Origin of the sequence: Campylobacter sp. MIT 99-7217 (assembly GCF_006864365.1) — a bacterium.
Taxonomy (GTDB): domain Bacteria; phylum Campylobacterota; class Campylobacteria; order Campylobacterales; family Campylobacteraceae; genus Campylobacter_D.
The window spans coordinates 1-57671 of the sequence record NZ_QHLJ01000006.1; the positions used below are offsets into that span (position 1 = coordinate 1).

Annotated in this window: 52 protein-coding genes and 1 other RNA gene (1 of these 53 running past the window's edge); 30 read left to right on the plus strand and 23 right to left on the minus strand. The window is 34.4% G+C overall.

Annotation, left to right across the window (positions count from 1 at the left end; all coding sequences use genetic code 11):
• Nucleotides 1–384: 384 nt before the first annotated feature.
• From flgE to DMB92_RS06080, 7 genes are all read right to left on the minus strand, one after another.
• Entirely contained in the window at nucleotides 385–2997 is a 2613-nt protein-coding gene (gene flgE / locus DMB92_RS06050) for a flagellar hook protein FlgE (RefSeq protein ID WP_142682166.1), read from the minus strand.
• A gap of 385 nt (nucleotides 2998–3382) precedes the next feature.
• Complete coding sequence (locus tag DMB92_RS06055; protein ID WP_142682167.1) at nucleotides 3383–4600, minus strand: CsgG/HfaB family protein; 1218 nt, start codon at nucleotides 4598–4600, stop codon at nucleotides 3383–3385.
• 18 nt (nucleotides 4601–4618) lie between these two features.
• On the minus strand, nucleotides 4619–5242 hold the full coding sequence (lpoB, locus tag DMB92_RS06060) for a penicillin-binding protein activator LpoB (RefSeq protein ID WP_142682168.1): 624 nt from the start codon (nucleotides 5240–5242) through the stop codon (nucleotides 4619–4621).
• A gap of 20 nt (nucleotides 5243–5262) precedes the next feature.
• Nucleotides 5263–5643, minus strand: coding sequence for a DUF1425 domain-containing protein (locus tag DMB92_RS06065; RefSeq protein WP_142682169.1), 381 nt, complete (start codon nucleotides 5641–5643; stop codon nucleotides 5263–5265).
• 10 nt (nucleotides 5644–5653) lie between these two features.
• Nucleotides 5654–7015 (minus strand): hypothetical protein, encoded by a 1362-nt coding sequence (locus tag DMB92_RS06070; protein ID WP_142682170.1) that lies wholly within the window; start codon nucleotides 7013–7015, stop codon nucleotides 5654–5656.
• Nucleotides 7016–7103: 88 nt separating this feature from the next.
• Nucleotides 7104–8531 carry an anaerobic C4-dicarboxylate transporter gene (locus tag DMB92_RS06075; protein WP_142682171.1) on the minus strand — a complete coding sequence of 476 codons (1428 nt, stop codon included), beginning with the start codon at nucleotides 8529–8531 and terminating at the stop codon, nucleotides 7104–7106.
• Between the two features lie 11 nt (nucleotides 8532–8542).
• On the minus strand, nucleotides 8543–9955 hold the full coding sequence (locus tag DMB92_RS06080) for an aspartate ammonia-lyase (protein WP_142682172.1): 1413 nt from the start codon (nucleotides 9953–9955) through the stop codon (nucleotides 8543–8545).
• Nucleotides 9956–10174: 219 nt separating this feature from the next.
• On the opposite strand from DMB92_RS06080, the gene DMB92_RS06085 reads away from it, so the two are divergent.
• The 3 genes from DMB92_RS06085 to DMB92_RS06095 all read left to right on the plus strand — a co-directional run bounded on the left by DMB92_RS06085 (nucleotide 10175) and on the right by DMB92_RS06095 (nucleotide 12843).
• The gene (locus tag DMB92_RS06085; RefSeq protein ID WP_142682173.1) at nucleotides 10175–10747 is read left to right on the plus strand and encodes a ribonuclease HII; all 573 of its coding nucleotides are present in this window, start codon (nucleotides 10175–10177) and stop codon (nucleotides 10745–10747) included.
• A 202-nt stretch (nucleotides 10748–10949) separates the two neighbouring features.
• The gene (locus DMB92_RS06090) at nucleotides 10950–12458 is read left to right on the plus strand and encodes an aldehyde dehydrogenase family protein (protein WP_185900172.1); all 1509 of its coding nucleotides are present in this window, start codon (nucleotides 10950–10952) and stop codon (nucleotides 12456–12458) included.
• Nucleotides 12459–12510: 52 nt separating this feature from the next.
• On the plus strand, nucleotides 12511–12843 hold the full coding sequence (locus tag DMB92_RS06095; protein WP_142682175.1) for a DUF779 domain-containing protein: 333 nt from the start codon (nucleotides 12511–12513) through the stop codon (nucleotides 12841–12843).
• 12 nt (nucleotides 12844–12855) lie between these two features.
• Here the strand turns inward: DMB92_RS06095 and DMB92_RS06100 are convergent, their stop codons facing one another.
• Nucleotides 12856–14427 carry a phospholipase D family protein gene (locus DMB92_RS06100; protein WP_142682176.1) on the minus strand — a complete coding sequence of 524 codons (1572 nt, stop codon included), beginning with the start codon at nucleotides 14425–14427 and terminating at the stop codon, nucleotides 12856–12858.
• A gap of 189 nt (nucleotides 14428–14616) precedes the next feature.
• On the opposite strand from DMB92_RS06100, the gene gpmI reads away from it, so the two are divergent.
• The 3 genes from gpmI (at nucleotide 14617) to DMB92_RS06115 (ending at nucleotide 17566) form a co-directional block, all read left to right on the plus strand.
• The gene (gene gpmI, locus DMB92_RS06105) at nucleotides 14617–16095 is read left to right on the plus strand and encodes a 2,3-bisphosphoglycerate-independent phosphoglycerate mutase (protein ID WP_142682177.1); all 1479 of its coding nucleotides are present in this window, start codon (nucleotides 14617–14619) and stop codon (nucleotides 16093–16095) included.
• A gap of 57 nt (nucleotides 16096–16152) precedes the next feature.
• Nucleotides 16153–16896, plus strand: a complete 744-nt coding sequence (gene fabG, locus DMB92_RS06110) for a 3-oxoacyl-ACP reductase FabG (protein ID WP_142682178.1) — start codon at nucleotides 16153–16155, stop codon at nucleotides 16894–16896.
• Nucleotides 16897–17155: 259 nt separating this feature from the next.
• Complete coding sequence (locus DMB92_RS06115; RefSeq protein WP_142682179.1) at nucleotides 17156–17566, plus strand: pyridoxamine 5'-phosphate oxidase family protein; 411 nt, start codon at nucleotides 17156–17158, stop codon at nucleotides 17564–17566.
• A gap of 75 nt (nucleotides 17567–17641) precedes the next feature.
• Here DMB92_RS06115 and tenA read toward each other — a convergent pair whose 3' ends face one another.
• The gene (gene tenA, locus DMB92_RS06120; RefSeq protein WP_142682180.1) at nucleotides 17642–18307 is read right to left on the minus strand and encodes a thiaminase II; all 666 of its coding nucleotides are present in this window, start codon (nucleotides 18305–18307) and stop codon (nucleotides 17642–17644) included.
• A gap of 124 nt (nucleotides 18308–18431) precedes the next feature.
• On the opposite strand from tenA, the gene DMB92_RS06125 reads away from it, so the two are divergent.
• From DMB92_RS06125 to DMB92_RS06135, 3 genes are read left to right on the plus strand one after another with little or no spacing between them, the layout of a single operon-like run.
• Entirely contained in the window at nucleotides 18432–19592 is a 1161-nt protein-coding gene (locus tag DMB92_RS06125) for a pyridoxal phosphate-dependent aminotransferase (RefSeq protein WP_142682181.1), read from the plus strand.
• Nucleotides 19593–19600: 8 nt separating this feature from the next.
• Nucleotides 19601–21187, plus strand: a complete 1587-nt coding sequence (locus DMB92_RS06130) for an ABC-F family ATP-binding cassette domain-containing protein (protein ID WP_142682182.1) — start codon at nucleotides 19601–19603, stop codon at nucleotides 21185–21187.
• Nucleotides 21174–21506: a hypothetical protein gene (locus DMB92_RS06135; RefSeq protein ID WP_142682183.1), complete on the plus strand. Its 333-nt coding sequence runs from the start codon at nucleotides 21174–21176 to the stop codon at nucleotides 21504–21506. Before DMB92_RS06130 ends, DMB92_RS06135 begins: the two co-directional genes overlap by 14 nt.
• A 38-nt stretch (nucleotides 21507–21544) precedes the next feature.
• Here DMB92_RS06135 and DMB92_RS06140 read toward each other — a convergent pair whose 3' ends face one another.
• Genes DMB92_RS06140 through DMB92_RS09390 form a run of 3 tightly spaced genes read right to left on the minus strand, consistent with a single transcriptional unit; the run spans nucleotide 21545 to nucleotide 24215 of the window.
• Nucleotides 21545–22657 carry a hypothetical protein gene (locus DMB92_RS06140; RefSeq protein WP_142682184.1) on the minus strand — a complete coding sequence of 371 codons (1113 nt, stop codon included), beginning with the start codon at nucleotides 22655–22657 and terminating at the stop codon, nucleotides 21545–21547.
• A gap of 9 nt (nucleotides 22658–22666) precedes the next feature.
• Nucleotides 22667–23923 (minus strand): MBOAT family O-acyltransferase, encoded by a 1257-nt coding sequence (locus DMB92_RS06145; RefSeq protein ID WP_260604769.1) that lies wholly within the window; start codon nucleotides 23921–23923, stop codon nucleotides 22667–22669.
• Between the two features lie 37 nt (nucleotides 23924–23960).
• Nucleotides 23961–24215, minus strand: a complete 255-nt coding sequence (locus DMB92_RS09390) for a hypothetical protein (protein ID WP_260604770.1) — start codon at nucleotides 24213–24215, stop codon at nucleotides 23961–23963.
• 172 nt (nucleotides 24216–24387) lie between these two features.
• On the opposite strand from DMB92_RS09390, the gene DMB92_RS06150 reads away from it, so the two are divergent.
• Nucleotides 24388–24717, plus strand: a complete 330-nt coding sequence (locus tag DMB92_RS06150) for a hypothetical protein (RefSeq protein ID WP_142682185.1) — start codon at nucleotides 24388–24390, stop codon at nucleotides 24715–24717.
• A gap of 23 nt (nucleotides 24718–24740) precedes the next feature.
• Here the strand turns inward: DMB92_RS06150 and DMB92_RS06155 are convergent, their stop codons facing one another.
• The 6 genes from DMB92_RS06155 to bamA form a co-directional block, all read right to left on the minus strand.
• A complete protein-coding gene (locus tag DMB92_RS06155) occupies nucleotides 24741–25658 on the minus strand; it encodes a tRNA dihydrouridine synthase (protein WP_142682186.1) in 918 nt (305 codons plus the stop codon).
• Nucleotides 25655–26641 (minus strand): hypothetical protein, encoded by a 987-nt coding sequence (locus DMB92_RS06160; RefSeq protein WP_142682187.1) that lies wholly within the window; start codon nucleotides 26639–26641, stop codon nucleotides 25655–25657. The genes DMB92_RS06155 and DMB92_RS06160 overlap by 4 nt, the downstream gene beginning before the upstream one ends.
• Nucleotides 26642–26998 (minus strand): RNA polymerase-binding protein DksA, encoded by a 357-nt coding sequence (gene dksA, locus DMB92_RS06165; protein ID WP_142682188.1) that lies wholly within the window; start codon nucleotides 26996–26998, stop codon nucleotides 26642–26644.
• Nucleotides 26999–27006: 8 nt separating this feature from the next.
• On the minus strand, nucleotides 27007–27459 hold the full coding sequence (locus DMB92_RS06170; RefSeq protein WP_142682189.1) for a 23S rRNA (pseudouridine(1915)-N(3))-methyltransferase RlmH: 453 nt from the start codon (nucleotides 27457–27459) through the stop codon (nucleotides 27007–27009).
• Nucleotides 27460–27461: 2 nt separating this feature from the next.
• Nucleotides 27462–28304: an acetyl-CoA carboxylase, carboxyltransferase subunit beta gene (gene accD, locus DMB92_RS06175; protein WP_142682190.1), complete on the minus strand. Its 843-nt coding sequence runs from the start codon at nucleotides 28302–28304 to the stop codon at nucleotides 27462–27464.
• 69 nt (nucleotides 28305–28373) lie between these two features.
• Nucleotides 28374–30599 carry an outer membrane protein assembly factor BamA gene (gene bamA / locus DMB92_RS06180; protein ID WP_142682191.1) on the minus strand — a complete coding sequence of 742 codons (2226 nt, stop codon included), beginning with the start codon at nucleotides 30597–30599 and terminating at the stop codon, nucleotides 28374–28376.
• 80 nt (nucleotides 30600–30679) lie between these two features.
• On the opposite strand from bamA, the gene DMB92_RS06185 reads away from it, so the two are divergent.
• The 10 genes from DMB92_RS06185 to DMB92_RS06230 all read left to right on the plus strand — a co-directional run bounded on the left by DMB92_RS06185 (nucleotide 30680) and on the right by DMB92_RS06230 (nucleotide 39177).
• Entirely contained in the window at nucleotides 30680–31507 is an 828-nt protein-coding gene (locus tag DMB92_RS06185) for a prephenate dehydrogenase (RefSeq protein WP_142682192.1), read from the plus strand.
• A 124-nt stretch (nucleotides 31508–31631) separates the two neighbouring features.
• Nucleotides 31632–33014 (plus strand): M23 family metallopeptidase, encoded by a 1383-nt coding sequence (locus DMB92_RS06190; protein WP_142682193.1) that lies wholly within the window; start codon nucleotides 31632–31634, stop codon nucleotides 33012–33014.
• Nucleotides 33011–33889 (plus strand): UDP-3-O-acyl-N-acetylglucosamine deacetylase, encoded by an 879-nt coding sequence (gene lpxC / locus DMB92_RS06195; protein WP_142682194.1) that lies wholly within the window; start codon nucleotides 33011–33013, stop codon nucleotides 33887–33889. The genes DMB92_RS06190 and lpxC overlap by 4 nt, the downstream gene beginning before the upstream one ends.
• Nucleotides 33890–33930: 41 nt before the next feature.
• Nucleotides 33931–34332, plus strand: coding sequence for a tRNA threonylcarbamoyladenosine biosynthesis protein TsaB (locus DMB92_RS06200; RefSeq protein WP_142682195.1), 402 nt, complete (start codon nucleotides 33931–33933; stop codon nucleotides 34330–34332).
• 8 nt (nucleotides 34333–34340) lie between these two features.
• Complete coding sequence (thrB, locus tag DMB92_RS06205) at nucleotides 34341–35219, plus strand: homoserine kinase (RefSeq protein WP_142682196.1); 879 nt, start codon at nucleotides 34341–34343, stop codon at nucleotides 35217–35219.
• A gap of 24 nt (nucleotides 35220–35243) precedes the next feature.
• Entirely contained in the window at nucleotides 35244–35486 is a 243-nt protein-coding gene (locus DMB92_RS06210; RefSeq protein ID WP_185900173.1) for a DUF448 domain-containing protein, read from the plus strand.
• Entirely contained in the window at nucleotides 35473–38067 is a 2595-nt protein-coding gene (infB, locus tag DMB92_RS06215; RefSeq protein WP_142682197.1) for a translation initiation factor IF-2, read from the plus strand. The genes DMB92_RS06210 and infB overlap by 14 nt, the downstream gene beginning before the upstream one ends.
• Nucleotides 38064–38417, plus strand: a complete 354-nt coding sequence (rbfA, locus tag DMB92_RS06220) for a 30S ribosome-binding factor RbfA (protein WP_142682198.1) — start codon at nucleotides 38064–38066, stop codon at nucleotides 38415–38417. The genes infB and rbfA overlap by 4 nt, the downstream gene beginning before the upstream one ends.
• Complete coding sequence (gene rimP, locus DMB92_RS06225; RefSeq protein ID WP_142682199.1) at nucleotides 38414–38860, plus strand: ribosome maturation factor RimP; 447 nt, start codon at nucleotides 38414–38416, stop codon at nucleotides 38858–38860. The genes rbfA and rimP overlap by 4 nt, the downstream gene beginning before the upstream one ends.
• Nucleotides 38861–38988: 128 nt before the next feature.
• Nucleotides 38989–39177 (plus strand): hypothetical protein, encoded by a 189-nt coding sequence (locus tag DMB92_RS06230; RefSeq protein WP_142682200.1) that lies wholly within the window; start codon nucleotides 38989–38991, stop codon nucleotides 39175–39177.
• Between the two features lie 20 nt (nucleotides 39178–39197).
• On the opposite strand, the gene DMB92_RS06235 is transcribed toward DMB92_RS06230, so the two are convergent.
• Nucleotides 39198–40241, minus strand: a complete 1044-nt coding sequence (locus DMB92_RS06235) for an AI-2E family transporter (RefSeq protein ID WP_142682201.1) — start codon at nucleotides 40239–40241, stop codon at nucleotides 39198–39200.
• Nucleotides 40242–40250: 9 nt separating this feature from the next.
• The gene (ruvB, locus tag DMB92_RS06240) at nucleotides 40251–41258 is read right to left on the minus strand and encodes a Holliday junction branch migration DNA helicase RuvB (protein ID WP_142682202.1); all 1008 of its coding nucleotides are present in this window, start codon (nucleotides 41256–41258) and stop codon (nucleotides 40251–40253) included.
• 90 nt (nucleotides 41259–41348) lie between these two features.
• Here ruvB and DMB92_RS06245 point away from each other — a divergent pair, with 90 nt between their 5' ends.
• The 8 genes from DMB92_RS06245 (at nucleotide 41349) to DMB92_RS06280 (ending at nucleotide 51277) form a co-directional block, all read left to right on the plus strand.
• Nucleotides 41349–41759: a histidine phosphotransferase gene (locus DMB92_RS06245; protein ID WP_142682203.1), complete on the plus strand. Its 411-nt coding sequence runs from the start codon at nucleotides 41349–41351 to the stop codon at nucleotides 41757–41759.
• A gap of 1 nt (nucleotide 41760) precedes the next feature.
• Nucleotides 41761–42119, plus strand: a transfer-messenger RNA (tmRNA) gene (gene ssrA, locus DMB92_RS06250).
• 228 nt (nucleotides 42120–42347) lie between these two features.
• On the plus strand, nucleotides 42348–45806 hold the full coding sequence (locus DMB92_RS06255) for a proline dehydrogenase family protein (protein ID WP_142682204.1): 3459 nt from the start codon (nucleotides 42348–42350) through the stop codon (nucleotides 45804–45806).
• A gap of 10 nt (nucleotides 45807–45816) precedes the next feature.
• Nucleotides 45817–47292, plus strand: a complete 1476-nt coding sequence (gene putP, locus DMB92_RS06260; protein ID WP_142682205.1) for a sodium/proline symporter PutP — start codon at nucleotides 45817–45819, stop codon at nucleotides 47290–47292.
• Between the two features lie 142 nt (nucleotides 47293–47434).
• Nucleotides 47435–48430 (plus strand): DNA cytosine methyltransferase, encoded by a 996-nt coding sequence (locus DMB92_RS06265; protein ID WP_142682206.1) that lies wholly within the window; start codon nucleotides 47435–47437, stop codon nucleotides 48428–48430.
• Nucleotides 48423–49436 (plus strand): DNA adenine methylase, encoded by a 1014-nt coding sequence (locus DMB92_RS06270; RefSeq protein WP_185900174.1) that lies wholly within the window; start codon nucleotides 48423–48425, stop codon nucleotides 49434–49436. The genes DMB92_RS06265 and DMB92_RS06270 overlap by 8 nt, the downstream gene beginning before the upstream one ends.
• A gap of 14 nt (nucleotides 49437–49450) precedes the next feature.
• Nucleotides 49451–50518, plus strand: a complete 1068-nt coding sequence (locus tag DMB92_RS06275) for an HNH endonuclease signature motif containing protein (RefSeq protein WP_142682208.1) — start codon at nucleotides 49451–49453, stop codon at nucleotides 50516–50518.
• A gap of 129 nt (nucleotides 50519–50647) precedes the next feature.
• Nucleotides 50648–51277 (plus strand): hypothetical protein, encoded by a 630-nt coding sequence (locus tag DMB92_RS06280; protein WP_142682209.1) that lies wholly within the window; start codon nucleotides 50648–50650, stop codon nucleotides 51275–51277.
• A 269-nt stretch (nucleotides 51278–51546) separates the two neighbouring features.
• Here the strand turns inward: DMB92_RS06280 and DMB92_RS06285 are convergent, their stop codons facing one another.
• From DMB92_RS06285 to ruvC, 3 genes are all read right to left on the minus strand, one after another.
• Nucleotides 51547–53247, minus strand: coding sequence for a LeoA/HP0731 family dynamin-like GTPase (locus DMB92_RS06285; RefSeq protein ID WP_142682210.1), 1701 nt, complete (start codon nucleotides 53245–53247; stop codon nucleotides 51547–51549).
• Entirely contained in the window at nucleotides 53244–55292 is a 2049-nt protein-coding gene (locus tag DMB92_RS06290) for a hypothetical protein (RefSeq protein WP_142682211.1), read from the minus strand. Before DMB92_RS06290 ends, DMB92_RS06285 begins: the two co-directional genes overlap by 4 nt.
• A 149-nt stretch (nucleotides 55293–55441) precedes the next feature.
• Nucleotides 55442–55933 (minus strand): crossover junction endodeoxyribonuclease RuvC, encoded by a 492-nt coding sequence (gene ruvC, locus DMB92_RS06295; protein ID WP_142682212.1) that lies wholly within the window; start codon nucleotides 55931–55933, stop codon nucleotides 55442–55444.
• A gap of 132 nt (nucleotides 55934–56065) precedes the next feature.
• Between ruvC and dnaA the strand changes: the two genes are divergently transcribed.
• Both dnaA and dnaN read left to right on the plus strand, forming a co-directional pair.
• Nucleotides 56066–57385, plus strand: a complete 1320-nt coding sequence (dnaA, locus tag DMB92_RS06300) for a chromosomal replication initiator protein DnaA (RefSeq protein WP_142682213.1) — start codon at nucleotides 56066–56068, stop codon at nucleotides 57383–57385.
• A gap of 144 nt (nucleotides 57386–57529) precedes the next feature.
• Nucleotides 57530–57671: the start of a DNA polymerase III subunit beta gene (dnaN, locus tag DMB92_RS06305; RefSeq protein ID WP_142682214.1), read on the plus strand. 926 nt of this gene lie beyond the right edge of the window; the window shows 142 of its 1068 coding nt (coding positions 1–142); the start codon lies at nucleotides 57530–57532; its stop codon lies off the right edge, out of view.

Consider the following 57671-nt stretch of genomic DNA (forward strand, 5'->3'; position numbering starts at 1 on the left):
AGGACTACTAGAATTATCATAAAAGCGATAATTTCGTTCATCTTAACCTCCTTTCAACTTTTTCAAGTCTTCAGTTGGTTTTCCTTAAAAGTGAGTTATTTTAGTGTATTTGTGCTTTGAGTTTTGTTAAAACAATAACAAGTTCATCATTGCACCCGCTTTTATGCGGGTTGCAATAGATTGAAGGTTCAAGCCTAAAAAGCTTTAATCACAAAGCTATCTTGATAGACTTGTGAAAAGAGCTTTGACTTTCGATACACCTAGAATGCAAAAAGCATAACTAGAGGAGACAAAGACATTCTAGGTGTAGCCAAAATCAACAATACTTTCAAAACATTTACCAAACTCATCTTAAAGAAAGATCTTTAAGATGAGAGTAAAAGCTTATTGTTTAAGCTGTAAAAGTGTATTTAAGAGCTGATCACTTGTAGTGATAGTCTTAGAGTTTGCTTGATAGCCTCTTTGTATGATGATGAGATTAGTCAAAGAGGTGCTTAAATCAGCATTTGACATTTCAAGCGAGGCTGATTTTATATTGCCTCTACCTCCAGTGCCTCCAAGCCCTACGGTTAAATCCCCTGAGTTTCCTGTGATACGCAAGAGATTTCCACCAATTTCCTCAAGCCCTGAGTCATTGGTTACACTTCCTACGGCTACTGTGGCTAGTACCTGAGTTTGTCCGTTATCAAAAGTGCCGATGATATTGCCGTATTGGTCTATCCTCACAGCTTCAGCTCCTTTTTGTAAAGTCCCCGGCTTATATCCGTCTGTTTTTTGCTCATCCATAGCTGAGGTTACATCATTGCTTACAAGTCCGCTAAATTCCCCACTCGCTCCTAAATTTAGCGTGATTTGTTGATTTGGCGATGAGCCGTTATTTCCGCTAAAATTAATCGTCCTTGGAGTGTAAGAGACCAAAGAACCATCATTTCCAAAACGCACAGTTCCCACGACTATATTACTAGGTCCTACGCCTGAGGAGTTTATCGTGGCTGGCTCATCCACTCTTAAAATCATTTGCCATTCATTACCCCCATCCACTGTGGTGGTTTGTTTAGTCCATTGCACTTTGATGAGGTGGCTTGTTCCTAGACTATCAAAAATCTCAAGGCTTGTTCCAAAAGAGCTTAAAAGCATTTCAGCAGCGATTTTGTTTTGAGTGCCGACATTTAAAGGTCCATCCCATCCTTGGAAAAAACTAGCCAAAGCATCATTAGCACTTACTAGTCCCACACGATTGACATAACTTGTCGCTTCAAAGTTCATATTTTTAGCAGCCGATAAATTAGCCCCCGGATTTATAGTACCAGGATTAGCCGCATTAGGATCAGGCAAAGCCGTAGGCTCATTGGCATTAGATACGACATATTGTCCATTTGTATTCATAGTGATTTTTACTGCTCCATTTACATCGTTTGTGCCGTTCCAATTCGCACTTCCATCATAATCCACCCCATATCTGGCATCTCTTTGGATAAGCTCTCTTAAATCCTCAGTTGTCCTAAATACCCTAGCTGAAGTATCATTCTTAATTGAGCCTTGAACTGTAGCCATATAGTAATTGTATGAGGCTAAGCCTTGATCGGTATTGGGCCACTGATTTCTTTGAGTAATATTTTGTGCTGTGGTACCAGCATTAGGTCCTGTGTAGGCTGGTCCTCCGTCTGGATTAAACATAGGATCAAGATCTACAGCTGAGCTTGTGTAGGTGTATTTATGAGCTGTAACGACTTGGATATTATTGGTTAAGTTTATATTAGGATTGGTTTCAGCCCAATTTGAAGTTACATTTCCTTGTATTGGAGTAAGTGTGGCGGTGTAGGTCTGGGTATTGGCATTCCATGTGAGGTTGGCAGTTTCGCCAGCTGAATTTCCTGTATTTATGGTGAGGTTTATATTTTTCATATTATCTGTAGTGCCTGAAGCATTGGTGTTAGTAAAAGTAATGCCTGAGCCATCAGATTTTGCTACAGCAATCACGCCTGTGCCGTCTCTTGTGTCTGTTGGCTGGGTGTAGGTATTGATGAAATTTACAGCTTCTTGAAGGCTTCTTATATTGTTGTTTTGGATGCTGATACCATTTAAAGTGATATTAAGATTTACGGCATTGTTTTCATCGCCCCAGAAAATGACATTGTTTTGGTTTGCGTTGTTGTTAGGATTAAAAACAGCTGTACCGCCCTTGTTGGTCGTAAAGGTTGCATCAGCATAGCTTATCCACATACCCTGTCCTTCTCTAAGGTTTATAGAAATACCATCAGTACCACTTTTCTTAAACACAGAAGCCATATCAACACCCTTTTCTGTAATGTCTAGGGCATTTTTTGAAGTAGTATAAAACTGAGTATTACCTGTGTCATTTTCATCATTTGCTGTTGTTGTGGTTACATTATAGCCATGAACACTATCAAGCCCATAAGCTCTACGGCTAGTATTTTCTGTAATCCTTGCACCACTATTTAAACTTGCTGAGAGTAGAATTTGAGAACTTGGATTTGCAGGAAGCTTCATTTTTGGATCCCACTTGATATTTTGCACAGGCAAGGTTGTATCAACTTGTCCTGTTTCAGAGTCCCTGTTCCAGCCTTGAACAATCATACCATTTGCGTTAACAAAATTTCCTTCAGCATCAGGAGTAAATGAACCATCTCTTGTCAAATACTTGTTGCGTCCGCCATCACCTGAAACCATAAAAAAGCCATTGCCACTAAGTGCCATGTCATAGTTCCAACCTGTTTTTGAAATACTTCCTTGTGAGTGGATACGAGTCGTTGCATCAGCACCAACACCAAGTCCTACTTGCATAGCGTTTTGTCCGCCTAAATTTCCTGTAGGGCTTGTTGCAACGCCCATAACTTGAGAAAACATTGTTCCGTAATTTACGCGAGAGTATTTAAAGCCATAGGTATTAACATTGGCGATATTGTTACCCTCAACATCCATTCCTATTTGATGTGTTTTTAGTCCAGAAACTCCAGACCACAATGATCTCATCATGATAAATCCTTTGTAAAATATTGTTTGCAAGATATAAGCAAGAAGCGTTCCAACTTTTGTAAATCATGAAATTTTGATCAAGTCTTCCGCCCTGCGACCAATGAAGACTAAATTTTTGCACTTTTAAGGATAAACTAAGCAGGGCTTACTTATAATTTTGTGTAGAAATTTAGTAATTAGTTCTTATCTTTAGTTTTTGCAAACTAGGATAAGGACTACTAGAATTATCATAAAAGCGATAATTTCGTTCATCTTAACCTCCTTTCAACTTTTTCAAGTCTTCAGTTGGTTTTCCTTAAAAGTGAGTTATTTTAGTGTATTTGTGCTTTGAGTTTTGTTAAGGCTTTAAATATAAAAAGGGATTAAATCCCTTTTTTTGAGCAGCTTAAAAGCCTAAATTTACTCCGCCTTTTGTGCCAAGCTTGTAGTTTGCTTCCTTGCCTTTGTTTAAAGAAAGTGTGCATTCATCGCCAAGGCTTGTTTGTCCGCTTAAAATTTTAGCACTTGAAATTTTAGCACTTGACTTAGTGATTTGCACCTGTGAGCTTTGGGTGCTACTTTTGCTCACGCACTCATAAATCGCTCCTACTTCAAGCTTTTCTTCAAAAATTACCTCGCCATTTTCAACCGAAGCGACCCACAAAGGATAAAGTTGATTGAGTATATCAGTGCTTAAGGCTGTAGCGATTTGGCTTAAAATGGCTTCATTAGTTTTTACGCTATCATCTTTAACGCTTACTTGAAGATTTATGGTATTTGCAAGCTTGATCTCTCTAGTCGCAAAGAAAATCAAACGATAATCCACCGCCACATCAGCCTTTAGCGTTTTTGAACCTGTAGTAAGCTTTGAACTTTTAGAATCTGCCTTGCCTATGTCTTTGAGATTGAAAACAAGCATATAATCAGCCCCTAAAACATTTCCAAGCTTATAAATATCATCACTTGAAGCATCTTCACTCTCTATAAGAGCTTTTTCAGCCTTATAATACGCTTCATTAGTTCTATCTAAAATATTCATTTTTTTGCTTTGAGTGAAGTTATTGATGAGCTTTTGCTTAAGTTGATCTCCTAAATTTTGAAATTTTGAAGCATTGAAAATCACTAAATTTGGCTTTTCATTGCGTGCAAATAAAATCTTATAAACACTCACACTTGCCCCATAGCTTCCATTTGGCTCAATAAAGACATTATTAACTTCATAAGAATCAATCCTGCCCTTTGTAGCCTTGCTTAAGAGTCTTGAAATGTTTTGAGAATTGTGTTCGAAATTTGGAATAGCACTAATGTCTTTTAAGCTAGCCGTGCTAAAACCTTTCATTTTTGAAATAGCTTCAATCAACGCTTCTTTAATGGCTAGTTCTCTTGTAGCTCCACTACCTTCTCCTGTGGAAATTTTCATAAAAGTTCCCTCTGGAGTGCTTACCGAAAAGCTTGAATTTGCGTCTTTGCCAAAACCTGTGCTATTTAAAGGAGTGATGCCCAAATCAATGATATTAATGTTTGAAGAGCCTGCGTCATTTGGTGTAAAAGCTCTTTCTTCAATCACCTCAGCAAATACAAAACTTGATATAAAGCCTAAAAAAATAATAGCGATTTTTTTCATAAAAAAGCCTTTTTAAATTTACCAAGAAACAGATTTTTTATCGCCTGCTTTATCTATGGTTTTTTCATCTTCCCAATACGCCAAACCACTTGTTAGATCAGTAACAGTAAGGTGGAAAAAATACTCAACTTGAATCTTGCCATTTGGTAATTTGATCGAATCTTGTCTTATCTTGCCTGCAAGGGAAAAATCAGGGGCTACAAGAGTGCCTTTTTTGGCGATAGTATTTTGGTTAAACTCATCATTATCACGAAGATCACGAACATCATGACTCATACTATCCTTAGCACCGCCTGCTGCAACTGCTGTTGTAAGCACAAATTTACCTGATTTTCTTAAAGCAATGGTGATTTTAGAAATAAGCTTGTCTGTGTCTATGCGTTGAGGAGTGTCATTAACTATCCTACCAATAGCAATAACCTTTCTTTGACCCGGAGCGATATTTGCAAAAGCTGGATCTTTTAACATACTTTGTATCATTGTATCGGCTGCATTTTCAAAATCCGTTCTTTCAAGCCCTAAAGTTAAAGCATTGCCTTGCTTTTCTTGGGCTGCTGTTCCATCAGTGTAGATTGGCTTGCTTGAGCAAGCAACAACGAAAAATGCCACAAAAACACCTAAAACTAAATTTATAGTTCTCATTTTTACTCCTTGATTTAAATTTATTTTTTTACAATGGTAATTTTAAAATTTGTTGCTTCTTTATTTGCAGCTACTCTTTGCAAAATAAACTCTTGATTTGCTTTAAGCTTAATGGCTATAAATTTCTCATCATTCAAACTAGAAAGCCTAAAACCATCTTCATCAAGCCAAGAAATTTTGTATTCTAATTCAAGCTCCTTTTCACTTTGCAAAACAAGTTCAAACTCGACCAAGTCATTGACATTATTTTTATAGTTAAAATCCTTAACTATACGCTTATCTGTGCCTTGAAAACTAATATATTGCGTTATTTTCTTTTCCAAAACACTTGGCTCTTTACTCGCGCAAGAAGCGATAAAAAGCACCATAAAAACGCTCAAAAACAAATTTAGTTTTTTCATGTATTCTCCTTTATTTTTGGATAAGCCAAGCTTTTGCTGGCAAATAAGGCGTGAAAGATCTTACCATAACTATAGTATTTTTAGCTTGATCAATTTCTTCATTTTGATAGATCAAAATCCCATTTTCTGTTCTTATATCTATCCTGCCTGTATTTTCTATCATCAAGACTTGAGCATATTTTGGTAAAGAAGTCCAATACCTCAAATCAGCTCTATTAATAGAACTTGTAACAAGACTTGTTGCCAAAGAAAGTAAGCCACCTGTTGGATCATTTTTAGCCACGGCTACATTAAGACTTGTTTTAACTATAGTCGAGCTTATGGCTTTTGCTACTTTTGAGGGAAGCTCTGTTTTAAACTCCGTTGCCACGATATCATCAAAGCTTACTAAAAACTCAGTTTTTTCATCATTTGCACTTAGAGAAGCATAAGAAGAATCCCTTTTTATAAGGGTTGGAAGTGTAAAAGTGCTTGTGATGATTTGATTGTTAAAATTTAAAGGGATAGTGAAAGAAAACTCACTTAAAGCTGTCCCAAAACCGCCCTCATAAACAACAAAGATATATTTTTTTAAATTTGATGGATTTAAAGAATTTGCATGTTGATTAAAAACCTTAAATTCCTTATCAAACTCCTTATTTTTAGCCTTGATAACAGCAACTTCTTTAAACAAATCCGCCGCACGCACAAAATCTTCATCTAAAAAGAAAAATAAAGCTGCCATGTAAGTAGCGTAAGGATTGATAAAATTTTTTGTCGTATCAAAATCTTTAAGCAAATGCTCGTATTCGCCCATGATATTGCCGTAATTTCCGCCCATATTTTGCTCAAAATTTTCCGTCTTCTTAGCCTCTTCAAATTCGGCTTTATTGGCATCAATTTCACTTCTAAAATATTCTTTTGCCTTATCTTGTCTCATTAAGGCTCTGTTAAATTCAACCCGTGCATTTTCAAAATCCTGCAAACTCATAAAATTTAAACCCTTATAAACATTGACCATGATACGCTCATAAAGCGTTCCTTGATAATCAACTATGCTCTCATTTAACAAGGTTGTGCCAATACTTTTTGCACCCTTTGAGGCTAAATTTTCTAAGTCTACATCGTATTTATAGGCTTCTTCAGCCTTATCTAAAAAATAATTGCTCTGTTCAAATTCATCACAATTTCTAGCTATGCTTCCAGCATTTAAACCGGTATAAATCACATCATCATTTTTTTCTATTTTCTTTTTTTCTACGCTTAAAAACTCTTGGGAACAAAACTTTTGAACTAAGGCTTGTTCATAAAGTGCATTACCTTCTTGATGATTAGCACAAGCTAAGAAAAATAAAGAAAGAGATAAGGTAAAAAAATAAGTAATGATCTTCATATCCTAGCCTTAAAAATGATTTTTAATTCTAGCATATTTTTGTAAAAAATAAGTGGAAAAATTTAAGCCCAATTTCTTGGGCTTAAGCTTAAACAAGAGAAGAAACAATAAAGCCTAATGTTACTGAAAGTGCTATAGCTAAGACACCCGGAACTAAAAAGGCGTGATTAAAGACATATTTTCCTATCCTTGTTGTTCCTGTATCGTCCATTTGAACCGCACCAAGCAAGGTTGGATAGGTTGGAAGCACGAAAAGTGCAGAAACAGCTGCAAAACTTGCCACTAAGATATAAGAATTTGGCGCAACAGAGCCATCAGGCATAGCACTTATAGAAAGTGCGGCAATGATTGTTGGCACGATGGCCTTTGCAGTTGCTGCTTGAGAATAAAGAAGCATACTTGCAAAGAAAAATGCCACAGCAACTAAGGCTGGAATACGCTTTGCTAAGTCTCCTGCGATATCTTGTATATCTTGCTTATATCCTGCAACAAAGGTATCTCCAAGCCATGCTACACCAAGAACACAAACGCAAGCGACCATTCCGCTTTTAAAGACACTTTGTTCAAAAATTTTACTCGTATCAATCTTGCAAAAAACAACGATCAAAGTTGCAATACTAAGCATAAAACTCATAATAGCACTATCTCTTGGTAAGCGAATAGGATCAATATAACTTTTTACAAACTCAGCCAAGCTAGTAAGGCTTGATCCTTCTGCTATGAGCATATTTACATAATCAAGCATAGGCTTTCGAACAACATCAGATATAGTAGTTGCATAAAACACAACACATAAAACACCGATCAAAAAGATAAGAACAGAAAGCTTTGCACCGGGCTTAATCTCTAAATTTAAAGCACCGGTTGGAGCTTTTATAAGTCCTGCTTTCAATCTTTCCTGATAGATAGCATCTTTGCTTAAGTCAAGATTGCTAAATTTAGAAACAAGAAAGGCTGTGATCATGCAAGCAACATAGGTTGTTACGATCCAAATACCTAAAAGCATAGGATAACTCCAACCAAGATCCTCTAAAACACCTGTCATATAAACTACTGCCGCACTTACAGGACTTGCTGTGATAGCTATTTGACTTGCAACCACAGCGATAGAAAGAGGGGCTGATGGCTTGATATTTTGCTCTTTTGCCACCTCAACAATAACCGGGATCATGGAAAATGCTGTATGTCCTGTTCCTGCAAAAAGGGTAAGACAATATGTAACTGTTGGAGCAAGATAATTGATATATTTTGGATTTGATCTTAAAATCCTCTCAGCAATCTGCACCAAATAATCAAGCCCACCAGCAAGTTGCATAGCTGAAATAGCAGCGATTACTGACATGATGATGAGGATAACATCCCAAGGGATATTTCCTACTTTCATACCCAAAATCAGCGTTAAAACAACAACTCCTATACCGCCTGCAAAGCCAATGCCAATACCTCCAAGTCTTACGCCTAGAAAAATAGCCCCTAAAAGAACGGCAACTTGTAAAATAAGCATAATTGTTTCCATACTTATGACCCTTATTCTTTTCTTTTTGTTTTCATTTGAGGATTGAGCATATTTTCAGGATCTAAGATCTTATCAATCTCATCTTTTGGTAAATATCCTCTTTCAAGGCAGATATCGCCAACTGATTTGCCGGTTTGTAAGGCTTCTTTAGCAATGCTTGCTGATTTTTCATAGCCTATGACCGGGTTAAATGCTGTAACTATGCCGATTGAATTAAGCACAGCTTGTTTGCAAGCTTCAGGATTAGCTGTAAGGTGTTTGATAGCCTTTCTAGCCAAAGTTAAGAATGCGTTTTCAAGTATGCAAATAGAATTAAATAGTCCATAAGCAATGCCCGGTTCAAAAGCATTAAGTTCAAATTCGCCTCTTTCAGAGCAAAGCATGATAGTTACATCATTTCCTATAACTTCATAGCAAGCTTCACCTACAACTTCGCAAATTACCGGATTTACTTTACTGGGCATTATAGAGCTTCCTGGTTGCATTTTTGGTAAATTTATCTCGCTTAAACCACATCTTGGACCTGAGTTCATAAGTCTTAGGTCATTTGCGATTTTGCTAAGTCTTACAGCAGCTGTTTTTAAAGCACCGCTTACATGAACAAAATCAGCTGTATCTTGAGTAGCAGCGATAAAATCCTCAGCAGGCTTGAAATTTACACCTGTGATTTCGCTAAGTTTTTTCTCAACCAAAACCTTATAATCAGGGTGGCAGTTAATACCTGTTCCAATAGCTGTCGCACCTAAATTTAGATAGCTCATTGCTTCTCTTGCTGCAGTGATTTTTTCGATATCACTTTTTACATAGCTTGCAAAAGCGTTAAAGGTATTGCCAAGTGTGGTTGGAACAGCATCTTCAAGCTCTGTTCTACCCATTTTAATCATATCTTTGTATTCCTTTGCCTTAACTAAAAGCTCATCTTTAAGCTCGTTCATAGCTTTTAACAAATCAGTAAGTTTTGCATAGCTTGCTACCTTGATCGAGCTTGGATAAGTGTCGTTTGTGGATTGTCCTAAATTTGCATGATCATTTGGGTGAAGGTATTGATATTCGCCTTTTTTATGTCCCATGCTCTCTAAACCAAGATTTGTAATCACTTCATTTACATTCATATTTGTACTTGTTCCAGCACCACCTTGGATCATATCTACAACGAATTGTTCAAGATATTCTCCTGCTATAAGTTTATCGCAAGCCTTTACTAAAGCGTCTGCCTTATCAGCATCTAAAACGCCTAGTTCTTTATTTGAAAGTGCTGCTGCCTTTTTAACCTGAGCAAAAGCTTTTACAAAGAAAGGGTAGTTTTGCAATCTTCTGCCAGTCATCTTAAAATTTTCTACCGCTCTAAAGGTTTGCACACCATAATAAACACTATCATCAATTTCTAACTCACCGATAAAATCGTGTTCTTTTCTCGTTCCCATTACGAAACCCTCCGTATTAATATTTGCAAGTATTCTTGCTTGGCAGTGATTTTAACTCTTTATAATTTAAACAAAACTTAAATGCAAACAAAATAAAAACTTTTTTCTAAAAAATTAAATTTTTATCAAAAGCACCTAAAAATAATTGTATTAAAGTAATTTTTATATTAAAAATATTAGAATATTCAAGATAAATTTAAAAAACTAAAATCAGGATAAATTTTGGTAGGTATAGACGAAGCAGGACGCGGAACTTTAGCAGGAAGTTTGTTTGTCGCTGCTTGTAAATTTACTCAAAGCACAGAACAAAAACTCATAGATGAACTTAAAGACTCTAAAAAGCTCAGTGAAAAAAAGAGATTTGAGCTTGCTTTAAAACTTAAAAAGCAAAGCAAGTTTTTAATCCTTGCTTTTTCAAATGAAATGATTGACAAACTAGGTCTTAGCACCTGTATAACAAGGGCTTTACAAACGATCAAAAAGCATTTTAAAGATAAAGAATTCCTCTTTGATGGCAACACAAATTTTAAGGTTAGCGGTATAAAAACACTCATCAAAGCTGATGATAAAATCCCTGAAGTTAGTGCCGCTAGTATCTTAGCAAAGACAAGCAAAGATGAGGAAATGATCAATTTTTCAAAAATTTATCCTCATTACGCCTTTGAAAAACATAAAGGCTACGCAAGTAAGGCTCATCTTGAAGCTATACTTAAATTTGGTGTCTGTAAAATCCACCGAAAAAGCTTTAAAATCAAAAGTCTTGAGAAAGAAAAAAGTTTATTTGATCAATAATACTAAAAATTTATTTCTTTAAGAAAGCAAAACCCTCATCATTACGCTCATCTTAAACAAACAAACTTTAATAAATTTACAAATAGTAACATAAAATTATAAAAAAGTTAAAATTTATCCTAAATATGAAAAAATTAAAACTAAATTTATATTTTTTTGCATAAAATTAGGATACAAATACTATTAAATGAAGGAGAGAAAAATGAGTATCTACAAAGATCACACCAAGGTTTTCAAGCCTCAGTATGAAAACTTCATTAACGGACAATGGCAAGCACCAAAAAGCGGTCAATACACTGAAAATATCACGCCAATTTCTGGCAAGGTCATCACCAAAGTGCCTCTATCAAGCGATGCAGACATAGAAGCAGCCCTTGATGCAGCCCAAAATGCTAAAAAAACTTGGAACAAGACCTCCACCACAGAAAGAGCAAATATCTTGCTAAAAATAGCTGATCGTTTGGAGCAAAATTTAGAGCTTTTAGCCTATGCTGAGACTTGGGACAATGGCAAGGCTATTAGAGAGACCCTAAATGCTGATATACCTTTGTCAATTGATCATTTTAGGTATTTTGCAGGTTGTATTAGAGCTCAAGAAGGAAGCATTTGCGAGATAGATCATGAAACCATAGCCTATCATTTTCACGAACCACTTGGGGTTGTAGGGCAGATCATACCTTGGAATTTCCCTATCTTAATGGCTGCTTGGAAGCTAGCCCCAGCTCTTGCTGCAGGAAATTGCGTGGTCTTAAAGCCAGCTAGCCCAACTCCAGCTAGTATCTTAGTGCTTGTAGATCTCATCAAAGACTTGCTACCTGCTGGGGTCTTAAATGTGGTTAATGGAAGCGGGGGCAAGATAGGAAAGGCTCTTGCTACAAGCCCAAAAATAGCAAAGGTCGCTTTCACAGGCTCTACAGCTGTTGGTAGGCAGATTATGCAATTTGCCACTGAAAATATCATTCCTGTTACTCTTGAACTTGGCGGAAAGTCCCCTAATATCTTCTTTGAGGACATTATGGATAAGGACGATGATTTCTTAGATAAGGCTGTTGAGGGGCTTGTGCTTTTTGCCTTCAATCAAGGCGAGGTTTGTACTTGCCCAAGTAGAGCCTTGATACAAGAAAGCATTTATGATAAATTTATAGCCAAGGTGCTTAAAAGAGTAGAGGCTATCAAGCTTGGAAATCCACTTGATCCTAGCACTATGATGGGTGCTCAAGTAAGCCAAGATCAAATCAATACCATTTTAAATTACATTAAAATAGGCAAAGAAGAAGGAGCTGAGGTCTTAATAGGAGGGGAGCAAAACAAGCTAGGAGGAGAGCTTGAAAAGGGCTTTTATATCAAGCCAACCATCTTCAAAGGTCATAACAAAATGAGAATCTTCCAAGAAGAAATCTTTGGTCCTGTGCTTGCCCTAACTACTTTTAAAGATGAAAAAGAAGCTCTAGAAATAGCCAATGACACCCTTTATGGCTTAGGTGCTGGGGTTTGGAGCAGAGATATTAATAGAGCTTATAGAATGGGAAGAGAGATCCTAGCTGGTAGGGTTTGGACCAATTGCTATCATCTTTATCCAGCCCACGCTGCCTTTGGAGGCTATAAGCAAAGCGGTATAGGTAGAGAAACGCATAAAATGATGCTTGATCACTATCAACAAACTAAGAATTTGCTTGTTAGCTACTCACCTAAGGCCTTGGGCTTTTTTTAAGAAATGATAAAACAGCCGTTATTTTTAAAATAACGGCTTAAAAGGAAATAAAATGCAGAAAATACAAGCAAGCAAACAAGCTCTAGACTTACTTGAAATTCTACAAAAAGACTATACAAATGGGATTCTTTTATACCTTTCTGGAGGGTGTTGTGAAGGAAGTGCTTTATTATGTTATGAAAAAGATGATTTTAAAATAGGTATTAATGATGAACTTTTAGCCGAATTTAATGGGGTTAAACTTTACACTCACAAAAATCAACTTTCTTATCTTCAAACAAGTCAATTAAGTCTTGAAGTTCTTGATGGCAATGGTAGCGAATTCTCTCTTGAATATGGGCTAGGAAAGCATTTTATTCTACAAAGCCAAATCTGCAAAATCTAAAAAATCAACAAATCAAATTTGATTTTCCGGTAAAATTTTGGAAAGAAAATTAAAAAATCTCAAAATCACACTTGTATCAGGATCGCTTGTATGTGTTTCAAGCTCGCCTTTTTCATTGTAGCCTTGCCAAGTTGTTTTGCCATTTTGTCTTTGAAGTTGCCAAGAAGCCTTGATATCTTCTTTTATACTTTCTTGAACCTTTTTTGCGAAATTTTCATTTTCAAAAACAACTATGCTTTCGGTGTTAAGATCTTTTGAACGAGGGTCAAGATTAAAAGAGCCTATCCATGTGATACTTTCATCAAAGACGATGATTTTACTATGCAAACTAGAAGAAGAGCCTATCTTGTCCCTTAAATTTGACTTTTTGTTTTTACCATGATAGGAGTATTCATAGACCTTTACACCTTGTTCTAAGAGCTTATCTCTGTATCTTTGCCACGCTGCATACACCACAACAGAATCCATAGAAGATAAAGAATTTGTAAGCGTTATCACCTCAACGCCTCTTTTTTTAAGATCTGCTATCAGCTCTAAGCCTGTGTCTCCTGGAACAAAATACGCCGAAACGATATACAAAGACTTTTTTAAATCCTTACTGAGTGCTAAAAAAGCGTCATTTATGGGATAGATAATTTCTTCTTTTTCTATTTTTTGTGGCAAATCTCCTAGAAATTTCGCCCTTCCCCAAGAAATTGCAAAACGCTTTTCCTCATAAGCTGTAAGGAATTTATCCATGATTTCATTATAATCTATCCAACCCTTTGAAGACTTTTCAAACCCTTGTAAATTTGTATTTATTTCCTCCAAATAATCCTCCATAGAATTTTTTGAGGGAAGCAAGCTTGCATTAACACTTTTATCATAGCTCCAATAAAGTTTAAAATTTTCTAAAGCTTCCTTAACAACAGGACCTATGAAAATAGCATCACTATCGCTAAAATTAACCTGAGAATTTGCTTCAAAATAATTATCCGCCACATTGCGTCCACCTATGATCAAAGCGATATTATCAACGATAAAAATTTTGTTGTGCATTCTGTGCGTAATGCGTTTAAAATCATACACCATTTCAGCATAACGAGGGATAGTACTTCTTGTGCGGTAGGGATTAAAGATTTTCACTTCGATATTTGGGTGAGAATCAAGGGTAATGATATCAGAAAAATCAGAATCAAGCCCATTATCATCGATAAGAATTTTTACCTCCACACCTCTATTTGCAGCACGCCAAAGCTCAAACATCAAAAGCCTTGACTCTGGATCGTTTTTGTAGATATAAGTTTGCAAGATTATGCTTTTTTGAGCCATTTTCACAAGGGCTGTTCTATGAAGCAAGGCTTGTTTGCCATCATTGATAAAAAGTGCGCCACTTTTTTGGGGATTTTGTATAAAATCTTGCAAATGAATTTGCCCTAAAGGCGTTTGCAAAGGATCAAAATCATCTTTTACAAAGCTTGTTTGACTTAAATTTGTATCCTTAATGCTTATACTCATCAAAGAACAAGCACTAAATAAGAACGCAAGGGATACAAAAAATATCTTAATCATTAAAAAGCGTATCAAACTCGCAAAAATACCCAAATTTCAATCCTTATTTTCTTGAAAGTCTAGCAAAATAACTTTAAATCAAGCAAAAACACCAAAAGGAGCATAAATTTAAGTCAATTTTTGCTTTTAACAAGGCTTTTGAAAGATTTTTCTTGTGTATTTGCTTTTTCAAAGTTTATTTTGAGTAAAATTTGCAAAATTTTTTATGATAAAGAAGCAAAAATGAGTCAAAAATGTATTTTAGTCATCACTGATGGCATAGGTTATAACAAAAGTGATAAATTTAACGCCTTTGCTGCTGCTAAAAAGCCAAATTATGAAAAACTTTTTAAAGAAGTGCCAAATACGCTTTTAAAAACAAGTGGCTTAGCTGTTGGCTTGCCTGAGGGACAAATGGGAAATAGCGAAGTAGGGCATATGTGCATAGGTAGCGGGCGGATCATTTATCAAAACTTAGTGCGTATAAATAAGGCTATTGAAAATGGCGAGCTAGCACAAAATGTAAATTTAAAAGCCTTTTTAAAAAAGCATAAAAGAGTGCATATCGTGGGACTTTATAGCGACGGAGGTGTGCATTCTATGCAAACGCATTTTAATGCCTTGTGCGAAATTTGTAAAAACGAGGGCAAGGAAGTTTTTGCGCATGCTATTACCGATGGGCGTGATGTTTTGCCAACAAGTGGGCTTGATTTTATCAAGGAACTTGAAAATTTTTGCGAACAAAAAGGCATTTTGCTTGCGAGTGTTTGTGGAAGATTTTATGCTATGGATAGGGACAAGCGTTGGGAAAGGGTAAAAGTCTTTTATGACACGCTTTTTGGCAAGGCTGAGACGGCTCAAAAATTTAGCGAATTTATAGCTGATTCTTACGCACAAGAAATCACTGATGAGTTTTTGCAAAGTAGGATAAATCCTAAATTTAAAGGACTTTGCGAAGATGATGGCGTGATTTTTGTAAATTTTAGAAACGACAGAATGAAAGAAATCGTTACAGCCTTAAGTGCTGATGAGTTTAAGGAATTTCAAAGGGATTTTATCTTTAAAAATATCCTTACAATGAGCGTTTATGATGAAAAATTTGCCCTTCCTGTGCTTTTTGCAAAAGAAGAACTTGAAAATACCTTAGCAAGCGTGATTTCAAAGGCAAATTTAAGCCAGCTTCACACCGCAGAAACGGAAAAATACGCTCATGTAACCTTCTTTTTTAATGGCGGAAAAGAAGATTTAGAAGTGGGAGAAAGTAGAATTTTAGTGCCTAGTCCAAAGGTGAAAACCTATGATGAAAAGCCTGAAATGAGTGCTTTTGAGGTTTTAGAAGCAGTAAAAAAAGGTATGGATAAGGGAGAGGATTTTATCGTTGTAAATTTTGCAAATGGCGATATGGTAGGACATACGGGCGATTTTAATGCTGCTGTGAAAGCTGTTGAGGCTGTTGATACTTGCCTTGGAGAGCTTGTGCAAAAGGCTAGGCAAGAAGATTATGCCTTTATCATTACAAGCGATCATGGAAACTGCGAGGCTATGCAAGATGAAAAGGGAAATTTACTCACAAATCACACAACCTTTGATGTCTTTGTTTTTGTCGAGGCAAAGGGTGTAAGCAAGCTAAAAGAGGGCTTAGGACTTAGCAACCTAGCTACTAGCGTGCTTAAAATTTTAGGACTTGAAAAGCCAAAGCAGATGAATGAGGCTTTGTTTTAAGGGCTTAAATTTACGAAATTAAGCTAAGATTATAAGAAATTTTACAAAGGAAGAAAGATGAAATTTAGTGGAAAAAATGTTTTGATCACAGGAGCTAGCAAGGGCATAGGAGCAAGCATTGCTAAGGTTTTAGCAGGTTTTGGCTTAAAGGTTTGGATAAATTATCGCTCAAAACCAGAACTTGCTGATAGTTTGAAGGCTGAGATTGAAAGTCTTGGAGGAAAAGCTGCTGTGATTTGCTTTGATGCAAGCGATGAAAAGGCTTTTGAAGAGGGCGTTAAAGTGATACTTGAAGCTGATTCAGAGCTTAGCTATCTTGTAAATAACGCAGGCATTACAGCTGATAAACTTGCTTTAAGAATGAGCCTTGAGGAATTTAACAAGGTGCTTAATACAAACTTAAATTCAGCATTTTTAGGGTGTCGTGAGGCTTTAAAAGCGATGAGCAAAAAGCGTTTTGGAGCTGTGGTAAATATCGCTTCTATCGTGGGAGAAATGGGAAATGCTGGGCAGGTAAATTACTCAGCAAGCAAAGGTGGAATGATTAGCATGAGCAAAAGCTTTGCTAAGGAGGGTTCAAGCCGTAATATCCGTTTTAACTGCGTAACTCCGGGCTTTATCAAAAGCGATATGACCGAGCTTTTAAGCGAAGAAGTTAAGGCAAGCTATCAAAAAAATATCCCACTTGGACGCTTTGCAGAGCCTGAAGAAGTGGCAAATGCGGTGGCTTTTTTGCTCAGTGATTATGCAAGCTATATCACAGGCGATACGCTTAAAATCAACGGCGGCTTGTATATGTAAAAAGAGCAAGTTAAAAGATATTTTATCTTTTAACTTAACAAAGCTAATTTCATGATATCAAGATACAAAATTAACTCCAAATTTGTAACGAATTGTCCTTACAAAAATATATTTTTTCTTAAGTTATAAAGGCTTATAAGAGGTGTTTTAAGGCTTCATTTGTTATAAAAATTTCACTGAGTAAATTTTGGAAAATAAATGTAAAATTTGGCTCATTAATTAATAAAGACTAAAATCTTCATTTCAAAAGGAGAATACAATGAATTTAAAAGATATAGAACAATTCCTAGATGAAAATGCCCCAGCGTTTTTGGCTACACTTGGAACATGCGGAAATCCTCGTTTGCGTCCTATGCAAAGTCCGCTTTTGTGGGAAAATAAAATTTATTTTTGCACAGCAAATACCAAAAATCTTTACAAGCATATCAAAGCACACAGCGGTATAGAGTTTTGTAGCTGTGCTAAAGATGGCACTTTTTTAAGACTTCGTGCAAAGGCTGTTTTTGAGGAAAATTTAGAAGTTAAAAAAGCTATGTTTGAAAAATATCCCTCAGTAAAAAATAAATATCAAGATATTAAAAATCCAACATTTGAGGTATTTTATCTTGATGAACTTAGTGCAAGACTTCAGTTTGTAAATGGAGAATTTAAAAGCTTTAAGCAAAACTAAAAAATACTCTTTAAGGATAAAAATCTTTAAAGAGCTTCTAAAAGATTATATTTTGTCTGCTAGCAAGGCAAAAGCTTACAAGTCAAGCCTTAAATTTAAAGCGTGTTGCCAAAACGCCGTTTCAAGACGCACGACAGAGTGAAAAATTTCACTTAACTTTTTAAATTTAGACTCATTAACCTGATCGCTATAAGAGTTTAAAAAGTCTTCAAATTCTTTTATCTCGCTTTGAAACTCAGCTCCTGCATAGGTTAAAATCCACTCTTTATAGGGGTGATTTTCTAAGCTTTTTTCCCCAAGCCTTTGATAAATTTCAGCACCTATCACTCCATAACCTATCGCACAAGCACTAAGAGCTGTAAGCATATCAAGAAAATCCCCATTTTGCCCCACACTTAGCATATAACGCGTGTAAGCGATATTTACAAGGCTTTCATCTTTAACGCTTAGTTTATCCGCCTCAATGCCAAGCTTTAAAATGCTCTTGTGAAGCTCAAGTTCGCCCTCAACGATATAGTTTTGAAATTTCATCGCAAAGCGAAGCTCCTTTGCGGTGTTTGCATTGAGTGCTAGCTGGGCATAGCATTTAGCATAATGAAGCAAATAAATATAATCTTGCTTTAAGTAAAATAAAAAATTTTCTTCTTTTAGGCTACCCTTTTCAAGCTCTTTTACGAATTCATGATGTAAATATCCGTCCCAAACCTTTGCATTTTCTTTAAGCAATCTTTGCCAAAGCATTGTTTCTCCTTGAAATTTCTTTGCAAAATCTTACAATAAAAAACTAAATCAAGTCAAAATTACTCTTTAAAGCCTTAAATTTAAACTTTCTTATGATACAATACCTTTTTCAAAAGGTAAGAACATGCGAGCTTTTAGTTCAAGAACAGCGAGTTTTACGGATTCTGTGATACGCAGAATGACAAGAATTTGCTTAAAATATGATGCTATAAATCTTTCTCAGGGTTTTCCGGATTTTGATCCTCCAAAGGCTATTTTAGATCGTTTGGCTGAGGTTGCTTACAAGGGTCCTCATCAATACGCCATTACAAGTGGAGCTAAAAATTTCAAAGAAGCTTTAGCTAAGAAACAAAGCCATTTCATGGGCATTGATATTGACCCTGAAAATATCCTAGTAACTTGTGGTAGCACTGAGGCTATGATGGCTACGATGTTAAGTATTGTTGATATTGGAGATAAGGTCATCGTTTTTAGTCCCTTTTATGAAAATTATGGTGCTGATGCGATTTTAAGCTCGGCTGAGCCTATTTTTGTGCCTTTAAATCCGCCTAAATTTAATTTCGATCCTAATGTTTTAGAAGATGCTTTCAAGCAAAATCCAAAGGCTATCATTCTTTGCAATCCCTCAAATCCCTGCGGTAAGGTTTTTAGCAAAGAAGAACTTGAGCTTATAGCTGGTTTAGCAAAAAAATACGACACCTTTGTGATCACTGATGAAGTTTATGAACATATCATCTTTGAACCCTTTGAGCATACTTATATGGCGTCTTTGCCTGATATGTTTGAAAGGACGATTAGCTGTTCTTCACTTTCAAAGACTTATTCTATCACAGGCTGGAGGCTTGGATATTTGATCGCTTGTAAGGAAGTGATCCAAAGAGCACACAAGGTGCATGATTTTTTGACCGTTGGAGCAGCAGCACCTTTGCAAGAAGCAGCCATAGTGGGCTTAAATTTCCCTGATACATACTATCATGATTTGCAAGTAAAATACACTCAAATGAAAGATATTTTTATCAACGGACTAAAAAGCTTAAATATCGAGTGTAACGAACCTGAGGGAGCGTATTTTGTCATGGTCAATATAGAAGAATTTGGCTATGAAAGTGATTTGAAATTTTGTGAGGATTTGATAGCAAAGGTTGGGGTTGGAGCAGTTCCCGGCTCTTCTTTTTTTAGGGAAAAAAATAATTCTTATATAAGATTTCATTTTGCAAAACAAGAAAAAACGCTTTTTGAGGCTTTAAACCGCCTTGAAAATATGAAAAAAATCATGAAAAAATAGGAACACAAATGGTTGAAGTAAAAAATTTAACTATGCGTTTTGGCTCTCATTTGCTTTTTGAAAATGTAAATTTAAGCCTTAAAAAGGGGCAAAGATACGGACTTATAGGAGCAAATGGGGCTGGAAAATCAACCTTTCTAAAGATCTTAAGCGGAGTGCTTGAAGCAAGTAGCGGAGAAATCGAATTTGATGCAGGCATTAAAAAAGCTAGCCTAGAGCAAGATCAATTTGCCTTTGAAGAACTAAGCATAATCGATGCTGTTTTAAGTGCAAATAAAAGGCTTTTTGAGGCTTTAAAAGAAAAAGAAAAACTCTATGAAAGCACTGAATTTACAGATGAAATCAATGAAAGATTAAGCGAGCTTGAGCTAATAAGTGCTGAAGAAGATCCAAATTATGACGCACCCACTCGCTGTGAAAAGCTTTTAAGCAGCTTGAAAATAAGTGATTTTAACGCCCCTATGAAAAGCCTTCAAAACACAGACAAGGTAAAGGTGCTTTTGGCTAGGCTTTTGTTTGTGGGTGCTGATGTGCTTTTTTTAGATGAACCTACGAACAATCTTGATTTGCAAAGCATTTCTTGGCTTGAAAATGAACTTTTAAGACATGAAGGAACCTTGGTTGTGATAAGCCATGATAGGCATTTTTTAAACCGAATTTGCACAAGAATTTTAGATGTGGATTTTAAAAATATAAGGGATTTTGCTGGAAATTACGATGATTGGTATATGGCTTCAACGCTTTTGGCTAAACAAGCTGAGTTAAAACGAGAAAGAGCCTTAAAAGAAAAAGAAGAGCTTGAAAGCTTTATAAGACGCTTTTCAGCAAATGCAAGCAAGGCAAAGCAAGCTACAAGTCGTCAAAAAGCCCTTGCAAAGATCGAACTTGAAGAGATTAAAATAAGCTCAAGAAGAGATCCTAGCATAGTTTTTAGGACAAATAGAGAAATAGGCAATGAAATTTGTGAAATAAAAGAACTTTCTAAGGCTTTTGATAAGGTTTTATTTGAAAATTTAAACCTAAAGCTTGAAAAAAATGATAAAATAGCCTTAATCGGTGCTTCAGGCGTTGGAAAAACGACTTTGGCTAAGATTATCGCAGGTTTGCAAACACCAGATAGCGGTGCTATACATTTAGGAGCGACCATAGAACTTGGATATTTTGCTCAAGATACAATGAACAAGATAAATGAAAATGTCAAGCTTTATGAATGGCTTATGAGTGAAAAGCACAAGGATTTAGATGAGATCAGAAAGTGCCTAGGGCGAATGCTTTTTAGTGGAAGCGATCAAGAAAAAATGGCTTTAAGTTTAAGCGGGGGCGAAAAACACCGCTTAATGCTTTCAAAGCTTATGCTTGAAAAGCCAAATTTCTTAGTGCTTGATGAGCCTGATAATCATCTTGACCTTGAAGCTATCATCGCACTCGGCGAGGCTTTGTATAATTTTAAAGGTGTGGCTATTTGCATAAGCCACGATAGAGAACTCATCAGTTCATTTGCAAACCGAATTTGGTTGCTTGAAAATGGCAAACTCGAGGATTTTCGTGGAACTTATGATGAGTATTTGCAAGGGAGAGAAAATGCGCACTTATAAAATTCGCTACACTGCTGGCTTTGGACACAACACCCAAAATCACAAAGGCTTTGGACCGACTATCTACATGGAAGAAACTATAGAGTATAAGAGCGATAAGGATTATTTTGATTATGTTGAATTTTATGAAACTTACTCAAAGATAGATGATACTTATTTTCATATCGCTTGGCTTGAAGATCGCCCTTTAACTCAAAAAGAAATCGAACAAAGAAATGCTTATAGAAAACTAAGAGATGAAAGATGTGAAAAAGCCAAACAAGAATACCTCAAAAACGCTGATATAGATCCTGAATACGCCCCAACTCATGGGGATTGATTACTTTAAAGGGGCTAAATTTAGCCCCTTTTTTAAATTTAGCTCTTTTTATTTTCTTGCTCGTATTTTTTGATGATCTCTTTTAAAGGCTTTAGATCATAGTTGATCACTTTTTCTTCAAATTTGGCTAAATATTCATCTATATTTTGTGGGGTTAAGATATGCTTTTGATCCCTTATAGCCTCAAGTTGCATAGAGTTCATATCAACATTATAATGCCCCAAATCCTTATAATTTCTTATATCATCACCATACGCCAAATCATCAAAGCCATAAACCTTGGCATTTTGATATTTGCTTGTTTCATTGACTATAAATTTAATCATTTGCTGATATTTTGCAAGATGATTTTCAAGCTTTGTGGCTTTATAGAAGGCTTTGTGATAGCTTGGGACTATAAGTTCAAATTGGATATGAGGATAAGCTTTGATATAAGAAAAAAGCTCCTTATTGATAAAATCCTCTTGTTTTTTTAAATCAAATTTCCTCACTTGGTTTTTAAAATCATCATTGGCATTTTTTAATAATTCTATATCATCTTTGCTTGGATATTTACCCTTAAACCAATTTTCAAGTCCTCCAAATCTTATAGCATTATCTTCAAAGCCTTCTATCCAGTTGTTAAAATTTTCTATCCTTCTTTTTGTTTTTCCTACACATTTTTCTTCTGTAGAATAAATTAGGGCACAAAAAATAAAATGTTTATGAAGATAAAATGCCATATTGTCTTTAAATGAGCCAAAAATTTGAGAACTTAACGAGGCTTCTAAAGGATCTATCAAAGCAAAGGCATCTAAAGAGCTAAGCACTCTTTGTATATTTTTATGTTTCAAAGCATAGTTAAAAATCACATTTCTATCACTAAAATGTGCTCCATTGATGGATAAATTTACCCATTTTCCGCCAAGCTTTGCCTCAGCTTCTTTAGGATCTGTATTTTGAAGCATGGAAGTTCCAAGTATAAGGCTATCAAAGTCATAATGATCGATTATATATCTTTCATGCAAGCGTTCTTTAAAGCTTAAAGCTCTAAAAAAGGGCTTATGAAAAAACATAGCAGGATCATAAACCCAAAGTAAAACGATAAAAGGTGCAAGCACGGTAAAGTTTAAAAACAAAACCCCAAAAACAAATTTTTTATAAACATTCATCATCTTGCCTTAAAAATTAAAATAAATAAATTCAGTATAAGTACTTGTCATCATACTAAGTAAAGCACTAAATAATAAAAGTGCGATAAAAATAGCCATTTTAAAACTTGCTTTGAAATTGTCTATTTTTTGAATGGAGTTTTTAAAAGCAAGGCAAAGTATGAAAGAAATGATCAAATAATACAAAAATTCATTATTCCCATCAAGCTTTGCAAAAAGTTCCCTAGTTCTCCACCATTTTTGTGGCAGTTCAACAAAACTTAGTCCAAACATGGATTTTAAGAGGCTTAGAGCCGAGCTTAAACTTTCGGCTCTAAAAAATATCCAAGCAAGACTTACGAAATTAAAGGTTAAAAACCAAGAAAAGATGATATAAATTTTGCTTTTTAAAAACTCTAGCTTAGCACCCTTGCTTTTTAAATGCTCAAGATAAAAACTATAAGCTCTATGAATAACCATAGCAAGACCATGCATGATCCCCCAGATCACGAAGCCCCAGCCAGCTCCGTGCCAAATCCCACTTAAAAAGGCTACGATGAAGAGATTGCGTAAATTGAGCCACTTTCCAAGGCGGTTTCCACCAAGAGGGATATAAAGATAAGCTTTTAAAAATCTTCCCAAAGTGATATGCCAAGTTTGCCAAAAAGTTTTTATGTTCAGTGCTTTATAAGGAGAGTAGAAATTTATCGGTAGCACGATACCAAAGAAAAGTCCAAGCCCTATAGCCATATCGCAGTATCCACTGAAATCAAAATAAATTTGAAAAGTATAGCTAAAAGAGCTTGCCCAAGCTTCGGCGATGTTTAAAACCTCTCCTTTTAAAGTTGCGTCAAAGCCTAAATTTGCATGCTTTGCAAAGGTGTCAGCAATGATTATTTTCTTAAACAAGCCTATGATAAAAATAACCAAGCCTTTTGCAAATTTTTCCCAGTCTAAAAATGTGGCTTTGGAGCTTAGCGTGCTGGCAAATTGGGGCATCATTTCTTTGTGATGAACGATTGGACCTGCGATGAGTTGAGGGAAAAAAGATATAAAAAGTGTATAGTCCAAAAAATCAATGCCTTGTTTTTTGCCCTCTTGCATGTCATTTAGCTTTATTTTAGCGTGAATATCTGCTAAAAAAGCAATTTGCTGGAAGGTAAAAAACGAGATCCCCAAAGGCAAGATGATGTGAGGTAAGGGGATATTAAAGTCTAAATTTAAGAGCTTTGAGAAGAGATTGAAATTTTCTAGAAAAAAATCTGTGTATTTGAAAAAGCCAAGCAAGGCGAGGTTAAAAACTATGCCAAGTATGAATAGGAATTTAGCAAGCCCCCCCCCCCTGTGAGCCTCGTAAATTCATGTTTGAGAGCAGTTTTAAGGCTAAAAAGTAATTCACAAGCACGGAAGCAAGCAGTAAAAACACGAGCTTAAATTCAAAATATCCATAAAAAAAGAAGCTTCCAAGCACCAAAAAAACTTTTGCCAAAATAAATTTTTTAAAATGCTTTAAAAGATAAAAGCCAAAAAGCATGATAGGCAAAAAGGCAAAGATAAAAACAGCTGAACTAAACAGCATTTAAGATCCTTAAAAATTTATACAAGCTATGATTATAACATAAAAAATCGTTTTTTGAAAATGGGCTAAAATTAAGTATTTTATCAATTTTTAGAAAAATTTTAAAAGATGCTAAATTTGGGAACAAAATTTGCTTGTAAATCTTTGCATATTTTGGAAAGGAGAAAAGACTATGCAAGTAAATTACAAAACCATAAGTTCCATGGAATTTGATGTTTTAAGCGGAACTTATAAAAAGGTCGATAAGGAAGTTGAAGATACTTCGGGTGCTTTGTTTGCTAATTTATTTGAAGCAGGCAAAGAAGAAAAGACAGAAGCTAAAGAAGCCTTGCAAACTTCTTCAAACACAGCTTCAAGCTCTTCAAATTCACTCTTTGACAATCTTGCTTCAAATGTGCAAACACTTCGTTTTAGACAAAACGAAAACGAGGTTTTAAAAGCTCAAGAAGAGCTTAAAAATGCGGATTCAAATCTTAATGATTTGCTTTCCTTAGTTTCTTAAGCAAAAGCCCTTTTTAAAGGGCTTTAAAAGAAATTTTCTATGCGTTTTCGCATGGAGTTTTCATCGTTTATTTGGTTGATCTCATTTCTAAAGCTTGTTGCAGCTTCATAGCCCTTAGAATACTCATGCAAATGCTTTCTAAAGATACTTATGCCTTGCTTTTTATAATGTTTAAGCATTTCTTCAAAATGCGTTAAAATGATCTGCTTTTTCAAAGCCTTATCCACACTTTTGCCGTTTTTTATCTCAAGAAAGATCCAAGGCTTGCCAATGCTTGCTCTTCCTATCATCAAGGCATCACATTTACTTTGGCTTAATGCTAAATTTGCATTTTGGGCGTTGATATCTCCATTTGCTACGACAGGGATATGAACGCTTTGTTTAGCCAAAGATATACTTTCCCAATCTGCCTTACCACTATAAAGCTCCTTTCTTGTGCGTCCATGAACGCTTACAAAATCAGCCCCAGCTTCCTCGCAAGCCTTAGCTATCTTATCAGGATATTTTTCATTAAAACCAAGCCTAAATTTAACACTTGTAAGTTGTTTTTTGCTGTATTTTTTGATAGTGCTAACAAGAATTTTAAGCTTTTGTAAATCTTCGAGCAAGGCAGAGCCTGCATTTTGCTTTGTTACCTTTGGCACAGGACAACCGCAGTTAAAGTCTATGCCGTCGATAAAGTCCATGTCATTGAGCATTAAAACGGCTTTTTTGATAACTTCTTCATCGCTTCCTGCAATCTGCACTATAAAGGGCTTTTCAAGCTCGGCTTTTTCAAGCATTTTAAGGGTTTTTGCACTTTCATACACAAGGGCATTTGAGCTGATCATCTCACTTATCGTTACATCAACGCCAAATTTTTTTACCACATTACGAAAGGGCAGATCACTAAAACCTGCCATAGGTGCTAAGAACAAAGGCTTTTTGCTAAAATCAATCATTGAATAAAGCTAAACAAATCAATCTTTTTCTTATGCTCTCTAGCAAGTAAAACTATCCTAAAATCCTGAAATTTGCTCTCATCATTTCCAAGCTCAAGCCTTAGCTCATCATACATAGAAAGTTCAGCCAAAACAAATAAATACGCCCTTAAAGCCTCTATGTTTTCATTTTTAAATCTTTTAAAAATGCTGATGATAGAATCAGGATTAAGCTTTTTAACGCCTATTTTAGCAATTTTTAAAAACTGCTTTTCATCAAAGGCATTGTCCTTCATAAAGCTTTCAAAATCAGTGCCATTAAGCTCTAAAGAACCCTCATCAAAACGCCTAAAAATAGCACAAATTTGTTCGCTATTTTTGCTTGCTTTTAAAGCTTTGATCTGTTCTAAATTTCCACTTGTTAAAACCTTATCAAAGGCTAAGATATCAAGTTCATCTTCAAGCTCTTTTTTGTTTTTGATCCTTGAATATGCGTAGTTTATGTCATTTAAGATATGATTTTTTTCATTAAGCAAGGATAAGGCGTTATCGCTTGGAAGTTTAAATTTTTTAAGATTAGCTGTTTTGGTTTCTTTAAGCTCACTTAAAATATCTAAAATTTCATTAAATTTATCAAAATCTGGAATTTTTTGATGTGTTAAAAGGCTGGAACTTAAAGCGGCTGCATTTTTAAATTCTTTCGTTTTGAAAAAAATATGACTTTCTTTTTGCAAGAGCAAATCAAGAGCAAAAAGTTCAAATTTCTTAGCATCACTAAAGAAATTTTTGTATTTTAAATACCTCAAAAGTCCGTAAAAACTCATATGCAAAACTGCTGCAATAAACAAAAGCACAACAGGAAGCAAGATCCAAACCACGACCGGCAAGACAATATCATAAGCTCCAAGCGTTAAGGTATAATCTTGAGAATTTACATTAAAAACAAAAGCTCCTAAAATGACGATATAAAGCAAGCTAGCAAAGATAAAAAGTTTAATTTTCATTTATAATCCTTTTGATTTTTCATATTTTTCACGGCAATTTATACAATACCTTGCGTGAGGCTTGATTTTAAGCCGTTCTATGTTGATTTCTTCTTCGCAACCCTCACAAATTCCGTAATTTCCTTTTTTGATCCTAAGTAAAGAATTTTCTATGTATTCAAGTTCTTGTTTGAGGTTGTGATCTATGGTTTCTTCTATTTGCGAACTTGCTGTGATAACTGAAAAATCAATGTTATCATTAGGTTCGCTGTTATAAAGATCTTCTATATCCTTGTTTGTTTGGTAAAGTTGGTTTAAAATTTCTTGTTTGCGACTTTCTAAAATTTCTTTAAATTTTTCAAGCTGTTTTGTGTCCATTTTCCTTCCTATTTATGATATGGGTGTTTGTATTTGATACAAAATCCACGATAAATTTGCTCTAAAAGTAAAATTTTTACAAACTGATGTGCTAGGGTTAAGCGACTTAAAGAAAGGGCAAGATCAAAGCTTTTGATAAATTCTTCTTCCAAGCCAAATGCCCCACCTATAAAAAATGAAAGTTCATTTTTGTCACTAAGTAAATTTGAAAACTCAAGGCTGTTTAGCTCTTTTCCTCTTTCATCAAGCACCACACAAAAGCCTTTTTTATAAGGCTTTAACTGCTCTTCATAACTTTTTTTAGCTTCCTTAGCTCCGATCTTTTGGGCATTAGCTATTTTGTTATTAAACAAAGAAATATCTTTTAAAAGAGCAAATTTAGAGATAAATTTGATGTATTTTTCTTCACTTTCTTTAAATTCTAAAGAATTTTTTTGTATGGAAAAGACATTGATTTGCAAGATTAAGCCTTAGAGAATAATTTTAAAAAATCACTAATGAACTGCTTTTGCTCGCTTCTTGGGACAATGCTATCGATTAACCCATGTTCAAGCAAAAACTCTGCTCTTTGAAAGCCCTCTGGCAGATCAGCACCTATGGTTTGTTTGATCACTCTAGCTCCTGCAAAGCCTACCAAAGCACCCGGTTCAGCGATAATGATATCGCCTAAAAAAGCAAAAGAAGCTGAAACCCCACCCATAGTAGGATCAGTTAAGACGCTGATAAAAGGAAGTTTTTCTTTGTCTAAAAGCTTTAGTGCTGCACTTGTTTTGCTCATTTGCATTAAAGAAAAGGTGCTTTCTTGCATTCTTGCTCCACCTGAAGCAGAAACGATAACAAGAGGAGTCTTAGCCATGATAGCTCTTTGAACAGCACGAACGATCTTTTCGCCCTCAACCGAACTTAAACTTCCTCCCATGAAAGAAAAATCAAAAACCACGAGCTGAGTTTTTATCCCATCTATCAAGCATTCTCCACTGATCACAGCACTTTTGCGTCCTGTTTTTTCTTCACTTTCGCTCAAGCGTTTTTTATAAGACTTACTATCGACAAAATTTAAAGGATCAGTTGCCTCTAAATCAGCGTCAAATTCAACAAAGCTTCCCTCATCACTAAGAACTTCTATCCTCTTTAGTGGAGAAATTCTCATATGAAAACCACATTTTGGACAGACATTAAGACAAACTTGAATTTCTTTATAATACATCAAAGCATGGCAATTATCACATTTTACCCAGTGATTTGGAGCTTCACTTGGGTTTGCTTGCTTGCGTCTGATACCTGAAAACATCTCTAAAAAGTTCATCACTCTACCTAAATTCTTTAATTATCAAAGTCTATTATAACAAAAAAACTTTATCTTTTTGCTTAGTTGCTAAAACCTTGTTCCTAGCGTGAATTCAAAGCTATTTGTATCATCATTTTCTTTAGCATTTAAAGCTTTTGCAAAGATGAGTTGCAAAGGACCGATAGGAGTAATCCACTCTATAGCAACACCTGTGCTATAACGATGAATACTCTCATGGACATTTAAATTTTCTTTGCCATTAATACCATAATCAAAAAACAAAGCCCCTCTTAACTTGATCCTATCTATAAGAGGAAAGGAAAGCTCAGCTGAATTAGTAAAAGCAATAGTTCCACCATATTCGTAACCATAGATATTTTTAGGGCTGACACTCCTGCTATCAAAACCACGGATAGAATTGATACCGCCTAGATAAATTCTTTGATTGATAGGTAATTTTCCTCTATCCCAAACCTTATAAAAATTTGCCTTATAACGATAAATCAAATCCACATTGATAAAATCTTTTAATCCTTGATAAAAATTAAAACTTGTACTTGAGGAAATAAATTTTTGATCTCCGCCAACTCCTGCAAATTCCAAAGCTGTTGAGGCGATAATCCCGCTTCTTGGCAAATAATAATCATCTGTGTTGTTAAAGCCTATGGACGGAGTAATAGAACTTTTTGTACTTCTTCCAAGCTCATAGCCTGTAGCTAAAAGAGTATCTGAAAGTGCGTAAATATCATCTTTTTCAAAATTATAAGTGAGTGCAGCATGATAATATCTTGCAAATTGGCGTCCTAAAGTTACATCAAAACCTCGGTTTTTTTCACTATAATTGTTCCAGTCATAGTCATTTGCATATAAATTCCCACCCAAACTAAACTGCGAATCCCTTAAACGAGGATTTGTAAGCCCTATACGACCTGAAAGCGTGGTATCACTTTTGTCAATGCTGATGATACTTTTCATTCCTGAACCAAAAATATTGCTATCAGATAAGGAAGCATTTAAAAGTAAGCCATCAGTTGAGCCATATCCAATACCTCCTGAAATAGATCCTGTTGAAGCCTCTTTAACCTCAACGATCAAATCAAGCTCAGTATCGCTTACTCTTTGTTCTTTTATCTGCACATCATCAAAATATGAAGTTCTTCTTAAGGCATTGCTTGATTCTGTAAGATCGCTTTTGTGGTAGAGATTGCCCTCGGTTACAAAAAGCTCTCTACGAACGACCTTATCAGCAGTTCTTGAATTTCCTGAAATGATGACATTTCTTATGTAAACCTTATCATTTGGGACAACCCTGAAAACAATGTCTATTTCTTGATTAAACTCATCTTTTTTTATATCAGGATAAACCTGAGCAAAGGCATAACCTAAATCAGCAGTATCTGTTTGAATTGAACTAATATCAGCTCTAATTTTTTCTATATTAGCGTATTTACCGACCTTAGACTTAAGTTTTTTAGCTTTTTTTATATTACTTTGAGTCTCAAAAACAGGATTTTCTATAGCTATGCTTGTGATCTTGTAACGATTGCCTTCTTTTATAAAATAACTCAAATCAGCCTTATAGGTATCAGTATCCGTTCTTAAAAAAGCAGGCGAAACCTCGACATCAAGATAGCCCATCTTCATATACTCATCGCCAATCCTTGAGCTATCAGAACTTAGTTCAAAAATTTTCAAAGCCCCATCATTTCTACCCCACATCCAGCCCATAAATTCGCGTTTTTTATTAGCTATGACAGGCTCAACATCGCCATAATCAAGCTTTTTACTCCCACTTAACAAAACATTTTCTATGGTGATATTTTCGCCACGATTGACTATAAATTCGAGCTTCAATCCATTTGAATTACTTAATTTTTCGGTATTTACTTCAACTATGGTATCAAAATACCCCTTTGACTCATAAAAAAGTTTTATACGATTTGCTGCTTCTTTGACAACACCCTCATCGTAAAGATAGCCTTTTTTGAGATTTAAAATAGTATCAATTTGTTTTTTGTCATTTGAAGCAACGCCGGTTATATCAATCTTTGCAATACTTAATTTTTCAACCACTTTTATCGTTAAAATGCGGTTATTTTCTTCTATCACAATATCACTAAAATAATTTTGCTTATATAAATTTAAAAGGGCTTGATTGATATTTTGAGCATTAATCTCATCATTTATTTTAAGACCCAAAAGTTCTATAGCACTTTCTTTAGAAAGCTGGGTTAAGCCTTCAAAATTAATTTGTTCTATTTTAGCACCCAAGCATAAGTTAGCAAATAAACAAATGCTAATTATTTTTTTCATTAAATTTTTTACCTATATTTTTATTAAACCGATATAATAACGAAGAAATTTAAATCAAGAGTTTAATTTTAAGGAAAAAAATGAAAATAGCTATCATAGGGCTTGGACTTATAGGTGGTTCTTTGGGACTTTGTTTAAGGGATAATAAGCTTGTTTCAGCTGTTTATGGAATGGATTTAAACAAAGAACACGAGCAAATTGCCTTAGAGCTTGGACTTATACACGAGCTTATAGAATTTAAGGATCTTAAAAATTGCGATATTATCTTTCTTGCAACGCCTGTTGATGCCATTGTGGAGCTTTTGCAAAAGCTTAAGGATCTGCCTAGTAATGTTACGATCATCGAGCTTGGAAGCACTAAAAGAAAGATCATAGAAAGCTTGCCAAAAAAGCTTATCAAGCAAACCATTTTTGCTCACCCTATGAGAGGCACTGAAAACAGCGGTCCAAGAGCTGCTTTTAAAGAGCTTTATAAAGACGGCGTTTGCGTGCTTTGCGATAGCGAGGTGGCTGATGATTTACACCAAAAAAGAGCGGTAGAAGTTTTCTCTCATTTGGGCATGAAAATCGTCTTTATGGATAGCTTAGATCATGATCATCACACGGCGATCATCTCGCATTTACCTCATGTCATCAGCTTTTCTTTGGCAAATTTCGTGATGAAAGAAGAAAATAAACGCAATATCGTGCATCTAGCAGGAGGTTCTTTTAAGGGCATGAGCCGTATAGCAAAGTCAAGTCCTGCCATGTGGGGAAGCATTTTTGAGCAAAATAAAGACAATCTTTTAAATTCCATAGAACATTTTCAAAAAGAGCTAGAAACTTGCAAAAAAATGATCCAAGAAGATAGACTTGATGAGCTTAAAATATGGATGCAAAAGGCAAATACTTTGAGAGAAATTTTGTGATTTGCTGATATTTTTGCCTTTTTTAAATAACAAATTAAATTTTTAGGCATTTATTTATAAATATTAACTCAGTTAGGATACAATGGGTTGCAAAAATTTTGAAGCTCATTAATGGCGGTTTTGTATGGCTCGAAGGGATAATAAAAAATTACTTCTTTATACTCTCATTGTTATACTCATTTTTGGTATATTTTTTTTCCTACCAAAACTTGAAATTTTAGAACAAAACAAGCCAAATATTTTCATAAATGACACCGTTTATAGCAACTTAAAAGAAGCCTTACCCTTAAGACTCACAGATGAACATAGGGGCATAAAGCGTGTTAAAATTTCTTTAAAAAAAGATGTGAATGAAACAGCAAATGTTTTAATGGATCAAAAATTTAGCAATAACAAAGAACTTGTTTTGCAAATTTCTTTACCAAAGCTTGCCTATAAAGAAAAATTAAACTCTTATCTCATGGATATAGAAGTTTGGGACTCTAGTCTTTGGGGCTGGTTTTCTGGAAATCTCTCAAAAAAAAGCATTCGTGTTATCATAGATGATAAAAAGCCTATGTTAAATATTTTGGCTAATTCTTACCAGATAGAACAAGGCGGTGCAGCAAGCGTTGTTTTTGAGGCTAGAGATGAAAATTTAGATGAGGCTTATATCCTTACGGATAAAGGCAAGAGATTTGAGGTTGTGCCTTTTATCAAGGAAAATTTTTATGCAAGCTTGATCGCTTGGGATTCTAAAGATAAGGATTTTAGAGCTTATGTTGTGCTTAAAGATAAGGCAGGAAATGAAACAAAAGAACGCATAAGGTATTATTTTTTAAATAAGAAATACAGAGAGTCAAATATCGCTCTTAATGATAGATTTTTAGACGGCAAAATAGAACAACTTGCTAATCAATACGCACCAGAGCCTGATGAGCTTGACAGACTAGCTAAATTTAAATTTGTAAATGAAACCTTAAGGCTAGGAAATGAAGCCTTGATCCATAAGATCACAAGTAAAATTCAAGAAAAAGAATTAAATGAAAATTTTAAGCTCAAGCTTTTTTTGCCTCTAAAAAATGCGATGAAAGTGGCTGATTTTGCTGATCATAGGTTTTATTCGTATAAGGATAAATTTGTTAGCGATTCTTATCATTTGGGGCTTGATTTAGCAAGCGTAGCTGAAGCTCCTATCATCACAAACAATGACGGAGAAGTCGTTTTTGCGGAAGAAAATGGAATTTATGGAAATAATGTTGTTGTTTATCATGGATTTGGCTTATATACACTTTATGGGCATTGCTCATCAAGAAGAGTAAGCGAGGGAGATAAGGTTTATGAGGGAGATGTTATTGCCAATACAGGAGTAAGTGGTTTAGCCTTGGGCGATCATTTGCACTTTGGTGTTTTGGTGCAAGGGGTTGAAGTGCGTCCTGAGCAGTTTCAAGATCCAATTTGGCTCAAAAATAATATCCACGAAGTTTTGGAAAATGCAAAAAAAATAATTTTAAGGCAAAGACAATGAATCAACTAAGTATAGCAAAAAGCGTAAAAGGCGTAGGTATAGGACTTCATAAAGGCGAGCCTATAGAGCTTATTTTAGAGCCTTTAGAAGCAAATAGTGGTATCGTTTTTTTTAGAAGTGATTTAAATGTGAGCTATAAGGCAGAACCTGCAAATGTGATCAATACAAAGCTTGCAACGGTCATTGGCGATAGTAGAGGCTATATCTCGACTATAGAGCATTTAATGAGTGCGATTAATGCTTACGGAATAGACAATATCCGTATAGTTTTAAACTCAAATGAAGCTCCTGTTATGGACGGATCTAGCATTAGTTTTTGTATGATGCTTGATGAGGCTGGATTAAAAGAACTTGACGCACCTAAAAAAATCATGGTGATTAAAAAACCTATAGAGGTTAGAGACGGGGATAAATTTGTTCGTATCACCCCAACAAACGAGCCTCGCATAAATTATACAATCAAATTTGACAATGCCATGATAGGCGAACAAACTTATAATTTTGAATTCAGCAAAAAAAATTATATCGAAGAAATCGCAAGAGCTAGAACTTTTGGTTTTTTAAAAGATGTAGAAACCCTAAGAGCGATGAATTTGGCTCTGGGCGGAAGCCTTGAAAATACCGTGGTCGTTGATGAAAACCGCATTTTAAATCCTGAGGGTTTGCGTTTTAAAGATGAGTTTGTGCGTCATAAAATTTTAGACGCCATTGGAGATTTAACCTTACTTGGATATAGAGTTTATGGGGATTATATATCTTATGCAGGAAGTCATCATTTAAATCACTTGCTTACTAAAGAAATTTTAAAAGATACAAGTGCTTATGAAATCGTAAGTGTTGCTCGGGAAAAAAATTACGAAAAGGTTTTTGCATAGAAAAAGTTTGCTTACTTCTTAATGCCTTATCAAAACCTATCATGCTTGGGGTTTATAAAGATGAACTTTTGTTTGAAAAATACCAAAGCGATGAAAGAGCAAGTGAGTTTTTACCTAAAATTTTGCAAAATTTACTTGAGAAATATAGCCTTGAAAAGCTCATTTATGCTAATGGTCCTGGTTCTTTTATGGGGATAAAGATCAGCTTTTTGTGCTTTCAAACCCTAAGTATAGTAAAAAATATCCCTATGTTTGCCGTAAGTGGCTTTGAACTTAACGGCTTTAAGCCTATCAGTGCTAATAATCAGCTTTGTTTTGTCTATGAAAATAAGCAAATTTCTTTGCAAAAAGCAGCAGGGGCTGAGTTTTTCTTGCCTGATCATCTTTCTTGCTTAAATTTAAGCGAGGATATTTTACCTTTTTATTTTATCGATGCAGTTTGAGGATAAATTTGAAAATACGAGTAAGTGCCACAAGTGCAAATTTAGGACCGGGTTTTGATTGTTTGGGTTTGGCTTTAGGGCTTTTTAATGAGGTGCTTATAAAGCCCTCAAAGGCTTTTGACATAAGCATTAAGGGCTTTGGAGAAAAAAGTGCAAATTTAGCCAAAAACAATCTTTTCATACAAATTTTTAAAGAAATTTGTCAAAAACACGGACAAGAAAGGCTTGATTTTTCCTTTCATTTTAACAACCAAATTCCTTTTTCAAGGGGACTTGGAAGCTCTTCTTCTATCATCATTGCAGCACTTGTTGCAGTGCATGAAATTTTAGGTTTAAAAATAGAAAAAAAAGAGCTTTTAAATTTAGCCCTAAGATATGAAAATCACCCAGATAACATAGCTCCTGCCGTTTATGGAGGTTTTGTTTGCTCTATTTTGCATAAAAACGAAGTTTATAGCATAAAAAAGGATATTGATACAAATTTAAAAGCCTTACTTGTCATACCAAGCGTAAAAATAAGCACTGAGCAAAGTAGATTAGCTCTTAAGAAAAATATCGCTTTTCAAGATTGTGTGTATAATATCTCGCATTCTTCCTTGCTAACGGCTTGTTTTTTAGAAAAAAAATATGATTTGCTTAAAATAGCAAGTAAAGATAGGTTGCATCAATTTTATAGAATGAAAAACCTACCAGAGCTTTTTGAAGTACAAAAATTTGCTCTTGAAAATAATGCTTTAATGAGTACGCTCTCAGGCTCAGGATCAAGCTTTTTTAACCTTGTTTATGAAGAGGACGGCTTAAATTTAAGGCAAAAAATGCAAGATAAATTTAAAAATTTTCAAATCGAGCTTTTAGAATTTAACAATAAAGGCTTTGAAATTTGCTAAAAATCAAGAAAAAAAGATATAATTTTGAAAAATCATATACCTATTAGAATGTGTATCATTTGCAAGGCAAGAAAAGAACAAAAAAGTTTATTTCGTTTTGGTGTAAAAATGGGTAAAATTCATTTAAATTTAGGCACAGGAAGAAGTTTTTATGTCTGTTCTTCTTGTCTAAATAAAGATGAAAAGGCGTTTCGCAAGATAAAAATACACAATTTAAAGGTCGATCAGCAAGATCTAAAGGAGTTAGTTTTAAATGTCAAAGGTTAGAATTCATGAGATTGCTAAGGATATGGGCTATCCTAGCAAGGAAATTTTAGAAAAGGCTAAGGAACTTGGTATTGATGTAAAATCTGCTTCAAGTAGTGTTGATGAAGAGGTTGCCGCAGCTATTTATGAATACATACAAACAAAGATCATTCCAGAAGCTTTTAAGGAAAAGGCAAAAAAAGCAAGTCCTAAAAAAGAGACTAAAGAAACAAAGGAAGAAAAAAAAGAAAAAAGTCCCAGCAAAGCAAAGGAAAAAAGCCCAAAAAGCAAGGCTAAAGAAGAAGTTAAAGAAGAAAAAAAAGTTCTTGTAAAAGAAGAGACGATCAAAGAAGAGCCTAAAAAAGAGATCAATTTAGACAAGCAAGAAGAAGCTAATGCCCCTGTTTCTTTAAACCAACGAAGAGGGCTTGTCATCGTTAAAAAGAAAAAAGATGAAAATTTACAAGCTATACAAGAAGAGAAAAAAGCACCAAAAAACGCTCATTTAGCATTAAAAGATATGTTTTCTTTAAGTCAAGAAGAAAGCTTAAAACGCCCTAAGAAAAAGGATAAAAAAGCCCCTCAAAGTCATAAAAAAGAAAATACCTCAAAAATGGATTTTATGGAAAATCAAAGCTTTGCAGATATTAGTCTTGAAGATGAAGATGTGGTTGTTTTGCCTGATTTTAGCGGTATTAGCGAGGAAAAAGAAGCCCCTGTTTTACCAAAAAAGCAACCTGCTGTTTTAAGACAATCTTTTAATCAATTCACAGAAACAAGCCTAAGTAGAAGCAGACGCAAAAAAGCCCCAAAAAGAGTAGAAAAAAAAGAAAATGCCGAGATCAAAAGCGTTGAAATTCCAAAGGAAATTCGCCTTTATGAATTTGCAGATAAGATAGGCAAAAACACAAGCGAGATCATCTCAAAGCTCTTTATGCTTGGAATGATGACAACCAAAAACGACTTTTTAGATGAAACGGCGATTGAAATTTTGGCTGAAGAATTTGGTATTGAAATAAGCATTATCGATGAGGCAAGCGAGTTTGATTATATCAAAGAATACGAGCAAAACCAAGATAATAAAAACTTGCAAGCAAGAGCGCCGGTTATCACGATCATGGGGCATGTTGATCATGGTAAAACCTCGCTTTTGGACTTTATAAGAAAGTCTCGCGTTGCTAATGCCGAAGCAGGCGGGATCACTCAGCATGTGGGTGCTTATATGGTGGAAAAAAACGGACGCAAAATTACCTTTATCGATACTCCCGGACACGAAGCTTTTACGGCTATGCGTGCTAGGGGAGCTAGCATTACTGATATCGTGATCATTGTCGTAGCTGCTGATGATGGGGTAAAACCTCAAACCAAAGAAGCGATCAATCACGCAAAAGCTGCAAATGTCCCTATCATCATAGCGATCAATAAAATCGACAAGGAAGATGCAAACCCTGATCTTGTAAAAACCCAGCTTGCAGAAATGGATATAGTGCCTACTGAATGGGGCGGAAAATACGAATTTGTAAGCGTTTCAGCAAAAAAAGGCACGGGGATTGAAGACTTGCTTGAGATCGTGCTTTTGCAAGCTGATATTTTAGAGCTTAAAGCAGATCCTAAGGCAGCTGCAAAGGCTAGCATAGTAGAAAGTTCTGTGCAAAAAGGAAGAGGTCCTGTTGCTACTATCATCGTTCAAAATGGGACACTTAGGGTTGGAAATACCATAGTTGCAGGCGTTGCCTATGGAAAGGTGCGTGCTATGAGCGATGATAGCGGTAAGGCTATGAAGGAGATTAAGCCCGGAGAATGTGGTGTTATCGTTGGGCTTAGTGAGGTTGCTGATGCAGGTGAAACCTTGATTTGCGTTGCAAGCGATAAGGAAGCTAGAGAATACGCTAATAAACGCCACGAATACAACCGCCAAAAAGAGCTTAGCAAATCCACAAAAGTAAGCCTTGATGAACTTGGAGCAAAGATAAAAGAAGGAAATTTAAAATCCTTACCTGTGATCTTGAAAGCCGATGTGCAAGGCTCACTTGAGGCTATAAAGGCAAGTCTTGAAAAGCTTAAAAATGATGAGATTAAGGTTAATATCATTCACGCAGCCGTTGGTGGTATCACGCAAAGTGATATAGAGCTTGCAAGTGCAAGTGAAGATAGCGTGGTGCTTGGCTTTAATATCCGTCCAACAGGCGAGATAAAAGAAAGAGCCAAAGAAAAAGGCGTTCAAATCAAAACTTATAATGTTATTTACAATCTCATTGATGATGTCAAAGCCTTGCTTAGTGGCATGATGAGTCCTATTATCAGCGAAGAACAACTTGGACAAGCACAGATCAGGCAGGTTATTACCGTGCCAAAAATAGGACAAATCGCAGGTTGTATGGTAACTGAGGGTGTGATTAATCGTGGAGCTAAGATCAGGCTTATTCGCGATGGCGTGGTTGTATTTGAGGGCAATGTAAGCTCGCTTAAACGCTTTAAAGATGATGTAAGAGAGGTTGCAAAAGGCTATGAATGTGGCGTTGGCATAGAAGGGTGCAATGATATGAAAGAGGGCGATTACATCGAAAGTTACAAAGAAGTTAAGGAACAAGCAAGTTTATGAATCCAAGCGAGATCAAAAAACTTCGAACAGAAAGCATTTTAAAAGAGCTTATCCCTGAAGCCTTAGCAAATTTAGACGATGAGAGCTTGAAAAATCTTTGCGTAACTGATGTTGAGTGCAAAAAAGGGCGTTATGATGCTTTTGTGTATCTTGATAAGATGTTTTTTAACGCTCATGAGCAAGAGCAGATTTTAATGTCTTTAAAAAGGGCGGCAAGGGCTTTGCAAAATTATTGCATGAGCGAGCAAGGCTGGTATAGGTGTCCAAATTTTCACTTTAAATTTGATGATAGATTAGAGTATCAAAACCACATGGAAAGCTTGTTTGAAAAGATCAAGGAAAAAAGATGAACGAGTTAAATTTAAGTGCGTATTGTAAGGAAGCTGGAGTAAGCTTTTATGATAGCGAGCTTGTGAGTGAAAATGGGCATAAAATTTACCGCGTTTATATCATCAAAGAAGGCGGAGTGAGCTTAGATGATTGTGCTAGGCTTAGTGAAATTTTATCTCCTGTTTTTGATGTGAAGCCACCTTGCGAGGGTGAATATTTCCTAGAGGTTTCCTCGCCAGGACTTGAAAGAAAGCTCAGCAAAATAGAGCATTTTTCCCTAAGTATCGGCGAAAATGTCAAGATCGTAACTGATGAAAAAGAAAAATTTGAAGCCAAAATCATAGGCGTTAAAGATGAAAATATCATACTAGAGCTTCAAAACACGCCACAAAATAGTGATAAAAACACATTAGAACTTCCCTTTAACAAAATCAAAAAAGCCAAAACTTTCGTGCAGTGGTAAAAAACTTAACACTTTGCGTTTAATCTTAAAAATACTTTATTTTAACTCAAAATAAAATCTCATTTTATATTTAACTTTTCTTTAAATTTGATTAATCAAATTTTTATAGTATTTAAAAAAGGAAAAATATGAAAAAAATACTTTGTTTTTGTTTATTTTTGGGTATGGCACAAGCTACTTCTTTAGATGAAAAATACAAAAATATCGAAGTTAGCGGGGAAATAAAACTTCTTTATGATAAACAAAAAACGACAAATGAAAATCTCAAAAGAAAGCCCAAAAAATCAGAAGCCACGATAAATTTAGAACTCAAATAAGCTTGATTTTGCCTAAAAACTCAAAGTAAATTCTTTGTTTTTAAGATCATATACATCTTTATCGTTGAAATGAAAAAAGTAAGGATAGCAGGTCCTAGGATAATGCCCCAAAAACCAAAGCTTGAAATCCCTGCGATCATGGCTAAAAAGATAAGAAGCTCGTTGATCTGAGTTGGGGTTTGAACAAGTCTTTCATTGATCCATTTGATGATCAAAGGCTTGATAAAGGTATCAGCAATAACCGAAATAACAATGATAGAAGAAAGCAAAATCCAAATCGCCCCACTTAAATTCCCCATAGCAAACTCATAAAGACTCAAAGGCACATAAACCAAAGCTCCTCCAACAGCTGGTATCATCGATGAAAAAGCAAAAATGATCCCAAAAAGCACACTATCATAGTCAAAAAATGCCACGATCATAGCAAACAAAGCTCCCTCAAAAATAGCTATCAGCACAACAGAGTAAAACACCACCGCCATGACATTACCCACTTCACTTAAAACCTCTTCAAATTCCTTTTTGTCGATAGGTACTATTGATTTGACATACAAGATAAGCTGTGTGCCGTAGAGATTAGCAAAAAAGAAAAAAACGATGATAAGAGCCATATCTATGATAAATTTAGCCCCACTTTTTGTGAAATTTGAAAAAAAGCCCAAGGCATTTTTAGAAAAAGAATTTAAATCTATGCTATTGATAGCTTCGGTAATTTTTGGCTTTAAAAAAGCTAAACTTTCAGGCAGATCAAAATGATAGTTCTTGATATAGTTTAAGGTATAAGTAACACTTGCCATGTCAAAGTCTTTTAAGGTTACTGCGATCTTAACTACAGCATAAACAAAGGGAGCAAAAAATAAAAATAAAACTAAAATGGTCGTAAAGCTTGCGGCTAAAACCTTTTTACCGCCAAAAAGGCTTAGAAATTTCGCATTGATATTTGAGGTTGCAACTGCCATTAAAGAGCCTATGGCAATGACCATCAAAAAATCCTTAAACAAATAAATCAACAAACACAAAACAATACTAATAAAAAAAATAAAAAAGAAAGCCCCATTTTTCATCTTATCCCCTTACTCATCAAACAAGCCCTTATCAAAGCTAAGCTTTAAGACATCATAGCTTTTAAGGCTGGCTATACGCCCTTTTGCGGTACGTTCTATATAGCCATTTGCCAGCAAATAAGGCTCTATCACATCTTCTATAGTGTTTTCATCTTCGCTTAAAGCCGCTGCTATGCTTGCAAGTCCCATAGGACGCCTTTTTGCAGCTGTTAAAAGCTCTAAATACCTTAAATCCATACTATCAAAACCAAGCTCATTCACACCAAGCGAATTTAGTGCTTCATTTGCTCTTTCAAGGCTGATTTGCTCCTCATCATTCACATCAGCAAAGTCTCGCACCCTTTTTAAAAGTCTTAGGGCGATTCTTGGGGTTGAGCGACTTCTTTTGGCTATTTCTAAAGCAGCTTTTTGCTCGCAAGTTTTGCCAAGTTTTAAGCTTGCTTTTTCTATGATCAAGGCTAGTTCGGCATCTTTGTAAAATTCAAGGCGAAACTGCATACCAAAGCGATCTCGCAAAGGATTGCTAAGCATTCCAGCACGCGTTGTCGCACCGATGAGCGTAAATTTGGGCAGATCTATTTTTATGGTTTGTGCAGCAGGTCCGCTTCCTATGATAATATCAAGGCGAAAATCCTCCATAGCAGGATAAAGCACCTCTTCAATGGCAGGGGAAAGTCTGTGAATTTCATCGATAAAAAGCACATCGCCCTCGCTTAAATTTGTCAAAATCGCAGCCAAATCCCCGCTTTTTTCTATCATAGGAGCGGCTGTTGTTTTGATATTTGCTCCCATTTCATAAGAAATGATATTAGCCAAAGTGGTCTTTCCAAGCCCAGCAGGTCCGCTAAAAAGGATATGATCAAGGCATTCGCCGCGTTTTTTAGCAGCCGTGATAAAAATTTTTAAATTTTTCTTGATATTTTCTTGACCTATATAGCCCTCAAAACTGCTTGGGCGTAAGGAAGTTTCGTAAGTTTCATCAAAGGAGATTTTTTCTATTTCTACTATTCTGTCCATTATTTTGCTTAAAAATTTGAGTTTTAAAATGGGATTTTAGCTAAATTTTGCTACAATTTTCATAAATTTTTTAAAAATGACGATATAAGTATGGGAATATTAGAACAATTAGAGCTTGATTTTGATCATGATGATGTGGAGAAGTTTTTGCACTTTTTTAGGACGATGTGCGATAAACTTGAGCCTTTGATTATCGATTTGGGAAGCGATAGCACAAAATACAAACTCGCTGTTTTAGAAATAGCTCGCCTAGCACACAACACAGCTTGGGCGGCCAGGAGGCTTGAGCTTAGCGAGGTTACGGATTTTTGTGTGTTTTGCGAGGATATGATGGAGCAAGCAAAGAGATTTGAAGGTCCTGCGAGTGATGAATTTACAGATTGGATGCTTTTGATGAGTGAGCAATTTGAAAAATATTGTCGCTCTTATGAAGAAGATGCTTCAAATTTAGCTGTTTTTAATCCTTTAATTGTTAATGTTCCAAGTATCGTTTCTAAGTAATGGGAGTGACTTGGCTTCGACAGGATTACTTTGGCTTAAGTGGCATACCGCTTTGGGCAAAGCGTTAAAAGCCTAAACTAAATTTAAACGCAAACAACGCGAAATTCGCTCCTGCTTACGCTAAAGCTGCGTAGGTTCAGTTGAGCCTTGCCTTAGATGATGCTATCTAATCTAAGAAGCAAGTTATCAAGATAGTGTAGCCTTTAAATTTGACGCATTTTGGGGTGAAATTTAGTCTCAGCCTTGCAGGAAGTTTTGGAAGATGAGCTTTGCAAGGTGAAGTTTTCATCTTTACTAAGTATGTAGAAGCTTTTGTTGTGGTAGTTTTGGACAGGGGTTCAATTCCCCTCACTTCCACCATTTGACCCTTAAATTCTTTAAATTTAAAATCACGCTTTAAGTCTTTATCAAAAATTATAAAGCTTAATAAATTATTAAACCTTTCTTTATTGATTTTAAATATTGCCTTAAATGTTACTTTTTTTTACATCATAATTATAAATTTCAAAAAAAAAAAAACAATTTATTTCAAACTTAATTTTATTGTATTATATTTTAGAAAATAAAATACCCATTAGGAGTTACTAAATGTTACAAAAAACCTTAGACCTAGCTCAAAATTTGCAAAAACAAATACAAGCAAATTTAAGCTCTAAAGAAAAAGCCTTTCATCACAAAATGCAAAAACTACTCACAAACCCACAAAACAAAGTCCTACTCATAGAGCTTTTAGACCGCTCTTTTCGCTCAAAAAATGCTTTTGTAAATTTTGAATTTATCGAGCATACTCTTAATAAATTTGGACTTGGGGATTTTTTCTCTGCTTTTGAGAAATTCTTGCTTTTTAGCTTTTTAAATTTTGGAAAATTCGCCCCAAATTTAAGTGTGCCTTTTTTCATTAAGCATTTAAGAGAGGACACTAAGGATATGGTTTTGGACTCTGATGAGAGCTTTTTAAAACCTCACATTGAGCAAAGAAAGACACAAAATATCACTCTTAATATCAATTTGATAGGCGAGGAGGTTTTAGGAGAAGGCGAGAGTAAATTTCGTATCAAAAAATACGAAGAAGCGATAAAATCAAGCTATATTAGCTATATTTCTATCAAAATCACGACTATTTTTTCGCAAATTAATATCATAGATTTTGAATATTCTAAAAAAGAGATTGTAAAAAGGCTTGATCATCTTTACTCTCTAGCTTTAGAGGAGGAAAAAAAGCAAGGAAGTTCTAAATTTATCAATCTTGATATGGAGGAATTTAGGGATTTAGAATTAACCGTGGCTGCTTTTATGGAAAGCATTGCTAAATTTGATTTAGAAGCAGGAATTGTGCTACAAGCTTATTTGCCTGATTCTTATGAATACCTTAAAAAGCTTTTTGCCTTTTCTAAAGAGAGGGTTTTAAAAGGAATGAAGCCTATTAAAATCCGCTTTGTCAAGGGTGCAAATATGGAAAGTGAGGAAACTATCGCTTCTCAAAGAGGCTGGGAGCTTCCAACCTTTACACGAAAAATCGACACAGATAGCAATTATAATAAAATGCTTGATTTTATCTTACAAGATGACAATCACAAATACATAAATATAGGCATAGCAAGCCATAATATCTTTGAGATAGCCTATGCTTACACTCGCATTTATGAAGCAGGGGCGCAAAAAAGCTTTAGCTTTGAAATGCTTGAGGGTATGAGCTTGCAATGCTCTTATGAATTATCCAAAATGCACAAGCTCATCTTATACGCTCCAGTTTGCGATGAAAAGCATTTTAATAACGCCATTGCTTATCTTGTAAGACGCCTTGATGAGAATACAAGCGAGGATAATTTTATGCGTTATTTTTTCAATCTCAAAGTGGGCGATGAAAATTATGAAAAGCAAAAAGAACTTTTTTTAAACTCTTTAAAAGGCATTGAAAGCCTTGATAATTCAACAAGACGCACACAAGATAGAAACAAAAACGAAGCTATCAAGGGAAGCTATGAATTAAAAAGCTTTCAAAATGAGCCTGATACTGATTTTATCCTGCCTCAAAATAGAGCTTGGGCGCAAAAAATAAGAGCAAAATATGAAAATTTAAAAGAATTAAAAGCCGTGCCTGTGATTGGGTCTGAGCTTGAAAGTGAGGGGCTTGAAAGGGTTGAAATTTATGAAAAAATTAATAATGAAAAAATCGGCGAGGTTTTTTTAGCAGGGCAAAATGAAATTCAAAAAGCCTTAGAAGTAGCTAAAAACTCAAGCTTTACGCAAAAAAGCTTTGATGAAATTTACAAGCTTTTAGATAACACAGCAAAGCTTATGAGGCAAAGAAGAGGGGATTTGATAGGAATAGCAGCTCTTGAAGTGGGAAAAACCTTTTTAGAGCTTGATCCTGAAGTGAGCGAGGCTATTGACTTTTTAGAGTTTTATCCACACTCCTTAGAGCTTTTACAAAAACAAAATCCTAAGACTAAATTTAGCCCAAAAGGGCTTGGAGTGGTAATTGCACCTTGGAATTTCCCTGTTGGAATTTCAGTTGGCACGATAGCTGCACCACTAGCTGCTGGAAATGTAGTCATTTACAAGCCCTCAAGCCTTTCTATGCTTACAGCTTATGAGCTTTGTAAATGCTTTTGGGATGCTGGGGTGCCAAAAGACGCTTTGATTTTCTTACCCTCAAAGGGCAGTGATATTTCAAAATACCTGCTTTGCGATGAAAGCGTTAAATTTAGCGTGCTAACAGGAGGAGAAGAAACAGCTTATGCTATGCTTAAAGCAAATCCTACCCTGCTTTTAAGTGCTGAAACAGGGGGCAAAAACGCCACTATAGTTACAAAAATGGCAGATAGAGATCAAGCTGTGAAAAATATCGTGCATTCTGCTTTTTCAAACTCAGGGCAAAAATGCTCGGCTACTTCTTTGCTTGTGCTTGAAAAAGAAGTGTATGAGGATGAGGAGTTTCAAAAAGCACTTGTGGATGCGGCTTCTTCTATGGAGCTTGGTTCGCCTTTTGAGTTTAAAAACAAATTAGCAGCCCTTGCAAGTAAGCCTGATTCTAAGCTTAAAAAGGCTTTAAGCGAGCTAACAAGTGAGGAAAAATGGGTTTTAGAGCCTAAATTTAAGAATGATTATCTAATGAGTCCGGCTATAAAATACGGCACAAAAAAAGGGGATTTCACTCATATGAATGAGCTTTTTGCGCCGGTTTTAAGCGTAATGAAAGCTGAGAGCTTAAAAGAAGCCATTGAGCTTGTCAATCACACAGGATATGGGCTTACGGCTGGGCTTGAAAGCCTTGATGAGAGAGAATGGGAGTATTTTCATACGCATATTGAGGCTGGAAATATTTATATCAATAAGCCTACAACAGGGGCGATAGTGCTAAGACAGCCCTTTGGCGGGGTGAAAAAATCCGCCATAGGCTTTGGTCGCAAGGTAGGCATTTACAATTATATCACGCAGTTTTTAAACATCAATCAAAACGAAGCTGATGAGAATTTACTCGAAAATGAGCTTTCACAAAAACTTACAAATTTAGGCTATGAAAAATTAGCCTTGTTAGCAAAAAGCTATGCTTATCACTATGAAAATGAGTTTAAGCTTAGTAAAGATTATGTAGGCATAAGAGGCGAGGATAATCTTTTTTCTTACACGAAAATTAAAAATTTAGGCTTTAGAGTGTGCGAGGAGGATAGTTTAGAGGATATTTTAGGTGTAATTATTGCTTCAAATTTATTAAATTTAGACACACTCATAAGCTTTGAAAAAAATGAAAATGCTCTTCTAGCTAAAGAGCTTTGCCAAAAGCTTAATATTGAGGCTAAATTTAAAGAAGAAAGCCTTGAAAGCTTTATTTCAAATCTTGAAAGTTTTGAAAGAGTGCGTTATCACAAAACTGCCAGCACAGAGGATAAGCTTTATCAAAAAGCAGCAAGCTTAGCTAAGATTATCATTCGAACTAAGCCTTTGCTAAATGGGCGTTTTGAACTGCTTTACTATCACAATGAAAAATCCTTAAGCATAAGCTATCATCGCTACGGAAATTTAGGCATTCGTGCATTAAAATAAAGGAGAAACAATGGAAACCGTGCAAATTAACACTCAAATTGCGATTATGTTTATAGCCTATTCAGCACTTATGCTTTTTATAGGCTTTTATTTTTACAGACAAAACAAAAGCACAGAGGATTATTTTTTAGGAGGCAGAAGCTTAGGACCTGTGGTTTCAGCTTTGAGCGCTGGGGCAAGTGATATGAGTGCTTGGCTTTTGATGGGGCTTCCTGGGGCTTTGTATGTGAGTGGTTTGGTGGATAGTTATATAGCCATAGGGCTTAGCATAGGGGCTTGCTTGAACTGGCTTTTTGTGGCTAAAAGGCTTAGAATTTACACTAGCGTCGTGGCTGATTCCATTACCATACCTGATTATTTTGAAACCCGTTTTAGTGATGATAAGCATATTTTAAGGATAATTTGCGCCATAGTTATATTGATCTTTTTTACCTTTTATGTAAGCTCTGGTCTTGTTGGTGGGGCGAAACTTTTTGAAAGCACCTTTGGCATAGAATATGAATACGCTCTAACAACAGGCACACTCATCATCGTAGCTTATACTTTTTTTGGAGGTTATAAAGCAGTTTGCTGGACGGATATGATTCAAGGGCTTTTAATGCTCTCAGCTCTTATCATCGTGCCTATTGTGATGCTTATACATTTAGGAGGGCTTGAGGAGGCTTTAAGCGTGGTTCAAGAAATAAAGCCAAATGCTTTATCTATGGGCGAGGGCATTAGCTTTTTAGCTATTATTTCAGCTCTTGCTTGGGGGCTTGGATATTTTGGTCAGCCTCATATTTTGGTGCGTTTTATGTCTATTCGCTCCACAAAAGAAATCCCAACAGCAACTTTCATAGGCATTTCTTGGATGATACTTTGTCTGATTGGCTCTTGTTCGATTGGGATTTTAGGACTTGCTTATGTGAATAAATTTAATCTTTCTTTGCAAGATCCTGAAAAAATCTTTATCGTAATGTCTCAGCTTTTATTTAATCCTTGGATAGCAGGGATTTTACTCTCGGCTATACTTGCGGCGATAATGAGCACGGCTAGTTCTCAGCTTCTTGTTTCAAGCTCAACCTTGGCTGAGGATTTTTATAAAAAGATTTTCAAAGAAGACGCTTCCAATGAAACGGTTTTAAATTTAGGCAAGATAGGCGTTTTGCTTGTCGCCATGATAGCCTTTTTGATCTCAACTGATAAAAACTCAAGCGTTTTAAGTATAGTTTCTTATGCTTGGGCTGGCTTTGGAGCTAGCTTTGGCTCGGTTATGCTTTTTTCTTTATTTTGGGCTAGAATGACCAGAATAGGAGCTATCGGGGGCATGATAGCAGGAAGCGTGGTTGTAGTGGTATGGAAGAACTTCATCTATCAATACATGCCTGTATACGAGATACTACCCGGCTTCATAGCAGCAAGCCTTGCTATCATTATCTTAAGCCTAGCTACAACAGTAAGACCTGGCACTAAAGCAGCCTATGAAAAAATGCTCAAAGAGCTTTAAATTTAGCCCGGCTGGGCTAAATTTGGTGTTTTAATTTTTAAAAATTTTTATCAGTTTTGGAATTTTATATAAATTGTAATTTTATGCAAGAACAAATATGCTATAATCAATATCTAAAAAATTTATTAACAAAGGCTAAGCTATGGTAAGAGTTTTAGACCTCTTTTCTGGTGCTGGTGGATTTTCACTAGGATTTTTACAAGAAAAAGGTTTTGAAGTTAAGCTCTGTATTGATAATAACTATAAACTCTTTCAAACTTACATAAAAAATTTTCCAAAAATAAGGCATTTAAATAGAGATATCACGAGTTTTTCTCTACAGGACATACAAGGCTTACAAGAAAGATATAAATTTAATATAATTATTGGTGGTCCTCCTTGTCAAGGTTTTTCTTTAGCTGGGAAAATAGGGAGAAAAGAAAGTTTAGACAAGCGTAACGATTTATTTTTATCTTATCTTAATTTTGTAAAAATTATACAACCTGAAGTCTTTGTAATGGAGAATGTGGCCACTCTTAAAAGACATAATGGTGGTAAAACTTTAGAAAATATAGAAACTAAATTTAAAGAGCTAGGATATATTATTAAGCATGAAATTTTAAATGCTAGTGATTACGGCATAGCACAAAATAGGAGAAGAATATTTATTATAGGAACAAAACATAAAGGATTTAACTTCCCCACTAAAAATAGAAATAAGATAAGTATAAAAGAATGCATAGGAGATTTACCTCCTTTAAAAAGTGGAGAAAATTCCAAAATACCAAATCATAAAGCAATGCTTCATTCAAAACAGATGTTAGAAAAAATGTCTTTTGTTAAAGATGGCTTAGGTAGAGAATGTATCCCTGAAGAGCTTAGACCAAAAAGTGGCGATGTAAGAAAATACATAAGATATAAGAGCAATGAACCTTCAATAACTATAACAGGAGATATGAGAAAAGTTTTTCATTATTCTCAAAATAGAGCTTTAAGTGCTAGAGAATTAGCAAGATTACAAAGTTTTCCAGATAGTTTTATTTTTTATGGTAATTCTATAGACATACAGCAACAAATAGGCAACGCTGTGCCTGTTAAATTAGCACATTTAATAGCTAAAGAAGTAAAAAAATATTTAGAGGCAAATCATCTTGTTTAGTAATTATCCAACAGTTAACTATATTGGTAATAAGCTAAAAGTATCACAGTGGATTATTGATAAGCTTCCTATTCGAAAAGGTAAGGTGCTTGACTTATTTTGTGGTGGTTGTTCTATGTCTTATAAATTTAAACAACATGGGTTTTGTGTCTATGCAAATGATGTTTTATATTCAAATTTTGCTCTAGCTAAAGCTTTAATCGAGAATCATAAAGAACGCTTAAAACTTGACAATATAGAACTGGAAAAATTTTATAATTTAAAAAATTATTTGTCACTACAATGGATGGTTAATAAACTTTATTTTGACTATGAAGTAAGGGAATTGGTCAGCTTAAAAAACTATTCACAACAATTAAAATCTTATGATAAATTTATATTTTTATCGCTACTTAGAAGAGCAATGATTAGAAAAATTCCATACTCTAGAATGACTATGAAATGGGAAGAGATAGTAAAATTTAGAGATGAGGAGTTAAGCTATCAAAAATATAAAAGACGCAGGGCATACCATAATAAACCTTTTTTATATCACATTAACAAAGAAATGCAAACTTATAATTTAGCAGTATTTGATAATCAACAAAAAAATAAAGCTTTTCAAATGGATTGCTTACAACTAATAAAAAAGTTTGAAAGAGATAAAGAAAGCTTTGATTTGGTGTATATCGATCCTCCGTATCCATCAACTATGAATAACTATTTGGGTTTTTATGGTGGTTTTGATAAGGTATTCGAAAAAGAGTTGAGTAAAATCACAGATTTCACTAAAAAAGATAGCTTTTTAGATAATTTTGTGTTATTGCTTAATGAATGTAAAAAGATATCTAAGGTTGTGGCTTTAAGTCTTAATAATAAATGCACACCGAGTGTAAAGGATATACAAAGTGAAATACAAAAAATTTCAAAAAATATTATGATATTTGAAAAACCTCATGTATATAAGGTAACTGGTAAAAATAATAAAAAAATACACAAAGAATTACTAATGGTTATTATTTTTTAAAAAGGGGAAATAATATGTCCCAAATTTATGAAACTTATTGGAAGCTTACTTTAGAATATAGTGATTTTGCGAGTAAAAATTTTAATGAGTGTTTAAAAATTATTGTTGATTTTATTGACACACATGATATGAGTGAATACTCCAAATATCTATATGAGGACTTGCAAAAAGAAGTCTTTAAGTTTAATCCAAAAAGAAATTATGCCTCTGTTAGAAAGTCCATCAATCAATTTTTAAAATTGGGATTTATTAATAATTTTTTACACTCATATCACCCAAAAACAAAAGATTTTTTGAGAGAAACAGATGTTGAGATAAAGAAAAGAATTTACTCTGAGATATTGTATGATAATGCTAGTTTTGGGCGTTCTGTAACAGAACCCTGTGATGTTAAGGAGATTAATTTTCTTATAAAGACAATGCAAGTTTGTAAAAGCATTAATAAAGATAATCTATCGGCAATTATGATGCAAAACATAAACCAAAAAGCATATCTTAAACAAAATGAGTTAGATTCAATCACGGAACTCGCAATAAAAAGAGGCTTTATAAACAGAAAATATAATCAAGTAAATTATCTTTTCAATATCTGTAAAAATATTTTAACGGGAATTTATATAGATTCTAAGCATAGATTGACACTAGAAAAACCAGAATTTAGTGATAGCGAAAAAGACATATCTAAAACAAGAGATGCTTATAAGCAAACTCTGTACAAATATGATTTATATAATGAAAGCAAAAAACTTAATAATGAAATAATTTGTTTCGTTGAAAATATAAAATATCCAGTTCTTATTGCTTCTCATATTAAGCCTTTTATAAAATGCAAAGAACAAGAACAATTTGATAGCAATAATGGGCTTTTACTATCAAAAAATCTAGATTATTTATTTGATAATGGATGGATTAGCTTTAAAAACAATGGTGAAATCTTATGTGCCAAAAATATGGATTTAAAACTACAAAAATATTTATCTGACAAAACACTTGATGCAAAATATCTTAATGCTCGTAGAATTAAATACTTGGAATACCATAGAAAATATGTTTTCGATGATGATAAGTCTTATAAATTTTAATATTTTATCTTCGCATATATCACAATAAATTAAATAAATCTTATTAACTTAAATATAATTAAAATTTTAAATTTTTTAAGCGTAAAATTGATATAATTTACACTCAGTTTTTTCGCTTAAGGAAATTTCATGCTCAAAGAAATGCTAGAAATAAAAAAAGAAATGGAACCCATAGTTCATGATGCTAATGTAAAGCTTAATTTGATCGCAAGAGAAGTGATCACAAGAAAAAAAGAATATGAAATTTATGGCCCTATGATCGATAGAATTTATCTTGATAATGCCATTTATGTTAAGGTCATGTCAAGTGGCAGGGATTCAAAAAGTGATAAAGTGGATATTAAAAATGGCTTTTATATGGTTTTTGTTGCTCCTGAAAAGGGGACAACTGAGGAGATTAAAAATAAACTAAAAATCGCCTATACCGCATTTGATGATAAATTTATCAAGGATTTGATCCGTCTTTATCAAAGATTTAAAGAAATTGTTTCTAAAACTCAAGCAACCTTAGCCAAGTCTTCTAATATGGACGTTTTGGTAGAAACAAATTTAGGCGAGGCTACTGCTACTTCTAAATTTGTTATCACTATAAAATATACCTTACCCGGTCAAAAACTCAATAAAGAAAATATAAAATCAGCCGGAAGCTTTAGAGATATGAAAAATATCATTAATCTCATCGTAGAAAAAAGCACAGATTCAAAAGTTTGTGATAAGCTTTTAGACGATGTGGAAAGATATTTTATCGGTTCTCATTAAGGGCTAAATTTAATAATTTAAGCTAGTAAATAAGCTAAAATTTGATAAAGATACAAGCAAATTTTCTTAAGGGATCAAAAAGCCCTTTACAAAGAAATTTGCTTGAGTATTTTTAATTTATCTTAAAATCCTAGCTCAATCATTCTTATCCCCTTATATTTTAAGTTCGTTTGTAAATCTTACAGCTTCATTGAGCTAAGCCCTTAGATAAGGGCTTAAATTTAAGGATTTTTGAGTGCAATAAATAATTCAAATCATCAAGGCTAGGTTTATTTTTCTACCTTAAATTCTACCTCGATGATCTCGCCATCACTTAGCCATTTTTGAAAGGCTTTTTGATTTTCTTCTTGTTTTAAAATGCCCTCTTCAAGCTCTTTAAGACTTTGTTCTAGTTTGAAAGCTTCTGGGAAAAAACGCTCCTTAAAATTTGTATCATCATCAACCAAATCTAAAATTTCTTTTTTTTGGCTTTCAAAATCCGCTCTCATTTTGCCTTTAGCCTCTTCAAATTCTTTTTGTCTTTGAGCTTGTTTATAACTATCCCAAATTTCCAAAGCTACACCAACTACAGCCAAAACAGCACTAGCCTTAGAAGCCAAATTTACAGCACCCCAAGGCTTAAATTTCAAACCCAAATCAAGCCCTATCATTTTAGCGCCCTTTACTATAGTATCTCTTGCTAATTTTACATTTGTAGCATTCATGATCTTAGGATCTGCTAAAAATTTCACACCCTTTTTTGTTAGCTCTGAGCTTACAAACTGATGAAACATACTCACTTCAGAATCAAAATAAGTACAAACCTTGTGAATTTCTCCTTTTATTCTGCCTGTTTGTCTTTCAAACTCATTTTGCACCCTCGCATCTATATTTGAACCACCCTCGCCTATTTCTGCTACGATAAAATCATTGATCGTTTCCATACTTGTGCCATCAAGTTGTTTGATCAAATCACTAAAATAATTCACAGCAAATTCTCTTATCTTTATCCTAGCTCTTGTAAGTTCTTCATTTAAAACTGAAAGATCTTTTTGGGTTTTTTTATAAATATTATCAAGTTTTAAAAGTTCCTCATTAAGAACCTGATTTGCTTCCTTTGCTGTAGGAAGTTGCTTGTAGAGTATATCTTGGATAATGCTTTGCTTTGCTTCCTCAACAAGGGCTAATTTGCCTCCATTTTGAGAGATTTTTTCCTTAGTAGCTTTTTGTAAATTTTCAATATGAGAAAGTTTTTTAAACTCCTCTAAATGCGAAAGCCAATACTCAGCACCCTCATCAAAAGGATTTGCAGCTACTGCGACAACACATAAATTTTGTTTTTCCTCAGCACTTAAATCAATAAGTTCTTCTAATCTTGAGCTTACATTTTGCTTTTTAATCTCAAAAGCTTTTTGATACTCTAACTCATCTTCTACATCAGCTATCTCATCAAAACGACTTAAAACAAAAATAGTTCTTGACAAAAGATTTAAACTTCTAAAAAGCCAGTTTAAATCCTCTTTATGACTATCTTTGATAGGATTTGATGAGTTTAAAACATAAAGTATGATATGAGCCTCGCTAATGTATTTTTTTGTGATATCCTTGTATTTTTCGATCTTTTTTTCATCATTGATCTTTTCTTTAAAGCCAAAAAGTCCCGGAGTATCGATAAGCTCTAAATCATCATCTATGTTATAAACAGCCACTTCATCGCTTGATTCTTGATGATTGATTTTCATGCTTTGTTTGTCAAATTTTTCAAGCCAAGCTGCTGCTATGCTTGTTTTGCCCTCTGAAAAACCGCCAATAAGAGCTATTTTAAGCTTTTGTTCGCTTACACCGCTTAAAGCTGTTTGAAGCTTTTTAAAATAAGCCTCATCAATTTCAACGCCTAAGACCTTACCCTCAGTGATGAAAGCAAGAAGCTTATTTAAAGCCTCTTCGTTTTTGCTTTTTTGTCCTTTAAACTCACTTAGTGTTTGATTCATTTCATTTCCTTTTTAATTGAAGTTTCTAAGTCTTTTAATTTTGTTTTGATTTGTTCTAAATTTTCAATGCTATCCCTAGTATTTTTTATAGGCACATGAAGCTCTATTTTTATACTTTCTATGGTTTGAGTGATTTTTGGCTTATTTTGTTCAAGCTGTTTTTCTATATCCTCATAAATTTCTTGTCCGATTTGTCTTAGGTTCTCATCTACTGCCTTTTTTTGCTGAGCTTTTTTATAGCTTGAGCTAAGAGATTTCCAAATTGCTTTAACTACACTTACAATAGCTCCTAAAACAGTTAGCCCTATCGCAACCCAACCAATAGGATTCCAAATCATAAGCACACCAAGCCCAGCAAGTGAGCCAAAAAGACGCATTTTATCGATCCCACTATCTATATTTATATCTAGCCTATAACCAAAATCATTAGCCATCTCCACTCCTGCCATAGCCTTAGTAGCACCAAGAACTCTGCTTTTGTATTGCTCTAGTTCTCTTTCGATCTTTTCTAAAAATTCTTTTTGCACTTCATTTGAAGCTTCTTTTATACTCTCACCTAAGCCCTCAAACTTAGCTTTTACAACCCTTTCAAATTTAGCCTTAAACTCGCTATCCTTAACATCAGTTTCTATGTAATTATACATTTCATCGCGAATTTCTCTTTTTAGCTTATCAACTTGCTTTTGAGCATTATCTTGTAAGTCGTTGATGAAATTTTTTGTTGAAATATCTAAATTGTTGCAAGTATCTTCTTTGGCATTCTCAAGCTCTTTTAAAAAAGGTTTGAGGATTTTTTCTATGGTGGATTGAAGCTCGTGTATGAAGTTAGCCACCACGACTAAAGCCTTATTGAAATTTGATCTTTTAATCTTTTGCTTAGAATTACTTATAAGCTCTGTGCTTAAAAATTTAATAAAGGCATTGAAATTTGACTTTTCAAGTAGGGTATCTGGAGAAAACTTAGCTATAAATTTCTGTCTTTTTTCAAAAAGCTCTGTTTTAGGGGCTAAATGCGAAGAAAGGGCGTAAAATGCAAGTTGTGCGCAAAGTTCTTTATGCCCTGCATAATGATCTTTTAAAAGCTCTTTCATTTTTTCATCTAAAACCTTTAAGCTATCTTTTTCATTTTCATTTACAAGCTCTTTTTCTAAGGCTCTAGGACTTGTAAGAGGCTTGTTAAATAGAGTATAAACCTCAGTTTGTGCATTAAGCTGAGCTTTGATCTTTTCAAGAGTTCCTTTTTTGTTTTCATCGCCTTTTTGTGGTGGTGTTGGCTCTTTTTTGATATAAAAAATAGCGTGAGCCTTTCTTGTCGCATTATTTATCTCATCAATAACGATTTTTTCATTTCCCTCAATGCCCGGCACATCAAGCAGAGTAAATTTTTCTCCCTCATAAGAAAAATTATAAGCCGTAACAGCTCTAGTAAAATCACTCCTACCATCGCCTATAATGCTTCCATCTTGAAATTTTGAAAGCTCATTTAAAAGGGCTTTTTGTGTATCTTGTAAATCCTTGTTTTTTTGATCTAAATTTTTGATTTCTTTTTGGGCATTATAAAATTCTTTTTTAAGTAATTTTTCCTTTTTATAAAAACCCAAAAACAAAAAAATCTTAAAGAAAAATCCCCTACTTTCAAGCTCTTTTATTTTAGGCTCTAAATCCTTTACCCTCGAATTTAAAGCATCAAGTTCTAAGCTTAATTCCTCACTAAATTTTAAATTTCTTTCATAATTTGGATAAATTTGATCAAATTCAAATTCTTGCTTTTGCTTACTTTCTTCTTTAAAATAAATCCTTAAAGCCTCTATAAGAGTTGATTTACCTGCATTTGTTTCTCCATAAAAGGCTATGGTAAAGCTGTCCCATTCTTGATTTTTAGCAAGTTCTTCAAGCTCTTTTGTATTTTCTTCTTCAAATTTTTCAAAAATTTGCAAGGCGTTTTGATTGACTTCGCTATTTTTATTATCCTTGCTTTGCAGTAAAATATCTTTTGTTTTTTGAATGCTTTGTTTGATTTCATTATAAATATTTTCTGTTTGCATTTGCGTCCTTAAATTTGTAGTAAAATCAGCATTATATCGTTTTTTTTTTTTTTGTAAATCCTAAAACTTCTTAATGAATTTTTAAGCTTTTAAACTTGAAATTTTAATTGATATAAATTTAAACAAGCTTATGTAAATAACTAAAATTTTTAAGAAGAAGTTTTTGAAAGTTTAAAACGCACATTCATAGCATGAGTTAAAGCTATGGCTATAGCGTCTGTGATATCTAAAGGCTTGATATCTTTTGTGATACCAAGCATTTTTTTTACCATAAAAGCCACTTGTTCCTTTGTTGCTTTTGCCTTGCCTGTTATAGTTTTTTTGATTTGTAAAGGCGTGTATTCGCTAAATTCGCCGTGGATTTGCAAGATTTTAAGGCTTAAAGCCCCACGAAATTGCGCTAGTTTTAGCACGGTTTTTGGATTATAAGCAAAGAAAATATCCTCTATAGCCACCTCATCAAAGTTATGAGCCTTAAAAACAAGATCGAGCCCCTCGCAAAGCTCTGTGATTTGATACTGCAAGGTAGAAGGCTTTATCTTGATAAGCCCAGCTTCTATGAGTGTGCTTTTTTGATTTTTAAGCTCTATGATAGCATAACCACAAAAGCGAGTTCCCGGATCAATGCCTAGAATTTTCAATGCTTAGTCCTTATTATAATTTTAGAAATTTCACAGCTGTGAAATTTAATTGTGTGAATAAAACAAAATTTTAACCATTTTTTATAAAATTTAAGATAAAATCACAAGTTTAAATCAAAAGGATAAAAATTAATGGACGCGAGTGAAATTCTTAACTCTTTTAAAAAAGAAATCAACGAAAGCGAGTATGAGAATTTTATATCACACCTTAAATTTAATGAAAAATTAAGTAAAAATGATTTCTTAGTTTTTACCGCCTCAAATGAACTTATGGCTAAATTTATACAAAGCCGTTATGCAGAAAAAATCGCTTATTTTTACGAAGTTCAAAGTGGCAACAAAGCCAAGGTAAATATCCAAGCACAAAATATAAAACACTCAAGAACAAATAAAATCGATATCAAGGCGATCAAGGATCAAAGCACGATTTTAAATCCTTCTTTTACCTTTGAAAGCTTTGTGGTTGGGGATTCAAATGAGTATGCTTACAAGACTTGTAAGGCGAGCATAGATAAAGATAAGCTTGGAAAACTTTATAATCCTATCTTTATCTATGGTCCCACAGGACTTGGTAAAACACATTTACTTCAGGCTGTGGGAAATGCTTGTCTTGAAATGGGAAAAAAGGTCATTTACGCAACAAGTGCAAATTTTATCAATGATTTTACCTCTCATCTTACTAATAAAACTATGGAGAAATTTCACGAAAAGTATAGGAATTGTGATGTTTTGCTCATCGATGATGTGCAGTTTTTAGGAAAAACTGATAAAATTCAAGAAGAATTTTTTTTCACTTTTAATGAAGTTAAAGAAAAATTTGGACAAATCATCATGACAAGTGATAATCCCCCAAATGTCTTAAAAGGCATAACAGAAAGGCTAAAATCACGCTTTGCAAATGGGATCATCGCTGATATTACTCCGCCTCAGCTTGATACAAAAATGGCTATTATCCGTAAAAAATGCGAATTTAACGGCATTCATTTAAATAATGAAATCATCAGCTATATAGCCACTTCAATGGGAGATAATATCCGTGAGATTGAGGGAATGATCACAAATTTAAATGCTTACTCAAGGCTTATAGATCAAGAAATCACACTTGAAATAACCAAAACCATGATGAAAGATCATATCAAAGAAAAGAAAAAGATTATCTCTATAGAAGACATTTTAAGCTTAGTTTGTAAAGAAACAAATATCAAAATAAGCGATCTTAAATCAAATAAAAAAACGCAAAATATCGTAACAGCAAGACGCATAGTCATCTTTTTAGCAAGAGAACTTACAAGTATGTCTATGCCTACTTTAGCTAAATTTTTTGAAATGAAAGATCACACAGCCATTTCACATAATATCAAAAAAATAAATGAAATGATAGAAAAAGATAGCGAATTAAAATACAAAATCGAAGAATTTAAAAATAAAATTCTCATCAAAAAACAAAGTTAAAATATAAATAATGTGAAAAAATGTGAATAAAAATTTATCTTTTGTGAATAAAAAATATGATAAAATAAAGTTTCAAAATACTTTTTCACATTTTCAACGGCTTTATTACTATGATGAAAAAATATTAAAATTAAGGGAGAAAAAATGAAACTAAACATTAACAAAAATACCTTTGAATCTGCCATTAGCTTATGTAATGCTTATGTGGAAAAAAAGGATTCAAGTACTATCACTTCACATTTGTTTTTTGAAGCAAATGATGAGGGCTTGATCATCAAAGCAACTG

Bases quoted from the DNA above. Each gene is read 5' to 3' on its own strand.
- flgE (WP_142682166.1), bottom strand. From the start codon at position 2,997: ATGATGAGATCATTGTGGTCTGGAGTTTCTGGACTAAAAACACATCAA.
- DMB92_RS06055 (WP_142682167.1), bottom strand. From the start codon at position 4,600: ATGAAAAAAATCGCTATTATTTTTTTAGGCTTTATATCAAGTTTTGTA.
- lpoB (WP_142682168.1), bottom strand. From the start codon at position 5,242: ATGAGAACTATAAATTTAGTTTTAGGTGTTTTTGTGGCATTTTTCGTT.
- DMB92_RS06065 (WP_142682169.1), bottom strand. From the start codon at position 5,643: ATGAAAAAACTAAATTTGTTTTTGAGCGTTTTTATGGTGCTTTTTATC.
- DMB92_RS06070 (WP_142682170.1), bottom strand. From the start codon at position 7,015: ATGAAGATCATTACTTATTTTTTTACCTTATCTCTTTCTTTATTTTTC.
- DMB92_RS06075 (WP_142682171.1), bottom strand. From the start codon at position 8,531: ATGGAAACAATTATGCTTATTTTACAAGTTGCCGTTCTTTTAGGGGCT.
- DMB92_RS06080 (WP_142682172.1), bottom strand. From the start codon at position 9,955: ATGGGAACGAGAAAAGAACACGATTTTATCGGTGAGTTAGAAATTGAT.
- DMB92_RS06090 (WP_185900172.1), top strand. From the start codon at position 10,950: ATGAGTATCTACAAAGATCACACCAAGGTTTTCAAGCCTCAGTATGAA.
- DMB92_RS06095 (WP_142682175.1), top strand. From the start codon at position 12,511: ATGCAGAAAATACAAGCAAGCAAACAAGCTCTAGACTTACTTGAAATT.
- gpmI (WP_142682177.1), top strand. From the start codon at position 14,617: ATGAGTCAAAAATGTATTTTAGTCATCACTGATGGCATAGGTTATAAC.
- fabG (WP_142682178.1), top strand. From the start codon at position 16,153: ATGAAATTTAGTGGAAAAAATGTTTTGATCACAGGAGCTAGCAAGGGC.
- DMB92_RS06115 (WP_142682179.1), top strand. From the start codon at position 17,156: ATGAATTTAAAAGATATAGAACAATTCCTAGATGAAAATGCCCCAGCG.
- tenA (WP_142682180.1), bottom strand. From the start codon at position 18,307: ATGCTTTGGCAAAGATTGCTTAAAGAAAATGCAAAGGTTTGGGACGGA.
- DMB92_RS06125 (WP_142682181.1), top strand. From the start codon at position 18,432: ATGCGAGCTTTTAGTTCAAGAACAGCGAGTTTTACGGATTCTGTGATA.
- DMB92_RS06130 (WP_142682182.1), top strand. From the start codon at position 19,601: ATGGTTGAAGTAAAAAATTTAACTATGCGTTTTGGCTCTCATTTGCTT.
- DMB92_RS06135 (WP_142682183.1), top strand. From the start codon at position 21,174: ATGCGCACTTATAAAATTCGCTACACTGCTGGCTTTGGACACAACACC.
- DMB92_RS06140 (WP_142682184.1), bottom strand. From the start codon at position 22,657: ATGAATGTTTATAAAAAATTTGTTTTTGGGGTTTTGTTTTTAAACTTT.
- DMB92_RS09390 (WP_260604770.1), bottom strand. From the start codon at position 24,215: ATGCTGTTTAGTTCAGCTGTTTTTATCTTTGCCTTTTTGCCTATCATG.
- DMB92_RS06150 (WP_142682185.1), top strand. From the start codon at position 24,388: ATGCAAGTAAATTACAAAACCATAAGTTCCATGGAATTTGATGTTTTA.
- DMB92_RS06155 (WP_142682186.1), bottom strand. From the start codon at position 25,658: ATGATTGATTTTAGCAAAAAGCCTTTGTTCTTAGCACCTATGGCAGGT.
- DMB92_RS06160 (WP_142682187.1), bottom strand. From the start codon at position 26,641: ATGAAAATTAAACTTTTTATCTTTGCTAGCTTGCTTTATATCGTCATT.
- dksA (WP_142682188.1), bottom strand. From the start codon at position 26,998: ATGGACACAAAACAGCTTGAAAAATTTAAAGAAATTTTAGAAAGTCGC.
- accD (WP_142682190.1), bottom strand. From the start codon at position 28,304: ATGAACTTTTTAGAGATGTTTTCAGGTATCAGACGCAAGCAAGCAAAC.
- bamA (WP_142682191.1), bottom strand. From the start codon at position 30,599: ATGAAAAAAATAATTAGCATTTGTTTATTTGCTAACTTATGCTTGGGT.
- DMB92_RS06185 (WP_142682192.1), top strand. From the start codon at position 30,680: ATGAAAATAGCTATCATAGGGCTTGGACTTATAGGTGGTTCTTTGGGA.
- DMB92_RS06190 (WP_142682193.1), top strand. From the start codon at position 31,632: ATGGCTCGAAGGGATAATAAAAAATTACTTCTTTATACTCTCATTGTT.
- lpxC (WP_142682194.1), top strand. From the start codon at position 33,011: ATGAATCAACTAAGTATAGCAAAAAGCGTAAAAGGCGTAGGTATAGGA.
- DMB92_RS06200 (WP_142682195.1), top strand. From the start codon at position 33,931: ATGCTTGGGGTTTATAAAGATGAACTTTTGTTTGAAAAATACCAAAGC.
- infB (WP_142682197.1), top strand. From the start codon at position 35,473: ATGTCAAAGGTTAGAATTCATGAGATTGCTAAGGATATGGGCTATCCT.
- rbfA (WP_142682198.1), top strand. From the start codon at position 38,064: ATGAATCCAAGCGAGATCAAAAAACTTCGAACAGAAAGCATTTTAAAA.
- rimP (WP_142682199.1), top strand. From the start codon at position 38,414: ATGAACGAGTTAAATTTAAGTGCGTATTGTAAGGAAGCTGGAGTAAGC.
- DMB92_RS06230 (WP_142682200.1), top strand. From the start codon at position 38,989: ATGAAAAAAATACTTTGTTTTTGTTTATTTTTGGGTATGGCACAAGCT.
- DMB92_RS06235 (WP_142682201.1), bottom strand. From the start codon at position 40,241: ATGAAAAATGGGGCTTTCTTTTTTATTTTTTTTATTAGTATTGTTTTG.
- ruvB (WP_142682202.1), bottom strand. From the start codon at position 41,258: ATGGACAGAATAGTAGAAATAGAAAAAATCTCCTTTGATGAAACTTAC.
- DMB92_RS06245 (WP_142682203.1), top strand. From the start codon at position 41,349: ATGGGAATATTAGAACAATTAGAGCTTGATTTTGATCATGATGATGTG.
- DMB92_RS06255 (WP_142682204.1), top strand. From the start codon at position 42,348: ATGTTACAAAAAACCTTAGACCTAGCTCAAAATTTGCAAAAACAAATA.
- putP (WP_142682205.1), top strand. From the start codon at position 45,817: ATGGAAACCGTGCAAATTAACACTCAAATTGCGATTATGTTTATAGCC.
- DMB92_RS06265 (WP_142682206.1), top strand. From the start codon at position 47,435: ATGGTAAGAGTTTTAGACCTCTTTTCTGGTGCTGGTGGATTTTCACTA.
- DMB92_RS06275 (WP_142682208.1), top strand. From the start codon at position 49,451: ATGTCCCAAATTTATGAAACTTATTGGAAGCTTACTTTAGAATATAGT.
- DMB92_RS06280 (WP_142682209.1), top strand. From the start codon at position 50,648: ATGCTCAAAGAAATGCTAGAAATAAAAAAAGAAATGGAACCCATAGTT.
- DMB92_RS06285 (WP_142682210.1), bottom strand. From the start codon at position 53,247: ATGAATCAAACACTAAGTGAGTTTAAAGGACAAAAAAGCAAAAACGAA.
- DMB92_RS06290 (WP_142682211.1), bottom strand. From the start codon at position 55,292: ATGCAAACAGAAAATATTTATAATGAAATCAAACAAAGCATTCAAAAA.
- dnaA (WP_142682213.1), top strand. From the start codon at position 56,066: ATGGACGCGAGTGAAATTCTTAACTCTTTTAAAAAAGAAATCAACGAA.